Genomic DNA, 57,240 nt, shown 5'->3' on the forward strand with positions numbered 1-57,240 from the left:
GATCCTGATGGAGAGCTTCGCCGGGCATTCGGTCGGCGCCCTGGAGCGTCCGGGCAATGTCACGCCGTACTTCGACAAGCTGTCGAAGGAAGGCCTGTTGTTCGACCGTTTCTTCTCCAACGGCACCCATACCCACCAGGGCATGTTTGCCACCATGGCCTGCTTCCCCAACCTGCCGGGCTTCGAATACCTGATGCAGACCCCGGAAGGCAGCCACAAGCTGTCCGGCCTGCCGCAGTTGCTCAGTGCTCGCAAATATGACGACGTGTATGTCTACAACGGCGATTTCGCCTGGGACAACCAGTCTGGGTTCTTCAGCAACCAGGGCATGACCAACTTCATCGGCCGCAATGACTTCGTCAATCCGGTGTTCTCCGACCCGACCTGGGGCGTGTCCGACCAGGACATGTTCAACCGCGGGCTGGAAGAGTTGAAGGCGCGCGAAGGCAAGGAGCCGTTCTATGCTCTGCTGCAGACCCTGTCCAACCACACGCCGTATGCCCTGCCGACGCCATTGCCGGTGGACAAGGTGACCGATCGCGGCAGCCTCAATGAACACTTGACGGCCATGCGCTACTCCGACTGGGCACTGGGCCAGTTCTTCGAGAAGGCACGCAAGGAGCCGTATTTCAAAGAGACGCTGTTTGTCGTGGTTGGTGACCATGGTTTCGGCAATGAACAGCAAATCACCGAAATGGACCTGGGGCGTTTCAACGTGCCGCTGCTGCTGATCGGGCCGGGCATCCAGGAAAAATTCGGCCAGCGTGATCACACCGTGGGCACTCAGATCGACATCGTGCCGACCATCATGGGCCGTCTCGGCGGCGATGTGCTGCACCAGTGCTGGGGCCGCGACCTGCTCAACCTGCCGGAAGGCGATAAGGGTTTCGGCGTAATCAAGCCTTCGGGCAGCGATCAGACCGTGGCGCTGTTGACGGCCGACCGGGTGTTGGTATTGCCCAAGGAGATGCCGGCCAGGTTGTACAAGTACGAACTGGGCGCGACACCGGGTGGTGAGCTGATTCCCGAGGCTGCCGATGAGGCCGAGCTCAAGCAGAAGCTGGAAGCCTTCCTGCAGACCGCCACCAAGAGCCTGATCGATAACACCGCCGGCGTGGTCAACGGCAAGCCGGATTGATTCCGGCCTTCCCTCCAGCCCTGTTCAACGGGCTGGCGGGAGCGATGATTCGCACTACAACAGAACACCCCTCCATGAGGGGTGTTTTTGTTTCTGTTGGAACACAGCGCGGGGCGGTCTAGATCCTGCCGAGCAACAGCAATACCAGCAGCACGACCAAGACCACGCCAATAATCCCTGAGGGGCCGTAGCCCCAGCTTCTGGAGTGAGGAAAGACTGGCAGGCCGCCAATCAGCAGCAGAATCAGGATGATGATCAGAATAGTGCCCATGGCTGTTTCCTTGTTGGAATAGGTTGAACAACGCCGTTGTTCAAGGACTGGTTCGTTTTATGGGAAGAACGAACCGCTTAATGATTCCGACTCGACGGCGCGAGGGAAAATTCCAAGTTTTTTTAAAGTTTTCCGCTTCCGGGCTTATTTCGTTTGCCGCAGGGAAGTGGCTGCTCCAATCCCCTTTGGAGGGCGACCGGGCCAGGGGTTTGCCTCGGGCATTCAGCACCCTGATGGTGCGTGGGTGCTGCGGGGGCCTTCGCTACACTGCGGCTCATCTTCCCCGGAACAACAAGGCAACTCTCCTATGCAAAATCGCATGATGATCACTGGTGCCGGCTCCGGCCTGGGTCGCGAAATCGCTCTGCGCTGGGCCCGTGAAGGCTGGCGGCTGGCCTTGTCCGATGTCAGTGAGGCGGGGCTGCAGGAAACCCTGAAACAGGTACGCGCAGCAGGTGGCGAGGGTTTCGTGCAGCGTTGCGATGTGCGCGACTACAGCCAGCTGACGGCTTTTGCCCAGGCCTGTGAGACCCAGTTCGGTGGCATCGACATCATCGTCAACAACGCCGGGGTGGCCTCGGGCGGGTTCTTCAGCGAGCTGTCCCTGGAAGATTGGGACTGGCAGATCGCGATCAACCTGATGGGAGTGGTCAAGGGCTGCAAGGCCTTCCTGCCGCTGCTGGAACAGAGCAAGGGCAAGATCATCAACATCGCCTCCATGGCGGCGTTGATGCAGGGCCCGGCCATGAGCAACTACAACGTGGCCAAGGCCGGGGTGGTGGCGTTGTCCGAGAGCTTGCTGATCGAGCTGGCGCAGCAGGAAATCGGCGTGCATGTGGTTTGCCCGTCGTTCTTCCAGACCAACCTGCTGGACTCTTTCCGTGGGCCGACCCCGGCCATGAAGGCCCAGGTGGGCAAGTTGCTGGAAAGCTCGCCGATCAGTGCCGCCGACATTGCCGACTATATCCATACCCAGGTCAATGCCGGCCAGTTCATGATCCTGCCCCATGAGCAGGGGCGCATGGCCTGGGCCCTCAAGCAGCAGAACCCCCAGGCGCTGTACAACGAAATGACCCTGATGGCCGATAAGATGCGCGCCAAGGCCAAGCAAAGCGCCAATTGAGCTTGCCCCGGGGTGGCTGCCTCGTCAGGATTGCCGGCAACTGGCAATCCTGACGAGACCTTGCATGCTCAACTACCTGTGGTTTTTCCTCGCCGCGCTGTTCGAGATATTTGGCTGCTACGCCTTCTGGATGTGGTTGCGCCAGGGCAAGAGCGCCCTGTGGATCCTTCCCGCGTTGATCAGCCTGACCCTGTTCGCACTGCTGTTGACCAAGGTCGAGGCGACTTACGCCGGGCGCGCCTACGCGGCCTATGGCGGCATCTACATCATTGCCTCGATTGGCTGGCTGGCCGTGGTCGAGCGGGTCCGTCCGCTGGGTTCGGACTGGCTGGGACTGGGGCTGTGCGTGATCGGCGCCAGTGTGATTCTGTTTGGCCCGCGCTTCGCCAACAGCTGAGTACCCCGGCCTGGTGACCCGGGCCGGGTGGCGGGATCAGTCGAACAGTTCCTTGGGCACGTCGTGCTTGAGCATCAGTTGGCACTGTTCGCTGTCGGGATCGAAGACGATCACCGCCTGGCCCTTGCTCAGGGCTTGACGCACCCGCAAGACTCGGGTTTCCAGCGGTGTTTCGTCGCCGTTGTCGGTGCCTTCGCGGGTGACGAAGTCTTCGATCAGGCGAGTCAGGGTGTCGACTTCAAGTTGGTCGTGGGGAATCAGCATGGGGGCCTCCGGCAAACAATCCCGGATGCTACTGTGCCCGGGGCTGTGCCGCCAGCCGCGGCGTGCACAAAGCCCCGGGTCGATGTTCAGGATTTCTGGCCCACCAGGCTGTCCACCGAGGGTACCCGGGTGTCGCTTTCCATCTGCGCGTCATGTTCGAGTTGATGGCTGAAACTGTCCAGGGAGCCCTGGGCCGGTTGCGCGTCGCTGGCGAATACCGGTGGGCTGAGTATGTAGGCCCCCAACAGGCGACTGAGGGCCGCGAGGCTATCGATATGGGTGCGCTCGTAGCCGTGGGTGGCATCGCAGCCGAAGGCCAGCAGCGCGGTGCGGATGTCATGGCCGGCGGTTACCGCGGAGTGGGCGTCGCTGAAGTAATAGCGGAACAGGTCGCGGCGTACCGGCAGCTCGTGCTCGCCGGCCAGGCGCAGCAGATGCCGGGACAGGTGGTAGTCGTAGGGGCCGGCGGAGTCCTGCATGGCCACGCTGACCGCGTGTTCGCTGGAGTGCTGGCCCGGGGCGACCGGCGCGATGTCGATGCCGACGAATTCGCTGACGTCCCAGGGCAGGGCCGCCGCCGCGCCGCTGCCGGTCTCTTCGGTGATGGTGAACAGAGGGTGGCAGTCGATCATCAGGGGGGCGTCACTGTCGACAATCGCCTTGAGGGCCGCCAGCAGGGCCGCGACCCCGGCCTTGTCATCCAGGTGCCGGGCGCTGATGTGGCCGCTCTCGGTGAATTCGGGGAGTGGGTCGAAGGCGACGAAGTCGCCCACCCCAACTCCCAGGGATTCGCAGTCGGCACGGGTGGTGCAGTAGGCGTCCAGGCGCAGTTCGATGTGGTCCCAGCTGATGGGCAGTTCGTCCACCGCGGTGTTGAAGGCGTGCCCGGAGGCCATCAGGGGCAGCACGCTGCCGCGCAACACGCCGTTGTCGGTGAACAGGCTGACCCGGCTGCCTTCGGCAAAGCGGCTGGACCAGCAACCCACCGGGGCCAGGGTCAGGCGGCCGTTGTCCTTCACCGCGCGCACGCTGGCACCGATGGTGTCCAGGTGCGCCGAGACGGCCCGGTCCGGGCTGTTCTTCTGGCCCTTGAGGGTGGCGCGGATGGTGCCGCGACGGGTCAGTTCAAAGGGAATGCCCAGCTCCTCAAGACGCTCGGCAACGTAGCGCACTATGGTGTCGGTGAAGCCGGTGGGGCTGGGAATGGCGAGCATTTCCAGGAGGACCTTCTGCAGGTAGGCGAGGTCCGGTTCGGGAATCTTGCGGGTCATGGAAACTCCTGATGAGAAACGGCCATCGATGGTTTCGATGAAAGAGTGAGGGGCCTGAAGAGGGCTTTCGCTGGCAAGCCAGCTCCTACAAGACGGTAGGAGCCGGCTTGCCGGCGAAGGCTCACGGCGCCGGTTGGCTGTGGGGAAACAGCAGGTCGACAAAGCGTTCGGCAGTGGGTTGTGGTTCGTGGTTGGCCAGCCCGGCGCGCTCGTTGGCTTCGATGAACACGTACTCGGGCTGATCCGCAGCGGGCACCATCAGGTCCAGGCCGACCATGGGAATGTCCAGGGCCCGGGCTGCGCGGATGGCGGCGTCGGCCAGGGTCGGATGGAGAATGCCGGTGACGTCCTCCAGGGTGCCGCCGGTGTGCAGGTTGGCGGTACGCCGCACGAACAGCCGCTGGCCGGGCGGCAGCACGGTGTTGTAGTCGTAGCCGGCAGCGTGCAGGGTGCGCTGGGTCTCCTGGTCCAGGGGGATCTTGCTTTCGCCGCCGGTGGCCGCCTGGCGCCGGCGACTGCGGGCCTCGATCAAGGCGCCGATGGAGTGCTGGCCGTCGCCGATGATTTCGGCGGGACGGCGGATGGCTGCCGCCACCACCTCGAAGCCGATCACCAGGATGCGCAGGTCCAGGCCCTCATGGAAGCTCTCCAGCAGCACCCGGCTGTCGAAGCGACGGGCATTGTCGATCGCCTGCTGCACTTCTTCGATGCTGCGCAGGTCCACGGCCACCCCCTGGCCCTGTTCACCGTCCAGGGGCTTGACCACCACCTGCTGGTGTTCGTCGAGAAATTCCAGGTTGTCGTCGGCATTGCCCGCCCGTTGCTGGGCCGGCAGGTTCAGCCCGGCATTCTTGAGCACCTTGTGGGTCAGGCTCTTGTCCTGGCACAGGCTCATGCTGATGGCGCTGGTCAGGTCGCTCAGGGATTCCCGGCAACGCACCCGGCGGCCACCATGGCTGAGGGTGAACAGGCCGGCGTCGGCGTCGTCCACCTGCACGTCGATGCCCCGGCGATGGGCTTCCTCGACAATGATCCGGGCGTAGGGGTTGAATTCGGCCTGGGGCCCGGGGCCAAGGAACAGCGGCTGGTTGATCCCGTTCTTGCGCTTGATGGCGAAGGTCGACAGGGTGCGAAAACCAAGCTTGGCGTAGAGGTTCTTGGCCTGGCGGTTGTCATGCAGCACCGACAGGTCGAGATAGCTCAGGCCACGGCTCATGAAGTGCTCGATCAAGTGGCGCACCAGCACCTCGCCCACTCCTGGACGGCTGCAATCCGGGTCCACGGCCAGGCACCACAGGCTGCTGCCATGTTCCGGGTCCTGATAGGCCTTGTGGTGGTTGAGGCCCATGACGCTGCCGATCACCGCGCCGCTGTCCTCGTCTTCGGCCAGCCAGTACACCGGCCCACCCTGGTGGCGAGGAGTCAGGCGCTGCGGGTCGATCGGCAGCATTGCGCGGGCCTGGTACAGGGCATTGATGGCCTGCCAGTCGGCCTCGCTCTGGGCCCGGCGGATGCGAAAGCCGCGAAATACCCGGGTGGCTTGGCGATAGTCGCTGAACCACAGGCGCAGGGTGTCGGAAGGGTCGAGGAACAACTGCGCCGGCTCCAGGCCCAGTACCTGTTGTGGCGCCGCCACGTACAGGGCGATATCACGCTCGCCGGGGCATTCGTTGAGCAACTCCTCGGCAAGGCGAGTGGGGCTGGGAAAGGTATGGCCGATCAGCAGCCGGCCCCAACCGCAATGCACGGCGATCGGTTCGCCGCCGGGCTCGCTGCCGTCTTCGGCGAAGCGCGCCTGCAGGCGTTCATAGGAGGGTGCCTGGCCGCGCAGCAGGCGTTGGCTGTAAGCCGTGGCATGAGCTTTCATCGGTCAGATTCCTTGTTCGCTGAGCCACAGGTTCAAGGCTGCCAGTTGCCACAGCTTGGAACCGCGCAGAGGCGTGAGCTGGCCCTGGGGATCGGTCAACAGGCGGTCGAGCATGGCCGGGTTGAACAGGCCGCGATCCTGGCTCGGGTCCAGCAGCAGTTCGCGGACCCAGTCCAGGGTAGCGCCCTGCAAGTGCTTGAGGCCCGGCACCGGGAAGTAGCCTTTCTTGCGGTCGATCACTTCGCTGGGGATCACCAGCCGCGCGGCTTCCTTGAGCACCTGCTTGCCGCCGTCGGGCAACTTGAAGCGCGCCGGCACCCGGGCCGAGAGTTCCACCAGGCGGTAGTCGAGGAACGGCGTGCGCGCCTCCAGGCCCCAGGCCATGGTCATGTTATCCACACGCTTGACCGGGTCATCCACCAGCATCACCGTGCTGTCCAGGCGCAGGGCCTTATCCACAGGCGCGTCGGCGCCGGGCTGGGCGAAATGCTCGCGGACAAAGTCCCCGGCGGCATCGTTGGCGGTCAGCCATTGCGGTTGCACGGTGGCCGCGTAATCGTCGTAGCTGCGGTCGAAGAAGGCCGCGCGGTAGGCGGCGTAAGGGTCGCTGGCGCCGTCCACCTGCGGGTACCAGTGGTAGCCGGCAAAGAGTTCGTCGGCGCCCTGGCCGCTTTGCACCACCTTGCAGTGCTTGGCCACTTCCCGGGACAGCAGGTAGAAGGCGATGCAGTCGTGGCTGACCATCGGCTCGCTCATGGCGCGAAAGGCCGCCGGCAGCTGTTCGATGATCTCGCGCTCATCGATGCGCAACTGATGGTGCTGGGTGTGGTAGTGCTTGGCGATCAGGTCCGAGTACTGGAATTCGTCACCGCGTTCGCCACCGGCATCCTGGAAGCCGATGGAGAAGGTCGACAGGTTGTCCACCCCGACCTCCCGCAGCAGGCCCACCAGCAGGCTGGAGTCGACACCGCCGGACAGCAGCACGCCGACATCCACCGCCGCTCGTTGGCGAATGGCTACTGCCTCGCGAGTGCTATCGAGCACCCGGTCGCGCCAGTCTTCCAGGGTCAGCTCGGCTTCATCGGCGCGAGGGCCGTAGGGCAGGGTCCACCAGGTCTGCTGTTCGGTGCGGCCATCGGCCTCGATGCGCATCCAGGTGGCCGGCGGCAGTTTTTCGATGCCTGCCAGCAGGGTCCGCGGTGCCGGCACCACGGCATGAAAGTTCAGGTAGTGGTTGAGCGCTACCGGATCGAGCAGCGGGTTGATGTCGCCGCCCTTGAGCAGGGCCGGCAGGGCCGAGGCGAAGCGCAGGCGCTGGCCGGTGCGCGACAGGTACAGGGGCTTGACCCCGAGGCGGTCGCGGGCGATGAACAGGCGCTGGGCGTCCCGTTCCCAGATGGCGAAGGCGAACATGCCGTTGAGCTTGGGCAGCAGGTCGGCGCCCCAGGCGTGGTAGCCCTTGAGCAGCACTTCGGTGTCGCCGCCGGAATAGAAGGCATAACCCTTGGCTTCCAGTTCGGCGCGCAGTTCGGGGAAGTTGTAGATCGCGCCATTGAAGGCCAGGGACAGGCCCAGCTGGCTGTCGACCATGGGCTGCGCCGAGCCGTCCGACAGGTCCATGATTTTTAGCCGTCGATGGCCGAGGGCAATCGGGCCCTGGCTGTGAAAGCCCCAGGCGTCGGGGCCGCGAGGGGCCAGGTGGTGGGTGATTCGTTCAACCGCTGCCAGGTCGGCAGGTTGATGATCAAAGCGTAATTCGCCAGCTAGTCCGCACATAAGTCCTTACCGGTTTTTCCGTTGGGGAGGGGTCAATCCGTAGCCGCCAAAAGGGCGGCTACCTGGAAACTGACCTGTGCATAACTCCGGAGTTTTAGATCGATCGGTTATAAGTAGTGCAGCGGGGCCGGACAGTTGGATGGAGTCAGGGTAACTGGCCAACTGCCATGGGCGGCGCTGAAAAGTCGGCGCCGCCGCTCTGCTTCAAGCCTTGCCGCGAATCAAACGACGCAGGGCAAAACGGTTCGGATGGCAGGCCTCGGCCACGCTTCGGGGCAGTGGCAGGGGTTCGTTTTCCAGCCAGGCGGCCAGCAGCTCTCCGGACAACGGCGCGGTGATCAGCCCGCGGGAACCATGGCCACTGTTGATGTACAGGCCATCGAGCCAGGGGCAGGGCAGGTCCGGCACCTGGCGCGCGTCCTTGCCCAGGGCGGCGTAGGTGTCGGCGAAGGTGGCCGGGTCCGCCAGGGGGCCGACGATGGGCAGGTAGTCCGGGCTGGTGCAGCGAAAGGCCGCACGACCTTGCAGGCTGTCCAGGGGCAGTTGCTCGGCGTTCAGGCGGTGCAGCAGGTCGCTGGAGATTTCCCGCAGCATCTCCAGGTTGCCGGCGTGCTCGGTGCTGGTGGGCGTCAGGTCCTGGCTCTTGAAGTCGAAACTGGCGCCCAGGGTGTGTTCCCCCAGTCGCGGCGGGGCGACATAACCTTCAGCGCAGACCACGGTGGCCAGGCTCTGGCTTTGCGCGGTCTGCGGCAGGCGGGTGATCTGCCCGCGAATGCGTTTGAGGGGCAAATCGGCGCTGGCCGGGAAGCGTTTGATCTCGGCCGCACCGGCGAGGATCACCACCGCCGCGCTGGCCAGCATCCGTTCGCCGTCCCAGGCCTGCCATTGCTCATCGACCTGGCGCAGATCCAGGACTTCCTGGTGCGCCAGGACCCGAATTCGCGGGTGGCCGGCCTGCCATTGGCACAGGGCCGGTGGATGCACCCAGCCACCTTCGGGGTAGAACAGGCCGCCGTGCTCCAGGCCGATACCGGCGCGAGCCTGGGCTTGGGGCTGATCCAGCAGGTGCAGCAGGTCGGCGGGAAAGGCCGCGGCCAGTTGCGCCTGGCGCTCGGCTTCCTTGGCATTGAAGGCCAGTTGCAGCACGCCGCAGCCATCCCAGTCCAGGCCGCGCTGCAGGTGCTCCAGCTGGCGCCGGGTGTAGCCGAAGCCACTGAGGATCATCTGCGACAGGGCGGTGCCGTGGGCCGAGAGCTTGAGGTAGAGCACGCCCTGGGGATTGCCCGAGGCTTCCTGGGCCAGCTCTGCATGACGCTCCAGCAACTGCACCTGCCAGCCGCGGGCGGCCAGGCTGGCGGCGCTGGCACACCCGGCCAGCCCGCCGCCGATCACCAGGGCGGTTTTCTCTCGGGCCGCGGGGCGGGCGAACCAGGGTTTGGCCCTGGCCGGCGCCGGCGCGTCCTCCGGCCAACCGAGGAATTCGCCCCGCAGCACTTCCCATTTATGGCCGATGCCCGGGGTGCGCTTCATCTTGAAGCCGGCAGCGTTCAGCAGCCGGCGCACCCAGCCAGTGCTGGTGAAGGTGCTGAGGGTGGAGCCCGGCGCGGCCAGGCGCGCCAGTTCGGCGAACAGCTCCGCGGTCCACATGTCGGGGTTCTTGGCCGGGGCAAACCCGTCGAGAAACCAGGCATCGACCTGGGCGTCCAGTTGCGGCAGTTGCTCCAGGGCATCGCCGATCAGCAGGGTCAGGGTCACCCGCCCGCCTTCCAGCACAATGCGCTGGAAGCCGCCGTGCACTGCCACGTACTGCGCCAGCAGCGGTGCGCTGAGGCTCGCCAGTTCCGGCCACAGGGCCAGGGCCCGTTGCAGGTCGGCGGGGCTCAAGGGGTACTTTTCCACACTGACGAAATGCAGCCGGGCGCCGGCTGCAGCCTGCTGCTGGAACAACTGCCAGGCGCAGAGAAAGTTCAGCCCGGTGCCGAAGCCGGTTTCACCGATGACAAAGCGTTCGCCGGCGCCCAGGGCGGCAAAGCGTTCGCGCAGGCGGTTCTGTTCGATGAACACGTGACGGGTTTCATCCAGGCCCGATTCGCTGGAGAAGTACACGTCATCGAAGACCCGCGAGCGCGGGCGTCCTTGGTCGTCCCAGTCGAGCTGGGCGTGGGGCAGTTCAGGGGTCATGTTCGGCTCTTGTTGCGCAAGGCGGCCATTCTAGCCGATCGCGCCGCCAGCGCTTGATCCATGGCAAGGCGCCGCAGGTTCGGGGATTTGTTTTCCCTGGCCGAGGTCGATCCGCTAGTCTTGGAAAATTCTTGGAAGGGAGCAACCCATGTTCGAATCCGCTGAAATCGGTCACGCCATCGACAAAGAAACCTACGATGCCGAGGTGCCGGCGCTGCGCGAGGCCTTGCTCGAAGCCCAGTTCGAGCTGCGCCAGAAGGCCAGCTTTCCGGTGATCGTGCTGATCAACGGGATCGAGGGCGCAGGCAAGGGCGAGACGGTCAAGCTGCTCAACGAATGGATGGACCCGCGCTTGATCGAGGTGCGCACCTTCGACCAGCAGACCGATGAAGAACTGTCGCGGCCACCGGCCTGGCGCTACTGGCGGATGCTCCCGGCCAAGGGCCGCATGGGGGTGTTCTTCGGCAACTGGTACAGCCAGATGCTGCAGAGCCGAGTACATGGCGAGATCAAGGACCCGCGGCTGGACCAGGCGATCAATGGCGCCGAGCGCCTGGAGAAGATGCTTTGCGATGAAGGCGCGCTGATCTTCAAGTTCTGGTTTCACCTGTCCAAGAAACAGATGAAGGCCCGGCTCAAGGCCTTGCAGGACGACCCCCTGCACAGCTGGCGCATCAGCCCGCTGGACTGGCAGCAATCGGAAACCTACGACAAGTTCGTCAAATACGGCGAGCGGGTGCTGCGCCGGACCAGCCGTGACTATGCCCCCTGGCACGTGATCGAAGGGGTCGATCCGCATTACCGCAGCCTCACCGTGGGGCGGATCCTGCTGGAAGGCTTGCAGAGCGCGCTCAACCGCCAGCCCTTGAAGCCTGCCCAGGTCAGCGCCGCGCCGCTGCCGACGGCCGTGGACCAACTCAGCCTGCTGGACAGCCTGGACATGACCCAGCACCTGGACAAGGACGACTATGAGGAGCAGTTGATCACCGAGCAGGCGCGCCTGGCCGGCCTGCTGCGGGACAAGCGCATGCGCAAGCATGCCCTGGTGGCGGTCTTCGAAGGCAACGATGCGGCGGGCAAAGGCGGTGCCATTCGCCGGGTCGCGGCCGCGCTGGACCCGCGCCAGTACAGCATCGTGCCAATTGCCGCGCCCACTGAAGAAGAGCGCGCGCAGCCTTATCTCTGGCGGTTCTGGCGGCATATCCCGGCCCGCGGCAAGTTCACCATCTTCGATCGCTCCTGGTACGGCCGGGTGCTGGTGGAGCGGATCGAGGGGTTCTGCAGCCCCGCCGACTGGCTGCGAGCCTACAGCGAGATCAACGATTTCGAGGAGCAGTTGGCCGATGCCCGGGTGATCGTGGTGAAGTTCTGGCTGGCCATCGACAAGGACACGCAGCTGGAGCGTTTCCAGGCTCGGGAGGAAATTCCCTTCAAGCGCTTCAAGATCACCGAGGACGACTGGCGCAACCGCGACAAGTGGGACGACTACCGCGCCGCTGTCGGCGACATGGTGGATCGCACCAGCACCGAAGTAGCGCCCTGGACCCTGGTGGAGGCTAATGACAAGCGCTGGGCCCGGGTCAAGGTCCTGCGTACCATCAACCGGGCCCTGGAGGCCGCGTTCGAGCGATCCGACAAGCACGACAAGAAAGCCAAGAAGTAGGTCGATGGTCGCGCATACGCCCAGTGAATGATTGTCGCGGCCGGGGAGCGGAGGCATCTATGCTCGATGCTCTTCCAGCCGACAACAACAACGAGGTGCGTCATGCGTGAAGTGGTGATCGTCGACAGCGTACGGACCGGCCTGGCCAAGTCCTTTCGCGGCAAGTTCAACCAGACCCGTCCGGATGACATGGCCGCTCACTGCGTCAATGCGCTGCTGAGCCGCAACGGTATCGACCCGGCCAGTGTCGAGGACTGCATCGTCGGCGCCGGCTCCAATGAGGGCGCCCAGGGCTTCAATATCGGTCGCAACGTGGCGGTGCTCTCGCAACTGGGCACCGGGACCGCGGGCATGACCCTCAACCGCTTCTGTTCGTCAGGGCTGCAGGCGATCGCCATCGCCGCCAACCAGATTGCCTCCGGCTGCAGCGACATCATCGTTGCCGGTGGCGTCGAGTCCATCAGCCTGACCATGAAGAGCGTCAATACCGACCACCTGATCAACCCGTTGCTCAAGGAGCAGGTGCCGGGCATCTACTTTCCCATGGGCCAGACCGCCGAGGTGGTGGCGCGCCGTTACAACGTCAGTCGCGAGGCCCAGGACCGCTATTCCCTGCAGAGCCAGCAACGCACTGCCCAGGCCCAGGCGGCCGGCCTGTTCAATGACGAAATCGTGCCGATGACGGTCAAGTACAAGGTCGAGGACAAGAACACCGGGCAGGTGCAGATACTCGATGGCGTGGTGGATCGTGATGACTGCAACCGCCCCGACACCACCCTGGAGAACCTCGCGGCCCTCAAGCCGGTGTTCGCCGACGACGGTTCGGTCACGGCGGGCAACTCTTCACAGTTGTCCGATGGCGCCTCCATGACCCTGGTGATGAGCCTGGAGCGGGCGCTGGCCCTGGGGCTCAGGCCCAAGGCTTTTTTCCGCGGTTTTACCGTGGCCGGCTGCGAGCCGGACGAGATGGGCATCGGCCCGGTGTTCTCGGTGCCCAAGCTGCTCAAGGCCAAGGGCCTGCGCGTCGCTGATATCGACCTGTGGGAGCTCAACGAGGCTTTTGCTTCCCAGTGCCTGTACGCCCGCGATCGCCTGGAAATCGACAACGCCAGGTACAACGTCAACGGTGGCTCGATCTCCATCGGCCACCCGTTCGGCATGACCGGTTCGCGCCAGGTGGGGCACCTGGTGCGTGAGTTGCAACGGCGCAATCTGCGCTACGGCATCGTCACCATGTGCGTGGGCGGCGGCATGGGAGCAACGGGGTTGTTCGAGGCCGTGCGCTAGGTTGATCGGCAGGCGCCATGGCCGGTTCCTGCGCGGGACCGGCGGTGGCGTTTGCGACCTGCACAATCCTGATTGCGCTTCGTCGCCAACTGTCCCTGTGTCGGCCCCGACGGCAGGCATAGAATGCGCACCTCGCAGGTCAAGCATTGTGGGGTTCGCATGCACGTTTCATCCGGTCGCTGGGTTTATGGCCTGTTTCTCGCCTTACTGACCGCGTTGCTGTGGGGCATCCTGCCGATCAAGCTCAAGCAAGTGCTGCTGGTGATGGACCCGGTCACCGTGACCTGGTTTCGCCTGATGGTGTCCGGCGGCTGCCTGTTGCTCTACCTGACGGCAGTGGGGCGCTTGCCCCGCTGGCGCCTGCTCGGCCCCAAAGGCATCTGGCTGGTGCCGATCGCGGTCTGCGGGCTGGTGGGCAACTATGTGCTGTACCTGATGGGCCTTAACCTGCTGAGCCCTGGCACTGCGCAACTGGTGGTGCAGATGGGGCCGATCCTGCTGCTGGTCGCCAGTGTGTTCGTGTTCAAGGAGCGCTTTAGCCTGGGGCAGGGGCTTGGGCTGCTGGTGCTGTTGATCGGCTTCGGGCTGTTCTTCAATCAGCGCCTGACCGAACTGCTGACATCCCTCAGTGACTACACCGCCGGAGTCTTGACCATCCTGGCCGCATCGGCGGTCTGGACCTTTTATGCCCTGGGTCAGAAGCAGCTGTTGAGCGCATGGAATTCCTTGCAGGTGATGATGGTGATCTACCTGTCCTGCGCACTGCTGCTGACTCCTTGGGTGCATCCGATGGAAGCGTTGCAGTTGAGCCCATTGCAGGCTTGGCTGTTGCTCGCCTGCTGCCTCAATACCCTGGTTGCCTATGGCGCCTTTGCCGAGGCCCTGGCCCATTGGGAGGCGTCGCGGGTCAGTGCGACCCTGGCGATCACGCCGCTGGTGACCTTTGCCGCAGTGGCTTGGGCAGCCTGGGCGTGGCCGGAATATGTGCAGGCTGAAGAGATCAATGGCCTGGGCTATGGCGGGGCGTTGCTGGTGGTGCTGGGCTCGGCGCTGACCGCGTTGGGCCCCTCGCTGATGGCCGGGCTCAAGGCCCGGCGCCAGCGTATTGCGGTGGGTTGAGAGGCTCTGGCAAACCGGCTCCTGCACAAGCGCTGTCACTGTGCAGGCAATGGCTGCCGGCGAGACACGGTCGCCTCAACTCTGCTTTCCGGCCTCCAGCATGTTCTCCGGGCGGACCCAGGCATCGAACTGCTCGTCGGTCAGGTAGCCCAATTCCAGCGCGGCCTCGCGCAGGGTCAGGTTCTCGGCGTAGGCCTTCTTGGCGATCTCGGCGGCCTTGTCGTAGCCGATATGGGTGTTGAGCGCGGTCACCAACATCAGGCCTCGCTCCAGGTGCTCGGCCATCTGCACCGGGTCAGGTTCCAGTCCGGCAATGCAATGCTGCTGGAAGTTGCTGCAGCCATCGGCCAACAGGCGGATCGATTGCAGCAGGTTGTGAATGATCACCGGCTTGTACACGTTCAACTGCAGGTGGCCCTGGCTGGCGGCGAAACCTATGGTCACGTCGTTGCCCATGACCTGGCAGGCAAGCATCGACAAGGCTTCGCATTGGGTCGGGTTGACCTTGCCGGGCATGATCGAACTGCCAGGTTCGTTGGCCGGCAGGCGCACCTCCGCCAGCCCGGCCCTTGGGCCCGAGCCCAGCAGGCGCAGGTCGTTGGCGATTTTCATCAGGCTCACCGCGAGGGTCTTCAGGGCACCGGACAGGGTGGTCAGGGGCTCATGACCGGCCAGGGCGGCGAACTTGTTCGGCGCGGTGACGAACGGCAGGCCGGAAAGGGCGGCCAGTTCGGCGGCGATTGCCTCGCCGAAGCCGTGGGGCGAGTTCAGCCCGGTCCCCACCGCGGTCCCGCCCTGGGCCAGTTCACACACCGCTGGCAGGGCGCTGCGAATGGCCCGCTCGGCGTACGCCAGCTGAGTGATGAAGGCCGATACCTCCTGGCCGAAGGTGATGGGGGTGGCGTCCATCATGTGGGTGCGCCCGGTCTTCACCAGCTTCATGTGCCGAGCCGCCAGTTCCGCCAGTCCGCCGGACAGTTCGGTGATGGCCGGCAACAGCTGGAATTGCACGGCCTGGGCCGCAGCAATGTGCATGGCGGTGGGGAAACAGTCGTTGGAGCTCTGCGAGCGGTTGACGTGGTCGTTGGGGTGCACCGGGGTCTTGCCGCCCCGGGGGTTGCCCGCCAGTTCATTGGCGCGCCCGGCAAGCACTTCGTTGACGTTCATGTTGCTCTGGGTGCCGCTGCCGGTTTGCCACACCACCAGGGGAAACTGATCGTCATGTTCGCCTGCCAGGACTTCATCGGCGGCTTGTTCGATCAGCCGGGCGATATCGGCGGGCACATCGCCATTACGGTCGTTGACCCGGGCGGCGGCCTTCTTGATCAGTGCCAGGGCATGCAGCACCGACAGGGGCATGCGCTCGTTGCCGATGGCGAAGTTGACCAGCGAGCGTTGGGTCTGTGCACCCCAATAGGCTTCTTCCGGGACTTCAACCTGGCCCAGGCTGTCGGTTTCGATTCGATTCATCGTGGCAATCCTCCAAGTCTGACTGGCCAGTTTAGGCCGTGATCCGGGGCAGGGGTTCCCTGAAGGGGATATTTCCCCGGGGGGGCGGGCAAAACCGCGAGGTGTCCGGGGGTGGGGTTGAGGGACGCGGATTAATAGGCGCAGAATGGGCGCCCTTGGGGTTCTACCTCGCCTGCTAGATAAAGGAAACTCGATGACCCGTTTTCGTGCCATCTGTACCGCGGTTGTTCTGGTATGTGCCAGCGGCCAGGTTCTTGCCGATACCGCCAGCCACAACGCCAGTGCCGAGGCCTTCCTGACCCTGGCCCATGCGGACAAGCTCGGTACTCCGGTGTACATGCAAGTGCAGCAAATGTTCGCCCAGCGTTTCGAGCAGACCAAGGCCCCGGAATCCAAGCGTGCCCTGCTGGAAACCTACCAGGCCAAGGCCAACGCCGCCCTGGACCAGGCCATTGGCTGGAACAAGCTGAAACCGGACATGGTCAAGCTCTACACCAGCAATTTCAGCGAGTCCGAGCTCAAGGACTTGGTCGCCTTCTACCAGTCGCCACTGGGCAAGAAAGTCCTGGAGAAAATGCCCCAGCTGACCCAGCAATCGGCGCAGATGACCCAGGGCAAGCTGGAAAGTGCAGTACCTGTGGTGAACAAGCTGCTGGCCGACATGACCGCCGAGCTCGAGCCTAAAGCAGCACCTGCGAAGAAGAAGTAAGCGGAGCCTGCAATGACCATGCAACAACGTATCGAATCGGCGCTGGGGGCGTTGCAGCCCGAGCACCTGCAAGTGCTGGATGAAAGCCACATGCACAGCCGTGGCCAGGAAACCCACTACAAGGCGGTGCTGGTCAGCGAGCAGTTCGAAGGCCTCAACAGCGTCAAGCGCCATCAGAAGGTCTACGCCACCCTGGGTGAGCTGATGAGCCAGTTCCATGCCTTGGCGCTGCACACCTATACACCGCAAGAGTGGTCGAAGATCGGTGCGGCCCCGGCCTCGCCGACCTGCGCCGGAGGTGGGCACTAGTAGTCGCCCGTGGCTGGCCGTAACACTCCTTGGTGTTCGGCTTGCCGCTTGAAGCTTGGAGCTGGAAGCTGCCTTCCTGTTACAATCGCAACGCGCCGCTTATGCCGGCGCGTTTTTTTGCATCCGGTTCACCCTTTGCGAGGGTAGCCACCTGGAGATTACCCATGACACAACCCATTGTCGTGGCGGCACTGTATAAGTTCGTCACCCTCGAAGATTACGTCAGCCTGCGCGAGCCCCTGTTGCAGGCGATGCTCGACAACGGCATCAAGGGCACCTTGCTGATCGCCGAAGAAGGCATCAACGGCACCGTGTCCGGCACACGTGAAGGCATCGATGGCCTGCTGGCCTGGTTGAAAAACGATGCGCGCATGGTCGACATCGACCATAAAGAGTCGTACTGCGACGAGCAGCCCTTCTACCGCACCAAGGTCAAGCTGAAAAAAGAGATCGTGACCCTGGGCGTGCCCGGCGTCGACCCCAACAAGAAGGTCGGGACCTACGTCGAGCCCCAGGACTGGAATGCCCTGATCAGCGACCCGGAAGTGCTGTTGATCGATACTCGTAACGACTATGAGGTGTCCATCGGCACCTTCGAAGGTGCGATCGACCCGAAAACCACCAGCTTTCGCGAGTTCCCGGACTACATCAAGGCCCATTTCGACCCGAGCAAGCACAAGAAAGTGGCGATGTTCTGCACCGGCGGCATCCGTTGCGAGAAGGCTTCGAGCTACATGCTCAGCGAAGGCTTCGACGAGGTGTTTCACCTCAAGGGTGGCATCCTCAAGTACCTCGAAGAGGTGCCGCAGCAAGAGAGCAAATGGCAGGGCGACTGCTTTGTGTTCGATAACCGCGTCACTGTTCGCCACGACCTGAGCGAAGGCGACTACGATCAATGTCATGCCTGCCGCACTCCGGTGAGTGTCGAGGATCGTGCATCCGAGCACTACGTGCCGGGTATCAGTTGTCCCCATTGTTGGGACAAATTGAGCGAAAAGACCCGTCGCAGTGCCATCGACCGCCAGAAGCAGATCGAGTTGGCCAAGGCCCGCAACATGCCGCACCCGATTGGTTTCAACTACAAGCAATCATCTTCCGAGGCTTGAGCCATGTCTGCCCGCCTGCTCTATGTGATGGACCCGATGTGTTCATGGTGCTGGGGGTTCGCCCCCGTGGCCCAGGCTCTGGCGGAGCAGGCCCAGGCCGCCGGGGTCGAGCTGCACCTGGTGGTGGGAGGCTTGCGCACCGGCAGTGGCGCGGCGCTGGAGCCTAACACCCGACGCTATATTCTCGAGCACTGGCAGGCGGTGCATCAGGCCACCGGCCAGCCGTTCAATTTCGAAGGCGCCTTGCCCGATGGCTTTGTCTATGACACCGAGCCGGCTTGCCGGGCGATTGTCACCGCCCGCGGCCTGGCGCCCGATTGTGCGTGGAAGCTGCTGGGGCTGATCCAGCGGGCGTTCTACGTCGAAGGTCGCGACGTCACCCTGGCCAGTGTGCTGGTGGAGTTGGCAGAGCAGGCCGGGGTGCCGCGCATCGAATTCGCCGAGGCGTTCGACCGTGCCGAGCAGCATGCGGCCACGGCCGCGGACTTCACCTGGGTCCAGGACCTGGGGATTGCCGGGTTCCCCACCTTGCTGGCAGAACGCAATGGCCAGTTGGCGTTGTTGACCAACGGCTACCAACCGTTGGATGAGTTGTCGCCACTGCTGGGGCGCTGGCTGGAGCGCGCCGCCTGTGCCTGAGCCGGTCGATTCAGGTGCGCCTGCCAAGATTGTCGATCGCCTGAGCTGGGCGGAAATCCGCCGCCTGGCCCTTCATCACAAGAAAGCCCTGTGGATTGCCAACGGCGTAGCGGTGCTGGCGACCTTGTGCAGTGTGCCGATTCCGCTGTTGCTGCCCTTGCTGGTGGACGAAGTGTTGCTGGGGCATGGCGATGCGGCGCTGCAGGTGATGAATCGCTTTCTGCCGGCAGGCTGGCAAAGCGCTGCCGGCTATATCGGGCTGATGCTCCTGGTGACCCTGATCCTGCGGTGCTCGGCCCTGGTGTTCAACGTGGTCCAGGCCCGGCTGTTCGCCGGCCTGGCCAAGGACATCGTCTATCGCATTCGTGTGCGCCTGATCGAGCGGCTCAAACGCATTTCCCTTGGCGAGTACGAAAGCCTGGGTGGGGGCACGGTCACCACGCACCTGGTCACCGACCTGGACACCCTGGACAAGTTCGTCGGTGAAACCCTCAGTCGTTTCCTGGTGGCGATGCTGACCCTGGTAGGCACGGCCGGGATCCTGATGTGGATGCACTGGAAGCTGGCCTTGCTGATCCTGCTGTTCAACCCGCTGGTGATCTTTGCCACGGTGCAGCTGGGCAAGCGGGTCAAGCACCTGAAGAAGCTGGAAAATGACAGCACCTCGCGCTTTACCCAGGCCCTGACCGAAACCCTGGAGGCTATCCAGGAAATTCGTGCCGGTAATCGCCAGGGGTTTTTCCTCGGTCGCCTGGGCCGGCGCGCCGAGGAAGTCCGTGACTACGCGGTGGCCTCGCAGTGGAAAAGCGACGCCTCGGGCCGGGCCAGTGGCCTGCTGTTCCAGTTCGGCATCGACATCTTTCGCGCCGCAGCGATGCTCACGGTGCTGTTCTCCGACCTGTCCATCGGCCAGATGCTGGCAGTGTTCAGCTACCTGTGGTTCATGATCGGCCCGGTGGAGCAGCTGCTGAACCTGCAATACGCCTATTACGCGGCGGGCGGGGCCCTGACCCGGATCAACGAGTTGCTGGCGCGTGCCGATGAACCGCAATACCAAGGCGGCGTGGACCCGTTCCTCGGCCGGGAAACCGTCGGTATCGAGGTCCGTGGCCTGAGCTTCGGCTATGGCGACGAGCGGGTGCTCGACAACATGAACCTGTCCATTGCCCCGGGCGAGAAGGTGGCGATCGTCGGGGCCAGCGGCGGCGGCAAAAGCACTCTGGTGCAGTTGTTGCTGGGGTTGTACACGCCGCAGTCCGGCACGATCCGGTTTGGCGGCTCGACCCAGCAGGAGATCGGCCTGGAGACCGTGCGGGAAAACGTCGCCGTGGTGCTGCAGCACCCTGCGTTGTTCAATGACACCATCCGCGCCAACCTGACCATGGGGCGCGAACGCAGCGACACTGCCTGCTGGCAGGCCCTGGAAATCGCCCAACTGGACGCGACCGTACGTGCCTTGCCCCAGGGGCTGGACAGTGTGGTCGGTCGTTCCGGCGTACGTCTGTCAGGCGGCCAGCGCCAGCGCCTGGCCATTGCGCGCATGGTGTTGGCCGAGCCCAAAGTGGTGATTCTCGACGAGGCCACGTCCGCCCTGGACGCCGCCACCGAATACAACCTGCATCAGGCGCTGACCCGTTTCCTGCAGGGGCGCACTACGCTGATCATTGCTCATCGACTCTCGGCGGTAAAACAGGCCGACCGGGTTTTGGTGTTCGATGGCGGGCAGATTGCCGAAGATGGCGACCACCAGCAGCTGATTGCTGACGGCGGGCTTTACGCCAAGCTTTACGGGCATTTGCAGCAGGTTCGATAGTCTTGAGTTTTGTCCGGCTTTCTGTGCTTAGTGCTTGAATTTCCTGGGACAAAAACCGTTTGGCGCGAGAGGGCGGCCGTTTGTTCCTGGAGGGCTGATCCGGCGGCTGTTCGCCCGGCGCCCGACCCGTGGAAATTAGCCTAATCTCTGCTGTCTGAGGCGGAACTACTGGGTGTTTATTTGGCAGTGCGCAAGCAAGGACCCTCATGAAGCAAAAGCGGACTTTCACAACGCCGCGGTTGTTGGGCATCGTCTGGCCCTTTATCGCCGTGGTGTTATTTCAAGCGCTGTTAGGTGGCCTCAGCCTGTACGTACTCTCGGCGGTGCGTGGTTATGTTGCCGGTGAAAGCCTGTGGTCCAAAGGCCAGAAAGACGCCATCTACTACCTCAATCTCTATGCCGACAGCCGCGACGAAGGCACTTTCCTCAAGTATCAGAACGCAATAGCAGTGCCCCAGGGCGGGCATGAGCTGCGGGTAGCCCTGGACAGCCAGCCACCGGACCTGGAGGCTGCGCGCCTGGGCATCCTCAAGGGGGGCAATCATCCCGACGATGTTTCCAGCCTGATCTGGCTCTACCTCAATTTTCGTCACTTCAGCTACCTGGAGAAGGCGATCGATCGCTGGACCGTGGGTGACAGCTACTTGCTGCAGCTCGACACCGTGGCTCGGGAGATGCATCAGGGGATCAGCAGCAACAGCGCCAGCGAGGCCGATCTGCAGCGCTGGAAGAGCGAGATCTTTGCCATCAACGACGGTGTCACTCCAGCCGCCAAGGCGTTCAGCGATGCCCTGGGCGAAGGTTCGCGGGTCATCCTGCGGTTGCTGCTGATCACCAACCTCGCCACCGCGCTGATCCTGATTGCCCTGGCGTTGCTGCGCACCCACAAGTTGCTCGCCCAGCGCCATGCCTTTGCCGATGCCCTGCAACTGGAGAAGGAGCGGGCGCAGATCACCTTGCAGTCCATCGGCGACGGGGTGATCACCACGGACGTCGAAGGCGCCATTGCCTACATGAACCCGGCCGCGGAAGAGCTGACCCGCTGGAAGGCCGAGCAGGCGGTGGGGTTGCCCCTGGCGGCCTTGTTCAACCTGCTGGATGAAAATGCCCAGGCCGACGGCTTTACCCTGATCGAGCACATTCTCAACGGTGAGCTCAGCGGGGGCAGCGAGCATTCCAAGCTGATCCAGCGCCTGGACGGCAGTACGGTTTCGGTGACCCTGGTGGGGGCACCGATCCGCAATGCCGGGAAAGTCAGCGGGACGGTACTGGTGCTGCATGACATGACCCAGGAGCGGCAGTACATCGCCAATCTTTCCTGGCAGGCGACCCATGATGCGCTGACCGGCCTGGCCAACCGTCGGGAATTCGAGTTCCGCCTTGAGCAGGCCCTGAATGGGTTGGCTCGTCAGCCGGCCAGGCATGCACTGATGTTCCTCGATCTCGATCAGTTCAAGCTGGTCAACGACACCTGCGGGCATGCTGCCGGTGATGAATTGCTGCGCCATATCTGTGCGCTGCTGCAATCGGGCCTGCGCGAAAGCGACACACTGGCCCGACTGGGCGGGGACGAGTTCGGCATTCTCCTGGAGAACTGCTCGCCCGAGGCTGCGGAGAAGATTGCCGAGGGGCTGCGCCAGACCGTGCAGAACCTGCATTTTGTCTGGAAGGGGCGGCCCTTCGTGACCACCGTGAGTATTGGCCTGGTACACATAGCCCATACCCCGACCACCCTCGAAGCGTCGCTGCGGGCAGCGGATATGGCCTGCTACATGGCCAAGGAGAAGGGGCGCAACCGGGTTCAGGTCTACCATGCCGACGACTCTGAGCTTTCCCTGCGTTTCGGCGAAATGGCCTGGGTCCAGCGCCTGCACATGGCCCTGGAGGAGAATCGTTTCTGCCTGTATTCCCAGGAAATCACCGCCCTGGGGCATGTCGAGCGTGACGGCGGGCATGTAGAGATCCTTCTGCGGCTGCATGACGAGGCCGGTCGGATGATCTTGCCGGACAGCTTCATTCCGGCGGCGGAGCGTTATGGCCTGATGACCTCCCTGGATCGCTGGGTGGTGCAGAACGTATTCAAGATCGTTGCCCAGTGCATCGCCGAAGGCCGCGAAGGGCCAATGGCCATGTGCGCGATCAACCTGTCCGGCATCACCATCGGTGATGATGAGTTTCTCGACTTCCTGCGGGAGCAGTTTGTCGCCTATGGCGTGCCGCCGAAGATGATCTGTTTTGAAATTACTGAAACCAGTGCAATTGCCAATTTGGGCAGCGCGATCCGTTTTATAAATGAACTCAAGGGTTTAGGTTGTCACTTCTCTCTGGACGACTTTTGCGCGGGAATGTCGTCGTTCGCTTATCTCAAACATTTGCCTGTAGACTTCCTCAAGATCGATGGAAGTTTCGTAAAGGATATGCTGGACGACCCGATTAACCGCGCCATGGTCGAGGTCATCAACCACATCGGGCATGTCATGGGTAAGCGCACGATTGCCGAGTTTGTTGAAACACCGCAGATCGAGCAGGCATTGCTCGAAATCGGCGTGGATTATGCTCAAGGCTACATAATTGAACGCCCGCAATTGTTCACCTGTGACAGCTTGCAGTGTCGACCTGTACGGCCACAGCCCCTGCTGTTCAAGGCGCCCGGCACGTTCCGTTGAAACCTCTTTTGGATCCGCACATCACAATCAAAAGGAGCCCGACAGTGATCGACACATTCAGCCGAACCGGCCCGCTCATGGAAGCTGCCAGCTATCCCGCCTGGACCCAGCAATTGATTCAGGACTGCAGCGAGAGCAAGCGCCGTGTGGTGGAGCATGAGCTGTACCAGCGCATGCGTGATAACAAGCTCAGCGCCAAAGTCATGCGCCAGTACCTGATCGGCGGCTGGCCGGTGGTTGAGCAGTTTGCCCTGTACATGGCACAGAACCTGACCAAGACCCGTTTTGCCCGCCACCCAGGCGAAGACATGGCGCGCCGTTGGCTGATGCGCAATATCCGCGTCGAGCTCAATCACGCCGATTACTGGGTGCATTGGAGTCGGGCCCACGGCGTGACCCTGGAGGACCTGCAAGCCCAGCAAGTGCCGCCCGAGCTGCATGCACTGAGCCACTGGTGCTGGCACACCAGTTCAGCGGATTCGCTGATCGTGGCCATTGCTGCCACCAACTACGCCATCGAAGGGGCGACGGGCGAATGGTCGGCCCTGGTCTGCTCCAACGGGATCTATGCTGCGGCGTTCCCAGAGGAAGACCGCAAGCGCGCCATGAAATGGCTGAAGATGCACGCCCAGTACGATGATGCCCACCCCTGGGAAGCGCTGGAAATCATCGTCACCCTGGCGGGGTTGAACCCGAGCAAAGCCCTGCAGGTTGAACTGCGCCAGGCCATCTGCAAGAGCTATGACTACATGTACCTGTTCCTTGAGCGTTGCATGCAGCAGGAAAAAACCACGGTTACCCGCGAGCGCCTGGCGCTGGCAGAGGGCTAGGCCGGGGTTGTACCGGGGGGATTGCCACAAGCGGCAAGCGCTTGTGGTGATGGGATGGCCCGTGAGTGACGGGCATGGTGGGCGCGGTTCTGTGCTCAGCCCGCCATTGCCAGGCGATTGCGTCCTTCGCGCTTGGCCACGTACAGCGCACTGTCAGCGCGTCGCAACAGGCTCTCAGCCGACTCTCCTGGCAACAAGGTCGAGCAGCCCAGGCTTACGGTGAGTTCGATCAGGTCGCCATCGGCCCAGTACTCGTTTGCCTGGGCAGCATGGCGCAGGCGCTCCCCCACCATTGCCGCAGCGTCGCGTCCGGTATTGGAGAGCAGGATCAGGAACTCTTCCCCGCCATAGCGAAACACCATGTCCACATTGCGCAGTTGCCCCTTGATCGCGGCAGCAACGGCCTTGAGCACTTCATCGCCGGTGCTGTGGCCGTGGCTATCGTTGATGCGCTTGAAGTGATCGATGTCCAGCATCAGCAGCGACAACGGCAACAAGTGGCGGCGAGCCATTTCGATTTCCCGCTGCAGGGTCTGGTCCATGGCAATGCGATTGCCAGTATCGGTCAGCGGGTCCCGCAGGGCGCTGCGGGTCGCGGCGCGGTACAGCAGGGCATTGCGCATCGGGTACAGCAAGGTCGACAGCAGTGATTCCAGGTAACCCTGTTCGGTGTCGCTGAAGCGTTGGTTGCGGCGGAAAATCAGCTCGCCCATGGGTTCGCCTTCATGGCTGAGGCTGTAGCTGATGGAGTGATGGCCGCGCTGGCCGAATTCCAGGCGCAGGTCGCTGGGGGCATGGCGGTAATGCAGGGCGTCGAGGGGGACCAGGCGCTGCACTTCACGAAAGAACAGGCCGAGGATACGTTGCGGCTCAAGGCTGGTCTGCAACTGCAGCCCCAGTTGCTGACGCAATTGTCCGAGGCTGACGGGCTGCCTGATCAGCGGTGACTGCTGGCCAAAGCCCAGGCGTTGCAATTTGGCGCTGTCAAAGTCAATTGCGTTGGTCTGGGTCGGTGTTTTCATCTGAGCGTGAGCCCCCTGGGCACTGTGTACGGACTTACTGCCTGGGTGAGAGCGGCTCAGAGCTGCGCGTCGTACTGTTCCATCAGCCCCTTAGGACTTTCGCGCCTATTTTATGCCGCTTCGCCTTTGGCCTTAAAGCCCTCGGCGCATGCCGTTTTTCACAGTGTCAATGCACTGTGTATTGAGTGTTTTTAGAGCGAAACTCGTGCCATTCGGTTCATCACGATAAAAGTTGTTCTAATTCAATTGGTTGGATTTTTCACAGAAACTCTTCTGCCGACCAATGACATTTGTTTGGCAGCAAATCCAGGAGTGGCGAATGGCGCGGAGGTGTCGCGACGGTATTCCGTCGCGACGAACGGGAGGCTGTTTATTGAGCGTCGAAGGCCTGGCCGTTGATTCCAGCACTGTCCGGGCCCATCAGGTACAGATAGACCGGCATGATGTCTTCCGGTGCCGGGTTGTTGCTGGGGTTCTCACCCGGGTAGGCCTGGGCTCGCATGCTGGTGCGGGTGGCGCCGGGGTTGATGCTGTTGGCGCGAACCGGAGCCACGCTGTCCAGTTCGTCGGCCAGGGTTTGCATCAGGCCTTCGGTGGCGAACTTGGACACGCCATAGGCCCCCCAATAGGCGCGGCCCTTGCGTCCGACGCTGCTGGAGGTGAAGACCACCGAGGCGTCCTGGGACAGTTTGAGCAGCGGCAGCAGGGTGCTGGTCAGCATGAACATGGCGTTGACGTTGACTTGCATCACCCGCATGAAGTTTTCCCCGGACAGCTGCTCCAGCGGTGTGCGGGGGCCAATGATCGAGGCATTGTGCAGCAGGCCGTCGAGGTGGCCGAATTCGGTTTCGATCATCGCTGCCAGCTCGTCGTACTGGTGCGGCAGGGCAGTTTCCAGGTTGAACGGGATCACTGCGGGCTGCGGGTGTCCGGCGGCTTCGATGGCGTCGTACACCTCGCTCAGGTTGGCTTCGGTCTTGCCCAGCAGGAGCACGGTGGCGCCATGGGCGGCGAAGGTCTTGGCGGCGGCGGCACCAATGCCGCGGCCAGCGCCGGTGACCAGGATGACCCGGTCCTTGAGCAATTCAGGGCGAGCGGAGTAATCAAACATAAAAGGCCTCAACAGAAATTGGATCGTTCCCGGCAGTCAGCCGGAAATCCCGCGGCTCAGCAGCTGCACAATGCGTTATCCAGCACCTGGCGCAGTTCCAGCGGATGGCTGACCACTACGTCGGCGCCCCAATGGCGGGGGTTGTCATCCGGATGGATGTAGCCATAGGTCACGGCGGCGGTCTTGGTGCCGGCATCGCGGCCGGATTCGATGTCTCGCAGGTCATCACCGACGAACAGCACGGTGGACGGATCCAGGTCGAGCATCTTGCATGCCAGGATCAACGGCTCGGGATCGGGCTTGCTGCGCTTCACGTGGTCGGGGCAGATCAGCAGCGCCGAGCGCTCGGCCAGCCCCAACTGCTGCATGATCGGCTCGGCGAAGCGCAGCGGCTTGTTGGTCACCACGCCCCAGACCAGGTTGGCTTTCTCGATATCGGCCAGCAACTCGGCCATGCCGTCGAAGAGCCGGCTGTGCACTGCGCAGTGCGCCAGGTAGCGCTCGAGAAACTCCAGGCGCAATTCCTCGAAGCCCGGGGACTCGGGGTCCATGGAAAAGGTCACGGCCACCATGGCTCGGGCACCGCCGGAGATTTCGTCGCGAATGTGCTGGTCGGCGATCGGTGGCAGGCCGCGGTCACGGCGCATCCCCTGGCAGACCGCGATAAAGTCCGGTGCGGTGTCGAGCAGGGTGCCATCCATATCGAAAAGAACGGCTCTGATGGCCATGTCTCACTCCTCTCGCAGGGTCTGGATCATGTAGTTGACGTCCACGTCCGATGCCAGCTTGTAGTGCTTGGTCAGCGGGTTGTAGGTCAGGCCGATGATGTCCTTGACGGTCAGGCCGGCGGAACGGCTCCAGGCGCCGAGCTCCGAAGGGCGGATGAACTTCTTGAAGTCATGGGTGCCGCGAGGCAGCAGCTTCATGATGTATTCCGCGCCGATGATGGCGAACAGATAGGCCTTCGGGTTGCGGTTGATGGTGGAGAAGAACACCTGGCCGCCGGGCTTGACCATGCGGAAGCAGGCGCGAATCACCGACGAAGGATCCGGGACGTGCTCGAGCATTTCCAGGCAGGTGACGACGTCGAACTGCTGGGGCATTTCCTCGGCCAGGGCCTCGGCGGTGATCTGCCGGTACTCGACGTTCACGCCCGACTCCAGCTGGTGCAACTGCGCCACGGCCAGGGGGGCTTCACCCATGTCGATGCCGGTCACGGTGGCGCCACGTTGAGCCATGGCCTCGCTGAGGATGCCGCCGCCACAGCCAACGTCGAGTACCTTCTTGCCTGCCAGGCCGACGCGCTCGTCGATCCAGTTGACCCGCAGCGGGTTGATGTCGTGCAGGGGTTTGAACTCGCTTTCGCGGTCCCACCAGCGGTGGGCCAGGGCTTCGAACTTGGCGATTTCAGCGTGGTCGACGTTGCTCATGGGTAATGCTCCAAAGCTAAAGAATTCTCTGTAGGGCCTCAAGCTGCTGCTCAAGGCCCGGGTTATTGGGTGTGGCCGCTGATGCGCCGGCCCCAGCCGCGGGCGGTTTCGCCAAGCTGCTGTTCATCCATGCGGGTCAGGCGGCGGTCATCGAGCAACTGCTTGCCGGCAACCCACAGGTGCTTCACACAGTCCCGGCCGCTGGCATAGATCAATTGCGACACTGGATCGTAAATCGGTTGCTGGGCCAACCCAGAAAGGTCGAAGGCCGCCAGGTCCGCGGCCTTGCCGATTTCCAGGGAGCCGACTTCATTCTCCAGGCCCATGGCCCTGGCGCCATTGAGGGTGGCCATGCGCAAGGCGCGGTGGGCGTCCAGCGCGGTTGCCGAGCCGGCCACGGCCTTGGCCAGCAGGGCCGCGGTGCGGGTTTCGCCCAGCAGGTCCAGATCGTTGTTGCTGGCCGCGCCATCGGTGCCCACGGCAACATTGATCCCGGCCTGCCACAGTCGCTCCACCGGACAGAAGCCGCTGGCCAGTTTCAGGTTGGATTCCGGACAGTGAATGACGCTGGTGTTGGTTTCTACCAGTAAAGCCAGGTCGTCATCGCTGATTTGGGTCATATGAACGGCCTGGAAGCGCGGGCCCAGCAGGCCTAGCCTGGCCAGGCGAGCCAGCGGCCGTTCGCCGCGCTGCTCCAGGGACTGCTGCACCTCGAAGGCTGTTTCATGCACATGCATATGGATCGAGGCGTCGAGTTCTTCGGCGATCATCCGAATTTTTTCCAGGTTTTCGTCGCCGACGGTGTAGGGTGCATGAGGGCCGAAAGTGATCTTGATCCGTGGGTGATGCTTGAGTTCGCCGAACAGCTCCACGCCCTGGCGGATGGCCTCGTCGGCGTCGTGGGCGCCGGGGATCGGGAAATCGAGGATCGGCAGGGCGATCTGCGCGCGGATGCCGCTGTTGTGGACCCGCTCGCTGGCGACCTTGGGGAAGAAATACATGTCGGAGAAGCAAGTGATGCCGCCCTTGATCTGTTCGGCGATGGCCAGGTCCGTGCCGTCCCGGACAAAGGCCTCGTCCACCCACTTGGCTTCGGCGGGCCAGATGTGGTTCTCCAGCCAGGTCATCAGCGGCAGGTCATCGGCCAGCCCGCGAAACAGGGTCATGGCCGCATGCCCGTGGGCGTTGATCAGGCCCGGGCCCAGCAACATGTCGGGCAACTCGCGGATTTCGCTGGCCGGGTACTTCAGGGCGTCGGCCCGCGGGCCGATGAAGGCGATGCGGCCATCGCGGATTCCCAGGCCATGATCCTTGAGGGCAACGCCGGCTGGCTCCACCGGTACCAACCAGGTCGGTAGCAGCAGCAGGTCAAGCGCAGCGTGATGGTTCGGCATCGAATATCGGTCCAGAGCTTTATATAAAGGATGGCGAAGTATACCCGAGCGTCCTGGCAGGGGGATCGCTATAATCGGCGGCTTTTGTTCATGAGTGCGGGGTGAGGGATGCGCGATCGTCTGTTGGCTGCGGAGAAGGTCAAGGCCATTGATTGGCGAGATAGCGCTCTGTATCTGCTCGATCAGCGGGCTCTGCCCTTCGAGGAAACCTGGATCGCCCATCACAGTGCTGCCGAGGTGGCCGAGTCCATTCGTTCGATGGTGGTGCGCGGAGCCCCAGCCATTGGCATCAGTGCCGCCTATGCCGTGGTCCTGGCGGCGCGGATGCGTTTCGCCGCTGGTGGCGACTGGGTCGCAGCCCTGGAGGAGGACTTTGCCTTGCTGGTGGGCTCGCGTCCTACGGCGGTCAATCTGTTCTGGGCCCTGAATCGCATGCGCGAGCGCCTGGAGCGGGTCAAGGAGCATGCCGATCCGCTGGCTGCCCTGGAAGCCGAGGCGCTGGCGATCCATGAGAGCGATCGCGAGGCCAACCTGACCATGGCGCAACTGGGCGTGGACCTGATCCGTCGGCATCAGGGCAATCCGCAGGCGCTGTTGACTCATTGCAATACCGGTGCCCTGGCCACTGGCGGTTTCGGCACGGCGCTGGGAGTGGTTCGCGGCGCCTGGCTGGAAGGCATGGTGGAGCGTGTGTATGTCGATGAAACCCGGCCCTGGTTGCAGGGTTCGCGGCTGACTGCCTGGGAGCTGGCCAACGAAGGCATTCCGGTGATCCTGAATGCCGACGCCGCTGCCGCGCACATCATGAAGACCAAGGGCGTGACCTGGGTGGTCGTCGGCGCCGACCGAATCACCGCCAATGGCGATATAGCGAGCAAGATCGGCACCTACCAGCTGGCGGTCAATGCCATGCACCACGGTGTGCGCTTCATGGTGGTGGCCGCCAGCTCGAGCATCGACATGAGCCTGGCCAGTGGCGAGGACATCACCCTTGAAGAGCGTGAGGCAAGCGAACTGCTGGAACTCGGCGGCACGCCTGTCGGGGCGCAGGTCGAGGCCTTCAATCCGGTGTTCGATGTCACGCCGGCCGATCTGATCGATGCCATCGTCACGGAAAAGGGCATTGTGGAGCGTCCGGACAGCGCCAAGATGGCGCAATTGATGTGCCGCAAGCGCTTGCATTGATGTGGTGGCAGGGAAGCGCTCGATTATTGCTTCCCTGGGCGACGGCCAAGTCAGTAAAAACCACCTGCACGGGTACGAATTTGGCCTCTGAGCTTCTCAGGTGCCTTATCAGGCTGTCACCGGTCAACTAACTATGCTCCATGCCCATCAGGGGGATAGGTGCGTGGCGGCGATTGTGATAACATCCGGCGGTTTCCAAGGCGGTCCGATGCGGCTGCCTTTACTGCGCAAATCCATGGCATAACTTGTTGATTTGTCGTAAGTCGGTGCATGGCACTAGGCCTGCAGCGGCGAGCTTCGTTCGTCCCATATGGATGTGACGAAGTTTCACCAGAAAAAGGAATCAGGCTTCTCATGGGCGAACTGGCCAAAGAAATCCTCCCGGTCAATATCGAAGACGAGCTGAAACAGTCCTACCTCGACTACGCGATGAGCGTGATTGTCGGGCGGGCACTGCCTGATGCGCGCGATGGCTTGAAGCCCGTGCACCGGCGTGTGCTGTACGCGATGAGCGAGCTCGGTAACGACTGGAACAAGCCGTACAAGAAATCTGCCCGTGTTGTCGGTGACGTGATCGGTAAGTATCACCCCCACGGTGATACCGCGGTGTACGACACCATCGTTCGTATGGCCCAGCCATTCTCCCTGCGCTACCTGCTGGTAGACGGCCAGGGTAACTTCGGTTCGGTCGACGGCGACAACGCGGCGGCCATGCGATACACCGAAGTGCGCATGACCAAGCTGGCGCACGAGCTGCTGGCCGACCTGCACAAGGAAACCGTGGACTGGGTGCCGAACTACGACGGCACCGAGATGATCCCGGCGGTCATGCCGACCAAGATCCCCAACCTGCTGGTCAACGGTTCCAGCGGTATCGCCGTGGGCATGGCGACCAACATTCCGCCGCACAACCTCGGTGAAGTCATCGACGGTTGCCTGGCGCTGATCGACAATCCCGAGCTGACTGTCGACGAGCTGATGCAGTACATCCCCGGCCCGGACTTCCCGACCGCGGCGATCATCAACGGTCGCGAAGGCATCATCGAGGCCTATCGCACCGGCCGTGGCCGCATCTATATGCGCGCCCGCTCGATCATCGAAGACATCGACAAGGTCGGTGGCCGCCAGCAGATCGTCATCACCGAGCTGCCTTATCAGCTGAACAAGGCCCGTCTGATCGAGAAGATCGCCGAGCTGGTGAAAGAGAAGAAGCTCGAAGGCATCACCGAGCTGCGCGACGAGTCCGACAAGGACGGCATGCGCGTGGTCATCGAGCTGCGCCGTGGCGAAGTGCCGGAGGTGATCCTCAACAACCTCTACGCCCAGACCCAGTTGCAGGCGGTGTTCGGCATCAACATCGTGGCGCTGATCGACGGCCGTCCGCGGATCCTCAACCTCAAGGATCTGCTGGAAGCCTTCGTTCGCCACCGCCGTGAAGTGGTGACCCGGCGTACCGTGTTCGAGCTGCGCAAGGCGCGTGAGCGTGGCCATATCCTCGAAGGCCAGGCGGTTGCCCTGTCCAACATCGATCCGGTCATTGCCCTGATCAAGGCCTCGCCAACGCCATCGGAAGCCAAGGAAGCGCTGATCAGCACCCCTTGGGAGTCCAGCGCGGTGATGACCATGGTCGAGCGCGCCGGTGCAGATTCCTGCCGTCCGGAAAACCTCGATCCGCAGTACGGCCTGCGTGAAGGCAAGTACTTCCTGTCGCCGGAGCAGGCACAAGCCATTCTGGAGCTGCGCCTGCACCGCCTGACCGGCCTGGAACATGAAAAACTGCTGGCCGAGTACCAGGAGATTCTCAACCAGATCGGCGAGCTGATCCGCATCCTCAACAGCGCCACGCGCCTGATGGAAGTGATCCGCGAAGAGCTGGAAGTGATCCGTGCCGAATACGGCGACGTGCGCCGCACCGAGATTCTCGATGCCCGCCTCGACCTGACCCTGGGCGACATGATCCCGGAAGAAGAGCGGGTAGTGACCATTTCCCACGGCGGCTATGCCAAGACCCAACCGCTGGCTGCGTACCAGGCCCAGCGTCGTGGCGGCAAAGGCAAGTCGGCCACTGGTGTCAAGGATGAGGACTACATCGCTCACCTGCTGGTCGCCAACAGCCACACCACGCTGCTGCTGTTCTCCAGCAAGGGCAAGGTGTACTGGCTGAAAACCTACGAAATCCCGGAAGCTTCCCGTGCTGCCCGCGGTCGTCCGCTGGTCAACCTGCTGCCGCTGGATGATGGTGAGTACATCACCACCATGCTGCCGGTAGAGGAATACACTCAGGGTCACTACATCTTCATGGCCACCGCCAACGGCACCGTGAAGAAGACCCCGCTGGAATCCTTCAGCCGTCAGCGCAGCGTTGGTTTGATCGCTCTGGAACTGGACGAAGGCGACGTGCTGATCAGTGCTGCTATTACCGATGGCGAGCGCGAAGTCATGCTGTTCTCTGACGGTGGCAAGGTCACTCGCTTCAAGGAGTCCGACGTTCGTGCCATGGGCCGTACCGCCCGCGGCGTGCGCGGCATGCGTCTGGCCGAAGGCCAGAAGCTGATCTCCATGCTGATTCCGGAAGAAGGCAGCCAGATCCTTACCGCTTCCGAGCGTGGTTTCGGCAAGCGTACTGCTATCGGTGAATTCCCCGAGTACAAGCGTGGCGGTCAGGGCGTTATCGCCATGGTCAGCAACGAGCGTAACGGTCGTCTGGTCGGCGCGGTTCAGGTGCTGGATGGCGAGGAAATCATGCTGATTTCCGACCAGGGCACCCTGGTTCGTACCCGTGTCGATGAGGTTTCCAGTCTGGGCCGCAACACTCAGGGCGTGACCCTGATCAAGCTGGCCAGCGATGAAACCCTGGTGGGCCTGGAGCGGGTGCAGGAACCATCGGAAATCGAGGGCGACGAGTTCGACGATGAAGAGGGCGCTGAGTTCGAAGGCACCGTGCTGGATGCGGCCGCCGATCCGGATGAAGCAGCCGATGGCCAACAGGCAGACGCCGCAGGCGAAGAAGAGTCGCAAGACTAAATAAATCGTAGCAGGGCAGAGTGTTTGCTCTGTCCGCTACCGTGAATGCATAGCGAGAGTGGATGTGAGCAAACGAGCCTATAACTTCTGCGCAGGTCCCGCTGCGCTACCTGAAGCTGTCCTGTTGCGTGCCCAGGCCGAATTGCTGGATTGGCATGGCAAGGGCCTGTCGGTCATGGAGATGAGTCATCGCAGCGATGAGTTCGTCTCCATTGCCACCAAGGCCGAGCAGGATCTGCGTGATCTGCTGAATATCCCCTCGAACTATAAAGTGCTGTTTCTGCAAGGCGGCGCCAGCCAGCAATTTGCCCAGATTCCACTGAACCTGCTGCCAGAAGGCGGCCAGGCCGACTATATCGACACCGGTATCTGGTCGCAGAAGGCCATTGAAGAAGCCTCCCGCTATGGGCAGGTGAATGTGGCGGCAACTGCCAAGCCTTACGACTATTTCGCAATTCCCGGTCAGAACGAATGGCAACTGTCGCAAGACGCGGCCTACGTGCACTACGCGCCGAACGAAACCATCGGCGGCCTGGAATTCAGCTGGATCCCGGAAACCGGCGACGTTCCCCTGGTAGCCGACATGTCTTCCGACATCCTCTCGCGCCCTGTGGATATCTCCCGTTTCGGCATGATCTACGCCGGTGCGCAGAAGAACATCGGCCCTAGCGGCATCCTGGTCAACATCATTCGCGAAGACCTGCTGGGGCGCGCCCGCTCACTGTGCCCGACCATGCTCGACTACAAGGTCGCGGCAGACAACGGCTCGATGTACAACACCCCGCCGACCCTGGCCTGGTACCTGTCCGGCCTGGTGTTCGAATGGCTCAAGGAGCAGGGTGGGGTGCAAGCCATCGCCAAGCTCAATGACGCCAAGCAGCGCACGCTGTATGACTTCATCGACGCCAGCGGCCTGTACAGCAACCCGATCAACAAGACCGATCGCTCCTGGATGAACGTGCCGTTCCGTCTGGCCGATGATCGTCTGGACAAGCCGTTCCTGGTGGGCGCCGAGGCTCGCGGCCTGTTGAACCTCAAGGGCCACCGTTCGGTGGGCGGCATGCGCGCCTCCATCTATAACGCCGTGGACATCAACGCAGTCAATGCGCTGGTGGCCTACATGGCGGAGTTCGAGAAGGAACACGGCTGATGTCTGAGCAAGAACTCAAGGCCCTGCGCCTGCGCATTGACGCTCTAGACGAGAAGGTTCTGGAGCTGATCAGTGAGCGTGCGCGATGTGCCCAGGAAGTCGCCCGAGTCAAGATGGGCTCCCTGGCCGAAGGCGAAGTGCCGGTGTTCTACCGTCCCGAGCGTGAAGCCCAGGTGCTCAAGCGGGTGATGGAGCGTAACCAGGGGCCGCTGGGCAATGAAGAGATGGCGCGTCTGTTCCGCGAAATCATGTCTTCGTGCCTGGCCCTGGAGCAACCGCTGAAAGTGGCCTACCTCGGTCCTGAAGGCACCTTCACCCAGGCCGCGGCCATGAAACACTTCGGCCACGCCGTGATCAGCAAGCCGATGGCGGCGATCGACGAAGTGTTCCGCGAAGTGGCGGCTGGTGCCGTGAACTTCGGTGTGGTGCCGGTGGAAAACTCCACCGAGGGTGCGGTCAACCACACCCTCGACAGTTTCCTCGAGCACGACATGGTGATCTGTGGCGAAGTCGAGCTGCGCATCCACCATCACCTGCTGGTGGGCGAGAACACCAAGACCGACAGCATCAGCCGGATCTATTCCCATGCCCAGTCCCTGGCCCAGTGCCGCAAGTGGCTGGATGCGCATTATCCGAATGTCGAGCGCGTTGCGGTGTCCAGCAATGCGGAGGCGGCCAAGCGGGTCAAGGGCGAATGGAACTCGGCGGCGATCGCCGGCGACATGGCTGCGGGCCTGTACGGCCTGACCCGTCTGGCCGAGAAGATCGAAGACCGTCCGGACAACTCCACGCGCTTCCTGATGATCGGCAGCCAGGAAGTGCCGCCGACCGGCGACGACAAGACTTCGATCATCGTCTCGATGAGCAACAAGCCGGGTGCGCTGCACGAATTGCTGGTGCCGTTCCACGACAACGGTATTGACCTGACGCGGATCGAAACCCGGCCTTCGCGCAGTGGCAAATGGACCTATGTGTTCTTCATCGACTTCGTTGGTCACCACCGTGATCCATTGGTCAAGGGTGTGCTGGAAAAGATCAGTCAGGAAGCCGTAGCACTCAAGGTGCTGGGGTCCTACCCAAAAGCGGTTCTCTGAGGCTTAAACAATGAGTGGCGACTTCCTCGCACTGGCGCAACCAGGCGTGCAACAACTTTCGCCTTACGTTCCGGGCAAGCCCGTGGACGAACTGGCCCGTGAGCTGGACCTCGATCCGGCCACCATCGTCAAGCTGGCGAGCAACGAAAACCCGCTGGGCGCCAGCCCCAAGGCGTTGGCGGCGATTCGCGATGAGCTGGCCGAGCTGACCCGTTACCCCGACGGCAACGGTTTTGCCCTCAAGACCCTGTTAGCCGAACGCTGTGGCGTGGAGATCGGCCAGGTGACCCTGGGCAATGGCTCCAACGATATCCTGGAGCTGGTGGCGCGTGCCTATCTGGCACCCGGCTTGAATGCGGTGTTCAGTGAGCACGCTTTCGCCGTCTACCCTATCGTCACTCAGGCGGTTGGTGCTCAGGCGCGTGTGGTTCCTGCCAAGAATTGGGGGCACGATCTGCCGGCGATGCTCAAGGCCATTGATGGGCAAACCCGCGTAGTGTTCATCGCCAACCCGAACAATCCGACCGGAACCTGGTTCGGTGCCGAAGAGTTGGACGAGTTTCTTCAGGACGTACCGGCCCATGTGCTGGTGGTGCTGGACGAGGCCTATATCGAGTACGCCGAGGGCAGCGATCTGCCGGACGGCCTGGATTTCCTTGCGGCCTACCCGAACCTGCTGGTGTCGCGGACCTTCTCCAAGGCCTATGGCCTGGCCGCCTTGCGAGTGGGTTACGGCCTTTCGACTCCGGTGGTGGCGGATGTGCTGAATAGGGTGCGCCAGCCCTTTAACGTCAACAGCCTGGCCCTGGCTGCCGCCTGCGCTGCTGTACAGGACCTTGACTACCTGGCTGAAAGCCGTCGCTTGAACGAGGCGGGCATGCAGCAGTTGGAGGCAGGTTTTCGCGATTTGGGTCTGAGCTGGATTCCATCCAAGGGCAATTTCATTGCCGTTGATCTGGGGCGCGAGGCTGCACCGGTGTTCCAGGGGTTGTTGCGTGAAGGGGTGATCGTGCGTCCGGTGGCGAATTACGGCATGCCTAACCATTTGCGCATCACCATCGGCTTGCCGGCGGAAAACACTCGTTTCCTTGAGGCTTTGGCCAAGGTCCTGGCCCGTGGTTGATGTCATTCCAATGCAACCTGCTGTGCCTATGATCGGTCGCCTGGTGGTGATCGGCCTGGGATTGATTGGTGGCTCCTTTGCCAAGGGGCTGCGTGAAAGCGGTGTGTGCGGTGAAGTGGTGGGCGTCGATCTGGATCCCCAGTCGCGTCAGTTGGCCGTCGATTTGGGTGTGGTGGATCGGTGTGAAGAGGATCTGCGCCTGGCCTGCCAGGGCGCGGATGTGATTCAGCTGGCGGTGCCTATTCTGGCCATGGAGAAATTGCTGGCGTTGTTGGCCGGGATGGATCTGGGGCGAGCGGTGCTGACGGATGTTGGCAGCGCCAAGGGCAATGTGGTGCGGGCGGCTAAAGAGGCTTTTGGCGGCATGCCTGCGCGCTTTGTGCCGGGACATCCGATTGCCGGCTCGGAACAGAGTGGTGTCGAAGCTTCCAACGCTCAGCTGTTTCGCCGGCACAAGGTGATCCTTACGCCCCTGGAGCAGACCGACCCGGCTGCGTTGGCGTTGGTCGATGGGCTCTGGCGCGAGCTGGGGGCCGATGTCGAGCATATGCAGGTCGAGCGCCACGACGAAGTTCTGGCGGCGACCAGTCACTTGCCGCATCTGCTGGCCTTTGGCCTGGTCGATTCCCTGGCCAAGCGCAGTGAAAACCTCGACATCTTCCGTTACGCTGCGGGCGGTTTCCGCGATTTCACGAGAATCGCCGGTAGCGACCCGGTCATGTGGCACGACATCTTCCTCGCCAATCGCGAGGCGGTTCTGCGCACACTCGATACATTTCGCAACGACCTCGACGCCCTGCGCGACGCGGTCGATGCAGGGGACGGGCATCAGTTGTTGGGCGTATTCACTCGCGCCCGGGTTGCCCGCGAGCATTTCGGTAAAATCCTGGCCCGCCGGGCCTATGTGGACGCTATGAACTCCAACGATCTGATTTTCCTGGCAAATCCTGGTGGCCGCCTGACTGGGCGGATTCGTGTACCAGGCGACAAGTCGATTTCCCACCGTTCGATCATGCTCGGCTCCCTGGCTGAGGGCACCACTGAAGTCGAGGGTTTCCTCGAGGGTGAAGATGCCCTGGCGACGTTGCAGGCTTTCCGTGACATGGGGGTAGTGATCGAAGGTCCGCATCATGGTCGCGTGACCATTCACGGGGTGGGTTTGCATGGTCTGAAGCCGGCGCCCGGCCCGATCTACCTGGGCAACTCCGGTACCTCGATGCGTCTGCTTTCCGGCTTGCTGGCCGCGCAGAACTTCGACAGTACCCTGACTGGCGATGCGTCGTTGTCGAAAAGGCCAATGAATCGCGTGGCCAATCCGCTGCGCGAAATGGGTGCGGTCATCGAGACTGCAGACCAGGGCCGGCCTCCCATGGTGATTCGTGGTGGTCACCCGCTCAAGGGGCTGAACTACACCTTGCCGATGGCCAGCGCCCAGGTGAAGTCCTGCCTGCTGCTGGCGGGGTTGTATGCCGAGGGCAAGACCTCGGTGACCGAGCCGGCACCGACCCGCGATCACACTGAGCGCATGTTGCGTGGTTTCGGCTATCCGGTGAGTGTTGACGGCGCAACGGCAGCCGTTGAATCGGGTGGCAAGCTCAAGGCGACCCATATTGAGGTGCCTGCGGATATTTCTTCCGCGGCATTTTTCCTGGTGGCGGCATCCATTGCTGAAGGTTCCGAGTTGGTGCTGGAGCACGTGGGAATCAACCCGACCCGTACCGGTGTGATCGATATCCTGCGTCTGATGGGTGCTGACATCCGCCTGGAAAACCAGCGTGAAGTCGGTGGTGAGCCGGTTGCCGATCTGCATGTGCGTGCAGCCAAGCTCAAGGGGATCGAGATCCCCGAGGAACTGGTGCCATTGGCGATCGACGAATTCCCGGTTCTGTTCGTGGCCGCTGCCTGCGCAGAAGGACGTACCGTGCTGCGCGGTGCGGAAGAGTTGCGGGTCAAGGAATCCGATCGCATCCAGGTAATGGCTGATGGTTTGCTGGCGCTCGGCGTCAAGTGCGAGCCGACAGCGGATGGCATTATCATCGATGGCGGTCAAATCGGTGGTGGCGAGGTTCATGGCCACGGCGATCACCGCATTGCCATGGCGTTCAGCGTTGCCTCGTTGCGCGCCAATGCGCCGATTCGCATCCATGACTGCGCCAACGTTGCCACGTCGTTCCCGAACTTCCTTGGGCTGTGCGCGCAAGTGGGGATTCGTGTTGCACAAGAGGCTCAGTCGTGAACATCCAGGCGCCTGTGATCACCATTGATGGGCCAAGCGGTTCGGGTAAAGGCACCATTGCTGGCAAGCTGGCCAGGCACCTGGGGTGGTGCCTGCTGGACTCCGGTGCCCTGTACCGGTTGTTGGCGTTTTCCGCGCGTAATCATGGTGTTGATCTGACCAATGAAGAATCGCTGAAGCTGTTGGCGGCTCACTTGGATGTACAGTTCCTTGGTGCCACTGAAAATCATCCGCAGCGGATCATTCTCGAAGGCGATGATGTGACCGACGACCTGCGCAATGAGCAGGTCGGCGCCTGGGCCTCCCAGGTAGCAGCGCTGCCTGCGGTGCGTGATGCCCTATTGCAGCGCCAGCGCGCATTCCAGGAGCCACCTGGGCTGGTGGCGGATGGTCGTGACATGGGGACGGTAGTGTTTCCTGATGCGCCATTGAAGATTTTCCTGACGGCCAGCGCCGAGGAGCGTGCTCGCCGGCGCTACTTGCAGTTGAAGGGAAAGGTCGATGGTGTTAGTCTGTCGAGTCTGCTAGATGAGATCCGTGCGCGTGATGAGCGCGACACCCAGCGAGCGGTAGCCCCGCTCAAGCCGGCGGCCGACGCCATACAGCTGGATTCCACGGAGTTGTCCATCGATCAGGTGTTGCAACGCATTCTGAGCGAGATCGCCATTCGCGATATCGCCGGGTGAACAAGAAAGATTGCAGGGGACCAGTCATAGTCCTGCGGTCTTTCTTTTATATGAACGTAACCCACGTCGTCTGGGATGTGGCAGATGGGCGGATTCTTCGCCCTTATCAACAGGAATTAAAATGAGCGAAAGCTTTGCGGAACTCTTTGAAGAAAGCCTAAAAACCCTGAACCTTCAGGCAGGCTCCATCATCACCGGTGTTATCGTCGACATCGACTACCAAGCGCGTTGGGTTACCGTACACGCTGGTCTGAAGTCTGAAGCACTTATCCCGCTTGAGCAGTTCTACAACGATGCTGGCGAACTGTCCATCAATGTTGGTGATGAAGTTCACGTTGCTCTGGATTCGGTTGAAGACGGTTTCGGTGAAACCAAGCTCTCCCGTGAAAAAGCCAAGCGCGCTGAATGCTGGATCGTTCTGGAAGCAGCCTTCGCAGCTGAAGAAGTGGTCAAGGGCGTTATCAACGGTAAGGTTAAAGGCGGCTTCACTGTCGACGTTAACGGCATCCGTGCGTTCCTGCCAGGTTCTCTGGTTGACGTCCGTCCAGTGCGCGACACCACGCACCTGGAAGGCAAAGAGCTCGAGTTTAAAGTCATCAAACTCGATCAGAAGCGCAACAACGTTGTCGTTTCCCGTCGTAGCGTCCTCGAAGCCGAGAACTCCGCTGAGCGTGAAGCTCTGCTGGAATCCCTGCAGGAAGGCCAGCAAGTCAAAGGTATCGTCAAGAACCTCACCGATTACGGCGCATTCGTCGATCTGGGTGGCGTCGATGGCCTGCTGCACATCACCGACATGGCTTGGAAACGCATCAAGCATCCTTCCGAAATCGTCAACGTTGGCGACGAGATCGATGTCAAGGTTCTGAAGTACGATCGCGAGCGCAATCGTGTTTCCCTGGGCCTGAAGCAACTGGGCGAAGATCCATGGGTTGCTATCAAAGCCCGTTACCCAGAAAGCACCCGCGTTACCGCTCGTGTAACCAACCTGACCGACTACGGCTGCTTCGCTGAGCTGGAAGAAGGCGTTGAAGGTCTGGTACACGTTTCGGAAATGGACTGGACCAACAAGAACATCCACCCTTCGAAAGTCGTACAAGTCGGCGACGAAGTGGAAGTTATGGTTCTGGACATCGACGAAGAGCGTCGTCGTATCTCCCTCGGCATCAAGCAGTGCAAGTCCAACCCATGGGAAGACTTCTCTGGCCAGTTCAACAAGGGCGATAAAATCTCCGGCACCATCAAGTCGATCACCGATTTCGGTATCTTCATTGGTCTGGACGGCGGCATCGACGGCCTGGTTCACCTGTCCGACATCTCCTGGAACGAAGTGGGCGAAGAAGCCGTACGTCGTTTCAAGAAGGGCGACGAGCTGGACACCGTTATCCTGTCTGTTGATCCAGAGCGTGAGCGTATCTCCCTGGGTATCAAGCAGCTGGAAAGCGACCCGTTCTCTGAGTACGTACAAGAGAACGACAAAGGCGCAATCGTTAAGGGTGTTGTAAAAGAAGTTGACGCCAAAGGCGCCATCATCACCCTGGCCAACGATATCGAAGCTACTCTGAAAGCCTCTGAAATCAGCCGTGACCGCATCGAAGATGCGCGTAACGTTCTGAAAGAAGGCGAAGAAGTTGAAGCCAAGATCATCAGCGTTGACCGTAAGAGCCGTGTAATCCAGCTCTCGATCAAGTCGAAAGACGTTGAAGACGAGAAAGAAGCTATCCAGAGCCTGCGCGACAAGCCAGCTGCTTCGGATATCGCTGCTGGTCCTACCACTCTGGGCGACCTGTTGCGTGCACAGATGGAAAAGCAGAACTAAGTTCTGTCAGACCATAAAAAGGGCGACTTCGGTCGCCCTTTTTTATTGTCTGAAGAAAGCCAGGGAGGATTTTGACCAAGGAAGAAACCAACACATGCTACGGGCTGTCTCTTTCATAAGTGAGCTGATTGCACATTAAGGTCTAGGCTTCCCCTGAGTGGTGCACCATTTGAAAGGCAGTAACTGCCATAAGGAAGGGAATGAGCAGGTTGAGTGTGAGTGTTTTGATTGTTCTTTTTCTGGCTGGGTGTACCACTAGCGTAAAGACCCACGTGGTCCGTGGGGTTAGCGGTATAGAGGTCGATTGTTCAGGCTTGGGTTCAGATTGGGATAAGTGCTACAAGCGTGCCGCGCGCGAGTGCGGCGTTAATGGCTATAAAGTCATTACTAGGTCCAGTGATGCTAAGGAGGAGGAAGGGGATTACCCTTTTGGTTGGAATCCGGCAGGTTATCTGACACGAACGATGCTGGTGATGTGTCGACAGGGCAGCTGAAGTTTTTTCTTGTGGTGTGCCCGAGATGAGGGGATAGAGTTTGTTTCAGCAAGTCGCCGCTTGGGCTGTTCAAAACCTTCAGAGCATGCTAAAACCTTTGGAGCACTGACCTAGCTGCTTGAAAAAGAAGGGAAAAATATGACGAAGTCGGAGTTGATCGAACGAATTGTCACCCATCAAGGGCTGCTGTCATCCAAGGATGTGGAGCTGGCCATCAAGACGATGCTTGAGCAAATGTCGCAGTGTTTGGCTACCGGTGATCGAATTGAGATCCGAGGATTTGGTAGTTTTTCTTTGCATTATCGTGCTCCACGTGTTGGGCGAAACCCAAAGACTGGTCAATCTGTAAGTTTGGATGGCAAGTTTGTACCGCATTTTAAGCCCGGAAAAGAGCTTCGCGATCGTGTCAATGAAGATGATGAAACTCTATGATCCCCGTAAAACAGATTTAATACATGATTTTAGATGATTGAAATACGTTATTTTCGAGCGAGTTTTTTTCTTTTTTTCAATAGCTGATTTCTTGAATATTCAGTTAGAGGATTGAGAGAATAAGGTCTGATTTTGATGTGAGGGGTGACTTATTCTTGAATGTTGTTTTTATAAAAATATAATATATGTTTTAAGATTTATGACCTTTTGCATTTTTTAGAAAATTGGATATTGCCAGATTTTCGCTATTGCGTTGATCTGGTTTTTGGTTTCGTGGGACGGGTAGGTACAGTAGATTTTTAATATATTTCTTGCAAATACTTTCCTCTTTTTGCTTTTCCCTCAGTTGAGATTTTAGGTTTTAGTGTCAGGTGGAGGTTGATTGCTAGTTGTGAACAAAGATTTGGGGCTGGTTGGTATGAGGTGTGTGGTGCGCGAAGCAATGTCAGTTGCTGTGGCATTTTTTGCTAAAGTTCGAGCTCGCTACTTTGAGTATCATGATGTGGGCTCTGCTCTTTGAGTGTCTAGAAGAGTCAGTAAGCTAAGCGGGAGGCAGAAAATGCTCAAATTGATAGCTGTGGAGAGGGTGGGGTGAGGCGGTTATTCAAAAATATGGGAGTGCTTTTTTTTGCACAATTTTTTTCCTATATGGTTCCTATACTTGAAATCCCGATACTTGCGCGAAGCTTGGGTGTACAAGAATATGGGAAGGTAGTTTTAATACAGTCTATCGCATTATTATCATCTTTGATCGTAGAGTACGGGTTCTCCTTAAGTGGGTCTCGACAAGTGGCTGTGTCTAGAGATGATGTAGGTGCCCTAGTTAAAATATACGGAAGTGTATTGTCTGCTAAGTTGATGATCTCTTCTGTTGTATGTGTTTTCGGTGCGGTACTTTTTTTTATATTTGAAAAAGAGAGTTATAATGTAACTTTGATAGTTTTCGGGGGGCTGTATTTTTTGGCTTTTGGATTTAGTCCATTTTGGTTTTTTCAGGGGCTTGAAAATATAACTTTGGTCGTCGTCTTTGAGGTGGCTCTTCGCTTCATAAGCCTCTTAGCTCTTTACGTCTTCGTACATCATAGTGGTGATGCTGTACTTGCTCTTGGTATTATGTCTGGGTTGGCGCTTGTTAATACCATTTTTGGGAATTTATTATGCTATCGTCTACTTGGCAAAGCAGTACTGAATTTTGCTGAAGGAGTTGGGCAGTTAAAGTTAGGGTTTCATGTTTTTCTTTACAAGAGCTCTAATAATATTTTACTAAGTGCAGGGCCTTCTTTGGTTGGAATGATGTTAGGTAGCGTTGCAGTAGCTTCCTATGTTCCTGCTGAAAAAATTATTCGAGGTTTTGTAGGATTTGTTAATCCTGTTCTTATAGGGTTTTATCCCTATCTGAATCGCCAATTCCTATCCGCTAGAAGTGAGGCAAAAAAGCTTTCCTGGTGGGTTGTGATTGGCATGTTTGTTTTTGGGCTGGCGGCTGCTGGGACTTTTTATATATCGGGAGAGTTTCTAGTTGTCAATATCTTGGGCGAAGGTTTTACTGTAGCCAAGGATGTATTAAGAGTGTTTGTATGGATAATTCCTTTTCGCCTTGCCAATCAAGCCTTAGGTTTGTGTGTTTTGATTCCTATGGGAAAAGATAAGGCTACTAGTTTTTGGATGATGACTTTTTCTATATTGTCGATGTTGACGGCAGGGTTAATGTCTATTTGGTTTGGGGTCGCTGGTGTAGTATTTGGTTTTGTATTGGCTGAAATATCGCTGTGTATGGTGCTGTTGGTTGTTGCTTTTAGGGGCGGTCGAGAAGAAAGTGCAGGGGGAAAATTGTGATAACGGTATTAACTCCAACCTACAACCGGGCAACGACGCTTTCTCGTCTTTTTCAGAGTTTATGCGCACAGAGCAGCATGTCATTTGAGTGGCTCATTGTTGATGATGGTAGCACTGATGGCACATTTGATTTAATTAATGAATTTGCTATTTGTGCACCATTCAATATTCGAGTTATTCGACAGGATAACTCGGGTAAGCATGTGGCTCTTAATAACGGATTTGCTGAAGCATATTCGCCGTGGGTTTTTATTGTTGATAGCGATGACGCACTGGTTTTGACTGCGGTAGAGGATGTTGAGTGTGCGCTATCTGAGCTTGATAGCGAAAATTTAGTAGGTATCTGTTATCGGCGAGCATATTTTAATCTTAATGTAATTGGTCGTAATTCAGGTTTGAGCAGTTCCCCTATTGTTATGAGTCCTACAGAGGCTGGGCATTTTTTTAAAGGTGATCTTGCTTATATTTTTAAAACTGACGCATTGTTAAGAAATATTTTTCCTGTTGTGAGCGGGGAAAAGTTTGTTCCTGAATTATTTGTTTGGAATAAAATTAGTGATGAGGGGGATATATATTTTTTTTGTGATAAAGCTATTTATCTCTCTGACTACCTTGATGATGGGTACTCTAAAAACTTCTCTTCGAACTTGAGAAAAAATCCCACAGGCTTTTTGATCTTTTACTGGTCCCAAATATTTAGAGAGAAAAAAAATATATATAGGCTTAAGAATTTTTTGCGTGCAATTCAATGTTTTTATTATAAGTTGCTTAACAGGTTTCTATGAAGATTCTATTTTTTATTACCAGCTTGGATGTGGGAGGAGCGGAGCGGCAGGTTTTGGATTTGGCTCTGCGTCTGCAGATACTTGGTCATAAGGTTAAAATAGCCTACTTGACGGGTGACGGCGCCTTATTGTCCGATGAGGTTTCAGTTGATACTGTAGGTTTTCATATAAAAAAATCTGTCTTGGGGCTTCTCAAAAGCCTTTTTCTACTTAGGCGTATTATTAAAGATTTTGCGCCAGATGTGCTGCATAGTCATATGGTTCACGCAAACTTGCTAGCCCGCTGTGTAAGAGTTGTAACTTATATACCGAAGTTGATTTGTACCGCACACAATACTAATGAGGGCGGCAAGCTCCGAATGTTAGCTTACCGACTCACGGGCTCTTTAGCGGATATAACTACTAACGTAAGTCATGACGGAGTAAAAGTATTTGAGGCTAAAGGTGCTGTCAAGTCCGGTTCGATGTTGGCAGTACCTAATGGAATAGATACAGATAAATTTCAATTTGATGAGTCAAGACGCTCTTTTATTAGAAATAGAGAGTGCGTTTTAGCTTGTGAAAAGGTCGTGCTGGCTGTTGGTCGGCTTGTTGATGCAAAAGGATATCCGGAGCTTTTGAGGGCCTTTGCTGTAGTCAGTGCGGAGGAGCAAAATACAAGACTATGGATTGTTGGTGAGGGTGCTTTAAGGGAAAGTTTAGTTTCTTTAACTGAAAGTCTGAAAATATCTCATAGAGTTACATTCTTTGGAGTGAGAAGCGACGTTGCAGACTTTTATAACGCTGCTGATCTTTATGTACTTTCTTCCTTGTGGGAGGGTTTTGGCCTTGTTGTTGCCGAAGCCATGGCTACAGAGCGGGTTGTCGTAGCAACTGACTGTGGTGGTGTCAGAGATGTGGTTGGCGATCAAGGGATTCTGGTTGAGCCTGGTGATGTAAGAGGACTTGCGATTGCAATGCGCGAGGGGCTTGACATGGATATTTCTGCTGCTCGAAGGCTGGGGAAACTTGCGAGGCTGAGGATTGTTGAAACTTATTCCCTTGAGAAAATTGTGATGAGTTGGATTGATCTTTATTCGTCTGGTTCCGACGCTCTGGATAGGTAGCTTCTTCGAGAGTGGCTCTATGGTTTTTGTTTTTTAAAAAGTCAAGATTGTACGATGGTTTTTTTGTTTGTGTATTCGATGTATCATTACGTTGTTTTTATAAAACTATGATATGGCGTGGCTTGGTGGAAATTAGCATTGATGAAGATAGCATTAATTGGCACTACAGCGGCTAGTGTTCTTGGATTTCGTACGGATCTGATCATGGCTTTGGTCAAGGAAGGCTATCAAGTATTTGCTTTTGCCCTCGACTACAATGCAGATTCACGAGCTAAGGTTTCAATGTTGGGTGCAGAACCTGTGGATTATGAGTTTAGCCGTACAGGCCTGAATCCACTAGGTGATATTATTAATATGTTAAAACTATCTAGGCAGCTTAAAAAAATTGCTCCTGATATTGTTTTTAGTTATTTTTCAAAGCCTGTAATATTTGGAACCTTAGCTGCGCTATTGGCTAGAGTCAAGAGAAGAGTTGGAATGTTGGAAGGGCTTGGCTATGCTTTTACAGCTCAGCCGAAAGGCATTACGATTAAGGGATTTCTCTTAAAGCGAATTCAGGTGTTCTTATATAAAATATCTTTTCCGTTCCTTGAAAGAATCATATTTCTAAATGATGATGATCGTTTGGATTTGGTAGATAAATATAACTTAAAGGTTTCGTGTGTTAGTGTTTTAGGTGGCATAGGTCTGAAGCTCTCAAGTTACCCTTATTCTAAGCCTCCGAAAGTAGATATCAGCTTTATATTTATCGGTCGACTTCTTGCTGAAAAAGGTGTCAATGAGTTTATACAAGCTGCTCGTCTAGTGAGAGATAGATTCTCAAATGTCAAGTTCATTATGCTTGGTGGGCTTGATGAAGGTAATCCTGGAGGGTTGACTTCTGATGATGTCAATGAGCTTACGCGTCAAGGATTGGTTGATCATCATGGTCATGTTGATGATGTTGTTAATTGGATTAAAAATTCAAGCGTATTCGTTCTACCTTCCTATAGGGAAGGAGTTCCTAGAAGTACCCAAGAGGCCATGGCTATAGGACGGGCAGTTATTACGACCGATGTCCCCGGGTGCAGAGATACAGTTATTGATGGAGTGAATGGCTTTTTAGTACCAGCATGGTCACCTGAGGCTTTGGCTGAAAAAATGATGTACTTCATCAATAATCCAGAAGAGATTGAAACGATGGGACTACAGAGTCGTAAGTTAGCTGTTTCACATTTTGATGAAGAGGTTGTTAATGCACGCCTCATTCGCTATTTTTCTGTATCGCCATGAATATTTTTATGTTAGTTGTCGTCGTTTTGTAAGTAATGTTTTTGCAATTGACTTTTCAGGTTTTTAAGGTGCTAAATGATGTTCGTCGTGAGTTTATTAAAGCCAACAGATGAGTTCGGGGTTGCTATTTGCTACTCAGTAAATTCAGCTTTCCAATCATGCTGAGTCTTATGGTGTTTAAAAACATAAGATTTAGTATGCGGGAAGCAGCAGATCGTTTTTTAGATTTGCTTACGGTCGATGTAAATTGGACTTATGACCTTTTGGATTGGATCCTCTCTTCTAGTGTTGACGGTGCGTTGAAGAGTGAAGTTGTATATTGTCACGGAGCCCGCTAGCATGATTGTTTGGTTTTTATTGCCTGCTGTCCTTTTATGCGCATTTCTCATGACTGCAAAGTTGCGAGCTTATGCGTTGTCGAACCACCTGATCGATGTCCCAAATAGTCGAAGCTCTCACTCTGTTCCAACTCCACGCGGAGGAGGTGTTTCCATCGTTTTGAGCTTTATTCTATTCTTGCCTTTATTGCTTGTTCATAACACTATTTCATCTGCTTACGTCTTTGCACTTTTAGGTTCTGGTTTACTCGTTGCTGTTATTGGATTTCTAGATGATCATGGCCATATTGCTGCTCGTTGGCGATTACTGGGACACTTTGTAGCGGCAGCTTGGAGCTTGTATTGGGTTGGTGGAGTGCCGTCATTGACGGTGTTCGGCTTACAATTGAATTTGGGTTACATTGGCTATGTAGTTGCAGCTTTTTATTTGGTTTGGATGCTCAATCTCTATAATTTTATGGACGGTATTGATGGTCTCGCGAGTATTGAGGCTATTACCGTCTGCCTAGGAGCCGCACTGTTATACTGGGTAACTGGATTTAATGAGCTTATCGGCCCCCCTTTGTTGCTTGCTTTCGCAACACTCGGTTTTTTATATTGGAATTTCCCTCCTGCTCGAATTTTTATGGGGGATGCTGGGAGCGGGTTTCTGGGTGTTATTCTGGCGATTTTCTCTTTACAAGCTGCGGCAGTTTTTCAGAATTTCCTGTGGGGATGGCTGATTCTTTTAGGAGTATTTATTGTCGATGCAACTTTTACCTTGATTCGCCGCCTGCTAAGAAGAGACAGGATTTATGAGGCGCATCGGAGCCATGCCTATCAGTACGCGTCAAGAGAGGTCGGTCGGCATCTACCCATCTCCCTGGCAATCGGGGGGCTTAATATTATTTGGTTGTTGCCGATGGCTTGGCTGGCTGTGACATCTAGGCTAGATGGTTTTGTTGCCTTGATAATTTCCTATATCCCATTGATTTTTCTAGCGATAAAATATAAGGCGGGAGCACTAGAAATCCGTTAGTGACCTGTGTTTTATTGAGTGGTCTGTTTGGGCACTCACTATGTATGCGTACAATGGCAGAGTCGGTAGTCTAGTAAGGGGCGGTAAGGTGTTTAAAGGCTTTATGGATCGGCTGAGAGTTTTTCTCCTGAGCATGCCACGTCGATACAAGCGACTGTTACAAGTGCTTGTCGATATAACACTGATTTGGCTGGCGTTGTGGATGGCGTTTGTTGTCAGGCTGGGTTTTGAGGATTTGAATAACCCCGTTATTGTTCATCTCTGGCTCTTCCTTAGCGCACCGACTGTTGCCATACCTCTCTTTATTCGGTTTGGAATGTACCGGGCGGTAATGCGTTATTTTGGCAATGATGCATTAATAATTATAGTAAAAGCAGTAAGTCTATCTGCACTTATTCTAGCGCTAGTGGTCTATTTATATAGTAATCATCAGACGCTTGTGCCTCGCTCGATTGTGTTCAATTACTGGTGGTTGAGTCTGGTTTTGCTTGGCGGTCTCCGTTTGGCGATGCGTCAGTTCTTTTTGGGTGACTGGTTTTCAGCTACTCAGCATGTTCCCTTTGCTAGTCGTGACAATAATTTGCCAAAGATTGCAATTTATGGCGCTGGTGCTGCAGGTAATCAACTCGTCGCTGCTTTACGCATCGGAAAGATGATGCGACCAGTTGCGTTTATTGATGATGATAGTGGCATCGCGGGCCGAGTTATTTCTGGGCTGCAGGTTTACAAGCCAAAACATATACAGCAAATGATTGACGAGACAGGAGCTAGCGAAATCCTCCTGGCCATTCCCTCTTCTAGCCGTGGGCGCCGTCGTGAAATTCTCAACGCTCTTGACGGTTTTGCTCTTCATGTGCGTAGTGTTCCTGGATTCATGGATTTAGCGAGCGGTCGGGTGAAAGTTGATGATATTCAAGAAGTTGATATTGCCGACTTACTTGGACGTGATACTGTTCCGGCACAAGAAAGCCTTCTGAGACGATGTGTTAGAGGATGCACGGTTCTTGTTACTGGTGCAGGAGGCTCTATCGGATCTGAACTTTGTCGTCAGATTTTACCACTACGGCCTACAACGTTACTCTTGTTTGATCATAGTGAATTTAATCTCTATAGTATTTTATCAGAGCTTGAAAGCTATATTTCGAGAGCTTCCTTGACGGTGAGGCTGGTTCCTATTTTGGGGTCGGTGCGTCATCATGAGAAACTGTTGGATGTAATGACTGTTTGGGGGGTGGACACTGTATATCATGCTGCGGCTTATAAGCATGTTCCTATTGTCGAGCATAATATTGCGGAAGGAATACTGAATAATGTGATGGGCACTCTTAATGCTGCGGAAGCTGCATTGCAAGCGGGTGTGACGAATTTTGTACTCATCTCTACGGATAAGGCCGTACGCCCTACTAATATTATGGGGAGCAGTAAACGCCTTGCTGAGTTGACTTTACAAGCATTAAGCAAAGAGTCTTCACCTATTCTGTTCAATGATGCTAGCACAACATCACCAATCAATAAGACCCGATTTACCATGGTTCGCTTTGGTAACGTGCTAGGTTCTTCTGGTTCTGTAATTCCACTTTTTCACAAGCAGATAAAATCAGGCGGTCCATTGACCGTAACCCATCCTAAGATCACTCGCTATTTCATGACTATTCCTGAGGCAGCGCAGTTGGTTATTCAAGCAGGCTCAATGGGGCTGGGGGGGGATGTCTTTGTATTGGACATGGGAGAGCCGGTGAAAATTGTCGAGCTTGCAGAAAAGATGATTCACCTCTCTGGCTTGAGTGTACGTTCAGAAAAAAATATTCATGGTGATATCGCCATTGAGTTCACCGGTCTTCGTCCTGGCGAAAAGCTTTACGAAGAGTTACTTATCGGTGATAACGTATTAGGTACCGAGCACCCGATGATCATGAGTGCCAATGAGGAGCATTTATCTTGGGAGAGCTTGAAGCTCAAACTCGAGGAGTTACTTGACGCTGTTGATAAGGATAACTATGTGAGGGTACGTCAACTACTCCGAGAAACGGTAAGCGGCTATACCCCGGAGGGTGAAATAGTCGATTGGATCTACCGGCAGCGCCGACGCGACTCTTGATTCTACACAACCAGTAACCCTCTCATCTTTGACTTGCTCCCTGCATCATCTAGGTTTGAGAGGCAGCTTTGGAAAAGCTGCTTTCCTTACTTGATGTCATGGAGCGTCACTATGCGTAACTCTTATTTCTCCTCTCTGATCTTTGCCGTTCTTGCCAGCCTGGCATTTGTCACTCATGCGGCGCCGACTCCCAAAGCGCAGGCCAGTCCTGCGGTAGTGACTGAGCACGCAACGGTGCAAACAGGCAAAGTCGACCTCAATACCGCAGATGTGTCTGTTTTGCAGCGCGAACTCTTTGGTGTGGGGACGGCGAAGGCCAAGGCAATTGTCGCTTACCGTGAAGAAAACGGGCCATTCGCTTCTGTGGATGAGTTGCTTGAGGTCAAGGGTATTGGCAAGAGCATCCTGGAGCGTAATCGGGACAAGCTCGAGGTCAACTGACTCGAATCAATAGCGTTCAAAGGCCGGTCCCTGGCCGGCCTTGTTGTGGCTCATTATTCCTGGACCACTCTGTAGGAGTTTCAACCTAAGGAAGCATCATGGGATTTCGGGTCGTTACCGCTGAAGAAAAGGCTGAAGCCATTCGCTTAGTTGTGGAGATGAATTACTTAGTGCCCAAGGGATGTGAGCAGACTGGCTTTGGGCCCACGGCCCTGTGCCGCTGGGTAGCGAGATGGCGCAAGGAGCATGAAGGAGCCTCGTAGCCCACGCGTCCTCAGGACCAGGAGCTGATTGATTCACTGTATGCCAGGTTGGCTTTGCTGGAAGCCGAGAACAGTGTCCTAAAAAGCAGTTGCCCTCTCATCTGAAGGTGCTGTTCAGCCGAATCAAGTGATCGAGGGTTTGAAAGGGCCGCTCTCTATCCGGCACGTTTTCCGACTTCTAGGCGTGCCTCGCAGCAGCTATTACGCCAAGCCTGTGGCCCGACCTGAGCATCGGGTTGAGCGACATCTGGAGAAGACAATACGGTAACTGCACCGCGAGCATCGGGGCGCTCTGGGGGCCCGGGGGTTTATCTGGGCGCTCAAAAAACAGGTCGTCGTGATTGGGCACCACCGTATAGGTCGCCTGATAAAGAGTCTTGGATTGGTCAGGCGACGAGCCCTTTACGCCCACTATCGTCGTGCCAGCAAACCTGCCAAGGCCGCAGCGAATGTCCTTGATCGTCGCGTTAATCCCTCATCGCCCAACACCTTTTGGCGGGCGACATTACTTACATCCGGGTCGGTGGTAGTTGGTTGTACCTGGCGATCGTCATGGATCTTTTTCACGTCGGATTGTCGGCTGGGCTTTTTCCAGGACTGCCGATGCAGAGCTGTCGCTCAAGGCCCTGCGGCTGGCTGTTGGAATACGTCGACCCGGTTCAGTGCTGGTGTTTCACTCGGATCAGTGCTGCCAGTACACGGCGGATCGTTTTGTCGAGTATCTGGCTGAGAAGCAGATAGTGCAGAGCATGAGTCGACGCACAAACTGCTGGGGCAATGCCGTAGTGGAGCGTTATTTCCGAACACTGAAATACGATTGGTCGCCTGAGAATGGCTACCAGAATCACTTCGAGGCCCAGAAGGATGTGATGGATTTTATCGCCCATTACAACCAGCGGCGTTGTCACTCTGCCTTGAACAATCTGCCGCTAGCTGCTTTTGAAAGGCTGGCGGCCTAATGTCCCTACAGGACGGTCCAAAAAAACTAGACCACTACACCTTTCATATTTCAAGGGAGGGAGAGCCGACAGTAACGCTGCATCGCCTGGATAGATTTTTTTCATGAAATGCAGTAAATATTATGATTATAATATTTATCGCCGGATGTCTTAATCCCAAGGCGTTCATTCCTTTCATGCAATGTCAGGAGTCCAGCCATGAGTTCGGTTCAGTCCCAAGGTACAGCAGTGGTCACGGGTGCTTCTTCCGGAATTGGTGCGGTTTACGCCGAGCGGTTGGCGGCACGCGGTTTTGATTTGTTGTTGATTGCGCGGGATGAAGCTCGCCTAAACACGGCAGCCAAAGCCTTGAGCAGCAAGTATCAGGTTCAAGTGGAAGTATTGAAGGCGGATCTGACGCTCAAGGACAATCTGTTGAAGGTTGAACAACGCTTGCGCGACGACTCCCGTATCAGCCTGCTGCTGAATAATGCAGGGGTGGGAGCCAATGGGCCTTTGGTGGGCGCCGATCTGGACCAGATGGAGCGCATGATCCAACTCAATGTGCTGGCATTGACTCGCCTGGCAGGCGTGGCGGCAGCGGTTTTTTCCGCCGCGGGGCGAGGAGCGATCATCAATATCGCCTCGGTGGTAGCCTTGGTCCCGGAGCGTTTCAATGCGACCTACAGTGCTACCAAGGCTTACGTGCTGAGCCTGACACAGTCACTGCACGCCGAATTGAAGGGCAGTGGGGTTCAGGTCCAAGCGGTCTTGCCCGGAATGACACGAACTGAGATCTGGGAGCGCTCAGGCCTGGATCTAACGCATATTCCGGCGGAAATGGTAATGGAGGCGGGAGAGATGGTCGACGCGTCGTTGAGTGGTTTCGATCAGGGGGAACTGGTCACGCTTCCTTCATTGCCTGACGCAGCAGACTGGCAGGCCCTGGTGACGGCGCGCATGGCGTTGGGCCCCAATCTTTCAAGAAGCAGTGCCGCTGTACGTTACAAGTAAGCGGCAGACAGGAGCGGATGGTCTCATCTCTGCTCCTGTTCCTTCAGGCCTTCACGCACAGTCTGGAGTATCTGCGTGCCCAGTTGGGGATCTTCCACACTGCGTGAAAGTAACAGCGCGCCCACCAGAGTCGACATGATCATCAGGCTGCGGCGAGCCTTATTGTCGCCCTCCAGGGCTGCTGCCACTTGTGCCAGCCTGGCATTGAGTACGGCATCGGTAGTGGGGCTGGGTTGGCCACGCTGGCCGAGCTCTGAACTCATGGTCGGCAGCGGGCAGCCTTGATGAGGTGAGTTCTGGTGCCATTCGCTGAGGTAGTTATCGATAAACGCTTCAAGAGGGTGTTCTTGCGCAAACAGCGTGGCGCAATGAGCGTCCAAGTCTTCTGCGGCTACGGAGAGTGCCTCCTCCACCAGTTCATCCTTGGATTTGAAATGGGAGTAAAAGCCCCCATGGGTCAAGCCCAGGGCCTTCATCAAGGGTTGCAAGCCTGTTGCACCTATCCCATCACGACGAAATCGTTCCGAAGCTTCTTTGATAATGCGTTTGTGTGTCTGGGCTTTATGGTCTGCTGAATAACGCACTTGAGAAACCTCCACATCTAGATCGCCATTTTAACCAAGGATCGGTAGAACATGCCCCTACTTCTCGGCGGGTTTTATCCGCAGTTACAGCATCCCGACAGCTGTCCATGAGCTGATTGAGCTCGTTGGGGTTGGCACGATAAGTGATTAAAGATTGATCATGAGTTGTTGAACAATCTTGAGGCTCTCCATGGACAACGGTTTATCCCTGGCAGATCACATTACGTTGGAGCTGCGCGCGGACATCATTGGCGGTCGCCTGCTACCTGGGATGCCGTTGGTGGAGAGTGCGTTGGTCAATGCCTACAACGCTTCACGCAATACCATTCGTGAAGCGCTGCACCGCCTCGGGCAGGAAGGCCTGACCCTGTATGTGCGCAATAAGGGCGTAGTGGTTCGGCGTCTGGACTGTGACGACGTGCGGGATCTGTTTCGGGTACGCCGGACCCTGGAGCTGCAAGCGATTGCCAGCGCCAGGCCGCTGCGTGAGTACCAGTCCGATCGCATGCTCGATGCCATCGAAGCCACTGAGTTGGCGCGTTCGCGTGAGGATTGGCGTGCGGTGGGCACTCACAGTCTGAGCTTTCACCAACACGTAGTGGGCTTGTTGGGCTCGCGCCTGTTCGATGAGTTCTTCACCAATATAGTGGCGCAGTTGCGCCTGGTGTTCTGCGCCGCTGTGGATGAGGCAGCGTTTCAGGCGCCCTGGCTGGTCCGCGACCGACAGATTCATGAGTGGTTGCTGGAGGGTGACAAGGAGTCTGCCGGCGCGGCCATGGAGCTGTATCTGGATGACTCCGAGCGTCTGCTGTTGAACATACTCAGCCAATCCTTCCGTCACTGAGCGAGGGCGTTACCCATGTACAAAGATTATCCAGCGGCCTATCAGGTCAGCAAAGGTTCGGCGCTGCAAGTGGATACGGCTTTCTACCAGCGTATTCGCGACACCCCGGCGCAGCGCGAGTTGATCGAGCAGTTCGAAGTGCCGATTCGTACCGGTCGGGCCTGGAAGGTACCAGCCGGGCATGTGTTTCGAGTGACCACGCCAGTGGGGTCGCAGGTGGGTGATTTCAACGTCTGGAATGCCCATGACCCCCGGGAGCGTCTTTGGGCGGCGCGTACCCGGCAATTACAGGGAGCTCATGTCAGTACCCATGATCGGCTCTGGTCGAACCTGCCTTTTCTACGACCGCTGGTCACCATCACCGATGACAGCCTGGCGCACTACGGGATCGATGAGCATGGCGGCCGCTTGCATGACTTGCTGGGAACCCGCTGTGATCCCTATGTGAATCGCATGCTTACCGGAGAGGATTTTCATCATCACTGCCACTCCAACCTGACGCGTGCCGTACTGCCCCATGGGCTGACCGAGTTTGACGTGCATGATGTGTTGAACATCTTCCAGTGCACTGGCCTGAACCACGATGACATGTATTTCATGAAGGCCTGTCCGGCGCAGAAGGGCGATTACCTGGAGTTCTTTGCCGAGATCGATCTGCTCTGTGCACTGTCGACCTGTCCGGGAGGAGACCTGTCCTTGCCGATGTGGGGCCCCGAGGCCCAGGATCCGCTGAGCGTGTGCCGCCCGCTGGGGGTTGAAATCTATCGGCTCGAAGCGTCATTGCTCGAGGGCTGGAGCCAGCCGGAGCGGGCAGCCTATAAAGGCCAGCATGGCTTGCACATCGCCAAGGCCGAGTGGGAGCGCTAGGGCTGACTGACAGCCCCTTGGTCCAGGGACGAAGGGGCTGGCGGGGTCAGCGATCTCGCGCTTCCTTGGCATCCATTTCCGCGTTGCGCTCGGCTACGCGTTTACGCTGCTCATCGGTCAATTCCACCTTGTTGGCGGTGTCACGCAGCATCATCAAGCCGCCGACGATTGAGCCGATAGCAACCACCAGGATCAACCAGGCATACCAGGGCATAGGATTCTCCTTAAGGGGCAACTTGCCGGAGGCGAAGGTTCGCCTTCGGCGCTGCCTATAACGCTTTGAGTTAAAGCTTTTCGCATGGGTTCCATTGTATGCCTGATTGGTGACCTGGGTAGCGGTGTGCAACCTAACGTCCGGTGAGCATGGCGTCCGCGGGGGCATTGGCTCGAAGTTGTCCGGTGAGTTGGAAGTAGATGAAGCCGAGCACCATGAAACCGAGGAAGATCAGCCCGATCAGGGCGTTGAACCAGGCCATTGCCAGCAGGCAGATCGTTGCCAGTACCAGGGCGATCGCCGGGATCACTGGGTAGCCGGGGGCGCGGAAGCTGCGTAGCAGATTCGGTTCGGCCTGTCGCAACTTGAACAGGCTGAGCATGCTCATGATGTACATCACGATGGCGCCGAACACCGCCATGGTGATCATCGCTGCGGTAAGAGTCATGCCGCCGAGGTTGATCAGCCCATCGCTGTAGATCGCGGCGATGCCGATCAGGCCTCCGGCGATGATCGCCCGATGCGGTGTCTGGAAGCGCGACAGTTTGGCCAGGGAGGTGGGCAGGTAACCGGCCCGGGCCAGAGCGAAGAACTGCCGCGAGTAGCCGAGGATGATCCCGTGGAAGCTTGCCACCAGACCGAACAGGCCGATCCACACCAGCATGTGCAGCCAGCCCGAGCTGTCGCCGACGACGGTCTTCATCGCCTGGGGCAGGGGGTCGTTGATGTTCGACAGGGTGCGCCAGTCACCCACGCCACCGGCAAAGAACATCACCCCCATGGCCAGCAGCACCAGGGTCAGAATGCCGCTGATATAGGCCTTGGGAATGGTGCGTTTGGGGTCCTTGGCTTCCTCGGCGGCCATGGCTGCGCCTTCGATGGCCAGGAAAAACCAGATAGCAAAGGGGATGGCGGCAAACATCCCGGCAATCGCCGGGGCACCGAAGGCGTCGGCGCCGGCCCAGCCATTGAGGGCGAAGTTGCTGAAGCTGAAGGCCGGGGCCACCACGCCCATGAACACCAGGAGCTCGGCCACCGCCAGCACGCAGACCACCAGTTCGAAGGTGGCTGCCAGTTTCACTCCGAGAATGTTCAGGCCCATGAACACAATGTAGGCACCGACCGCGGCATGTTTCGGGTCCAGGGCCGGGAATTGCACATTCAGGTAGGCGCCGATGGCCAGGGCGATGGCCGGAGGGGCGAAGACAAACTCGATCAACGTGGCCAGCCCCGCAATCAAGCCGCCTTTTTCACCGAAGGCGCGGCGGCTGTAGGCAAATGGTCCTCCTGCATGGGGAATCGCGGTGGTCAGTTCGGTAAAGCTGAATATAAAGCAGGTGTACATGGTCGCGACCAGTAGTGAGGTCACGAGAAAACCCAGGGTTCCAGCCACGCCCCAGCCATAGCTCCAGCCGAAATACTCCCCGGAAATCACCAGGCCGACGGCGATACCCCACAAGTGCAGCGTGCCCAAGGTGGGTTTGAGTTGTGTGTTCATCGGTTGCTCCCCGAACGATTGGAAATGC

50 protein-coding genes (1 of these 50 running past the window's edge) are annotated in these 57,240 nt (G+C 58.4%); 35 read left to right on the forward strand and 15 right to left on the reverse strand.

Translation table 11 applies throughout. The features are described 5' to 3' along the window. A protein-coding gene (locus U873_RS0104520; RefSeq protein ID WP_025127098.1) for an LTA synthase family protein crosses the window boundary here: on the forward strand, window positions 1-1,138 show its 3' portion. It extends 950 nt beyond the left edge of the window; the window shows 1,138 of its 2,088 coding nt (coding positions 951-2,088); its start codon lies beyond the left edge, outside the window; the stop codon is at window positions 1,136-1,138. 118 nt (window positions 1,139-1,256) lie between these two features. On the opposite strand, the gene U873_RS34995 is transcribed toward U873_RS0104520, so the two are convergent. Continuing rightward, on the reverse strand, window positions 1,257-1,409 hold the full coding sequence (locus U873_RS34995) for a DUF3309 family protein (protein ID WP_003226960.1): 153 nt from the start codon (window positions 1,407-1,409) through the stop codon (window positions 1,257-1,259). A 307-nt stretch (window positions 1,410-1,716) separates the two neighbouring features. On the opposite strand from U873_RS34995, the gene U873_RS0104530 reads away from it, so the two are divergent. Together U873_RS0104530 and U873_RS0104535 are read left to right on the forward strand one after the other, a co-directional pair. Beyond that, entirely contained in the window at window positions 1,717-2,532 is an 816-nt protein-coding gene (locus U873_RS0104530; protein ID WP_025127099.1) for an SDR family oxidoreductase, read from the forward strand. Between the two features lie 64 nt (window positions 2,533-2,596). Continuing rightward, window positions 2,597-2,929, forward strand: a complete 333-nt coding sequence (locus tag U873_RS0104535; RefSeq protein WP_025127100.1) for a YnfA family protein — start codon at window positions 2,597-2,599, stop codon at window positions 2,927-2,929. Between the two features lie 36 nt (window positions 2,930-2,965). Here the strand turns inward: U873_RS0104535 and U873_RS0104540 are convergent, their stop codons facing one another. The 5 genes from U873_RS0104540 to mnmC form a co-directional block, all read right to left on the reverse strand. Continuing rightward, a complete protein-coding gene (locus tag U873_RS0104540; protein WP_025127101.1) occupies window positions 2,966-3,193 on the reverse strand; it encodes a YheU family protein in 228 nt (75 codons plus the stop codon). 86 nt (window positions 3,194-3,279) lie between these two features. Continuing rightward, window positions 3,280-4,464: an osmoprotectant NAGGN system M42 family peptidase gene (locus tag U873_RS0104545; RefSeq protein ID WP_025127102.1), complete on the reverse strand. Its 1,185-nt coding sequence runs from the start codon at window positions 4,462-4,464 to the stop codon at window positions 3,280-3,282. A 121-nt stretch (window positions 4,465-4,585) separates the two neighbouring features. Beyond that, window positions 4,586-6,331 carry an N-acetylglutaminylglutamine synthetase gene (gene ngg / locus U873_RS0104550; protein ID WP_025127103.1) on the reverse strand — a complete coding sequence of 582 codons (1,746 nt, stop codon included), beginning with the start codon at window positions 6,329-6,331 and terminating at the stop codon, window positions 4,586-4,588. A 3-nt stretch (window positions 6,332-6,334) separates the two neighbouring features. Continuing rightward, on the reverse strand, window positions 6,335-8,107 hold the full coding sequence (locus U873_RS0104555; protein WP_025127104.1) for an N-acetylglutaminylglutamine amidotransferase: 1,773 nt from the start codon (window positions 8,105-8,107) through the stop codon (window positions 6,335-6,337). 204 nt (window positions 8,108-8,311) lie between these two features. Continuing rightward, window positions 8,312-10,288, reverse strand: a complete 1,977-nt coding sequence (mnmC, locus tag U873_RS0104560; RefSeq protein WP_025127105.1) for a bifunctional tRNA (5-methylaminomethyl-2-thiouridine)(34)-methyltransferase MnmD/FAD-dependent 5-carboxymethylaminomethyl-2-thiouridine(34) oxidoreductase MnmC — start codon at window positions 10,286-10,288, stop codon at window positions 8,312-8,314. Window positions 10,289-10,436: 148 nt separating this feature from the next. Between mnmC and pap the strand changes: the two genes are divergently transcribed. From pap to U873_RS0104575, 3 genes are all read left to right on the forward strand, one after another. Further along, complete coding sequence (pap, locus tag U873_RS0104565) at window positions 10,437-11,951, forward strand: polyphosphate:AMP phosphotransferase (protein WP_025127106.1); 1,515 nt, start codon at window positions 10,437-10,439, stop codon at window positions 11,949-11,951. 102 nt (window positions 11,952-12,053) lie between these two features. Beyond that, window positions 12,054-13,238 carry a thiolase family protein gene (locus tag U873_RS0104570; protein ID WP_025127107.1) on the forward strand — a complete coding sequence of 395 codons (1,185 nt, stop codon included), beginning with the start codon at window positions 12,054-12,056 and terminating at the stop codon, window positions 13,236-13,238. A gap of 159 nt (window positions 13,239-13,397) precedes the next feature. Continuing rightward, a complete protein-coding gene (locus tag U873_RS0104575) occupies window positions 13,398-14,357 on the forward strand; it encodes a DMT family transporter (RefSeq protein ID WP_025127108.1) in 960 nt (319 codons plus the stop codon). A gap of 75 nt (window positions 14,358-14,432) precedes the next feature. Here U873_RS0104575 and U873_RS0104580 read toward each other — a convergent pair whose 3' ends face one another. Continuing rightward, the gene (locus U873_RS0104580) at window positions 14,433-15,827 is read right to left on the reverse strand and encodes a class II fumarate hydratase (protein ID WP_025127109.1); all 1,395 of its coding nucleotides are present in this window, start codon (window positions 15,825-15,827) and stop codon (window positions 14,433-14,435) included. A 193-nt stretch (window positions 15,828-16,020) separates the two neighbouring features. Between U873_RS0104580 and U873_RS0104585 the strand changes: the two genes are divergently transcribed. The 7 genes from U873_RS0104585 to U873_RS0104615 all read left to right on the forward strand — a co-directional run bounded on the left by U873_RS0104585 (window position 16,021) and on the right by U873_RS0104615 (window position 23,899). After that, window positions 16,021-16,536 (forward strand): DUF2059 domain-containing protein, encoded by a 516-nt coding sequence (locus tag U873_RS0104585; RefSeq protein WP_025127110.1) that lies wholly within the window; start codon window positions 16,021-16,023, stop codon window positions 16,534-16,536. Window positions 16,537-16,548: 12 nt separating this feature from the next. Further along, entirely contained in the window at window positions 16,549-16,845 is a 297-nt protein-coding gene (locus U873_RS0104590; protein WP_025127111.1) for a BolA family transcriptional regulator, read from the forward strand. Window positions 16,846-17,009: 164 nt separating this feature from the next. Continuing rightward, window positions 17,010-17,951, forward strand: a complete 942-nt coding sequence (locus tag U873_RS0104595) for a rhodanese-related sulfurtransferase (protein ID WP_025127112.1) — start codon at window positions 17,010-17,012, stop codon at window positions 17,949-17,951. Window positions 17,952-17,987: 36 nt separating this feature from the next. Then, window positions 17,988-18,590 carry a DsbA family protein gene (locus U873_RS0104600; RefSeq protein ID WP_177330238.1) on the forward strand — a complete coding sequence of 201 codons (603 nt, stop codon included), beginning with the start codon at window positions 17,988-17,990 and terminating at the stop codon, window positions 18,588-18,590. After that, window positions 18,538-20,403 (forward strand): ABC transporter ATP-binding protein, encoded by a 1,866-nt coding sequence (locus U873_RS0104605; protein WP_371261278.1) that lies wholly within the window; start codon window positions 18,538-18,540, stop codon window positions 20,401-20,403. The genes U873_RS0104600 and U873_RS0104605 overlap by 53 nt, the downstream gene beginning before the upstream one ends. 206 nt (window positions 20,404-20,609) lie before the next feature. Further along, the gene (locus U873_RS0104610; protein WP_025127115.1) at window positions 20,610-23,069 is read left to right on the forward strand and encodes an EAL domain-containing protein; all 2,460 of its coding nucleotides are present in this window, start codon (window positions 20,610-20,612) and stop codon (window positions 23,067-23,069) included. A 77-nt stretch (window positions 23,070-23,146) separates the two neighbouring features. After that, window positions 23,147-23,899: a TenA family transcriptional regulator gene (locus U873_RS0104615; RefSeq protein WP_371261283.1), complete on the forward strand. Its 753-nt coding sequence runs from the start codon at window positions 23,147-23,149 to the stop codon at window positions 23,897-23,899. A 95-nt stretch (window positions 23,900-23,994) separates the two neighbouring features. Here the strand turns inward: U873_RS0104615 and U873_RS0104620 are convergent, their stop codons facing one another. The 5 genes from U873_RS0104620 to U873_RS0104640 form a co-directional block, all read right to left on the reverse strand. Then, the gene (locus tag U873_RS0104620) at window positions 23,995-24,921 is read right to left on the reverse strand and encodes a GGDEF domain-containing protein (protein ID WP_025127117.1); all 927 of its coding nucleotides are present in this window, start codon (window positions 24,919-24,921) and stop codon (window positions 23,995-23,997) included. A 370-nt stretch (window positions 24,922-25,291) separates the two neighbouring features. Beyond that, on the reverse strand, window positions 25,292-26,032 hold the full coding sequence (locus tag U873_RS0104625) for a YciK family oxidoreductase (RefSeq protein ID WP_025127118.1): 741 nt from the start codon (window positions 26,030-26,032) through the stop codon (window positions 25,292-25,294). Between the two features lie 56 nt (window positions 26,033-26,088). Continuing rightward, window positions 26,089-26,760, reverse strand: a complete 672-nt coding sequence (gene mupP, locus U873_RS0104630; protein ID WP_025127119.1) for an N-acetylmuramic acid 6-phosphate phosphatase MupP — start codon at window positions 26,758-26,760, stop codon at window positions 26,089-26,091. A gap of 3 nt (window positions 26,761-26,763) precedes the next feature. Beyond that, window positions 26,764-27,462 carry a bifunctional 2-polyprenyl-6-hydroxyphenol methylase/3-demethylubiquinol 3-O-methyltransferase UbiG gene (ubiG, locus tag U873_RS0104635; RefSeq protein ID WP_025127120.1) on the reverse strand — a complete coding sequence of 233 codons (699 nt, stop codon included), beginning with the start codon at window positions 27,460-27,462 and terminating at the stop codon, window positions 26,764-26,766. Between the two features lie 62 nt (window positions 27,463-27,524). Continuing rightward, complete coding sequence (locus U873_RS0104640) at window positions 27,525-28,856, reverse strand: TRZ/ATZ family hydrolase (protein WP_025127121.1); 1,332 nt, start codon at window positions 28,854-28,856, stop codon at window positions 27,525-27,527. A gap of 108 nt (window positions 28,857-28,964) precedes the next feature. On the opposite strand from U873_RS0104640, the gene mtnA reads away from it, so the two are divergent. From mtnA to U873_RS0104715, 20 genes are all read left to right on the forward strand, one after another. Continuing rightward, window positions 28,965-30,041 (forward strand): S-methyl-5-thioribose-1-phosphate isomerase, encoded by a 1,077-nt coding sequence (gene mtnA / locus U873_RS0104645; RefSeq protein WP_025127122.1) that lies wholly within the window; start codon window positions 28,965-28,967, stop codon window positions 30,039-30,041. 354 nt (window positions 30,042-30,395) lie between these two features. Next, entirely contained in the window at window positions 30,396-33,065 is a 2,670-nt protein-coding gene (gene gyrA / locus U873_RS0104650) for a DNA gyrase subunit A (protein WP_025127123.1), read from the forward strand. A gap of 64 nt (window positions 33,066-33,129) precedes the next feature. Continuing rightward, a complete protein-coding gene (serC, locus tag U873_RS0104655) occupies window positions 33,130-34,215 on the forward strand; it encodes a 3-phosphoserine/phosphohydroxythreonine transaminase (RefSeq protein WP_025127124.1) in 1,086 nt (361 codons plus the stop codon). After that, entirely contained in the window at window positions 34,215-35,309 is a 1,095-nt protein-coding gene (gene pheA / locus U873_RS0104660; protein WP_025127125.1) for a prephenate dehydratase, read from the forward strand. Before serC ends, pheA begins: the two co-directional genes overlap by 1 nt. A gap of 10 nt (window positions 35,310-35,319) precedes the next feature. Beyond that, complete coding sequence (gene hisC, locus U873_RS0104665) at window positions 35,320-36,432, forward strand: histidinol-phosphate transaminase (RefSeq protein ID WP_025127126.1); 1,113 nt, start codon at window positions 35,320-35,322, stop codon at window positions 36,430-36,432. A gap of 28 nt (window positions 36,433-36,460) precedes the next feature. Then, entirely contained in the window at window positions 36,461-38,668 is a 2,208-nt protein-coding gene (locus U873_RS0104670; RefSeq protein WP_025127127.1) for a bifunctional prephenate dehydrogenase/3-phosphoshikimate 1-carboxyvinyltransferase, read from the forward strand. Continuing rightward, the gene (cmk, locus tag U873_RS0104675; protein ID WP_025127128.1) at window positions 38,665-39,354 is read left to right on the forward strand and encodes a (d)CMP kinase; all 690 of its coding nucleotides are present in this window, start codon (window positions 38,665-38,667) and stop codon (window positions 39,352-39,354) included. The genes U873_RS0104670 and cmk overlap by 4 nt, the downstream gene beginning before the upstream one ends. Before the next feature lie 121 nt (window positions 39,355-39,475). Then, window positions 39,476-41,170 (forward strand): 30S ribosomal protein S1, encoded by a 1,695-nt coding sequence (gene rpsA, locus U873_RS0104680; RefSeq protein WP_007931318.1) that lies wholly within the window; start codon window positions 39,476-39,478, stop codon window positions 41,168-41,170. Window positions 41,171-41,370: 200 nt separating this feature from the next. Further along, window positions 41,371-41,664 (forward strand): hypothetical protein, encoded by a 294-nt coding sequence (locus U873_RS37145; RefSeq protein WP_051586056.1) that lies wholly within the window; start codon window positions 41,371-41,373, stop codon window positions 41,662-41,664. A gap of 138 nt (window positions 41,665-41,802) precedes the next feature. Next, window positions 41,803-42,096 carry an integration host factor subunit beta gene (gene ihfB / locus U873_RS34720; protein WP_051586057.1) on the forward strand — a complete coding sequence of 98 codons (294 nt, stop codon included), beginning with the start codon at window positions 41,803-41,805 and terminating at the stop codon, window positions 42,094-42,096. A gap of 612 nt (window positions 42,097-42,708) precedes the next feature. Next, on the forward strand, window positions 42,709-43,932 hold the full coding sequence (locus U873_RS35000) for an oligosaccharide flippase family protein (RefSeq protein ID WP_081818606.1): 1,224 nt from the start codon (window positions 42,709-42,711) through the stop codon (window positions 43,930-43,932). Continuing rightward, on the forward strand, window positions 43,929-44,717 hold the full coding sequence (locus tag U873_RS34850; RefSeq protein WP_063832173.1) for a glycosyltransferase family 2 protein: 789 nt from the start codon (window positions 43,929-43,931) through the stop codon (window positions 44,715-44,717). The genes U873_RS35000 and U873_RS34850 overlap by 4 nt, the downstream gene beginning before the upstream one ends. Next, window positions 44,714-45,823 (forward strand): glycosyltransferase, encoded by a 1,110-nt coding sequence (locus U873_RS34210; protein WP_043274480.1) that lies wholly within the window; start codon window positions 44,714-44,716, stop codon window positions 45,821-45,823. The genes U873_RS34850 and U873_RS34210 overlap by 4 nt, the downstream gene beginning before the upstream one ends. A 141-nt stretch (window positions 45,824-45,964) precedes the next feature. Then, entirely contained in the window at window positions 45,965-47,095 is a 1,131-nt protein-coding gene (locus tag U873_RS34215) for a glycosyltransferase family 4 protein (RefSeq protein ID WP_043274481.1), read from the forward strand. A gap of 339 nt (window positions 47,096-47,434) precedes the next feature. After that, window positions 47,435-48,451 carry a glycosyltransferase family 4 protein gene (locus tag U873_RS0104690; RefSeq protein ID WP_025127129.1) on the forward strand — a complete coding sequence of 339 codons (1,017 nt, stop codon included), beginning with the start codon at window positions 47,435-47,437 and terminating at the stop codon, window positions 48,449-48,451. A gap of 103 nt (window positions 48,452-48,554) precedes the next feature. Further along, complete coding sequence (locus U873_RS0104695; protein ID WP_029978142.1) at window positions 48,555-50,549, forward strand: nucleoside-diphosphate sugar epimerase/dehydratase; 1,995 nt, start codon at window positions 48,555-48,557, stop codon at window positions 50,547-50,549. Window positions 50,550-50,660: 111 nt separating this feature from the next. Beyond that, a complete protein-coding gene (locus U873_RS0104700) occupies window positions 50,661-50,990 on the forward strand; it encodes a helix-hairpin-helix domain-containing protein (RefSeq protein WP_025127132.1) in 330 nt (109 codons plus the stop codon). A 98-nt stretch (window positions 50,991-51,088) separates the two neighbouring features. Next, window positions 51,089-51,253 carry a transposase gene (locus tag U873_RS37485; RefSeq protein WP_371261279.1) on the forward strand — a complete coding sequence of 55 codons (165 nt, stop codon included), beginning with the start codon at window positions 51,089-51,091 and terminating at the stop codon, window positions 51,251-51,253. Between the two features lie 530 nt (window positions 51,254-51,783). Then, on the forward strand, window positions 51,784-52,212 hold the full coding sequence (locus U873_RS35820; protein WP_115658587.1) for an integrase core domain-containing protein: 429 nt from the start codon (window positions 51,784-51,786) through the stop codon (window positions 52,210-52,212). 198 nt (window positions 52,213-52,410) lie between these two features. Next, the gene (locus U873_RS0104715) at window positions 52,411-53,205 is read left to right on the forward strand and encodes an SDR family oxidoreductase (protein ID WP_025127135.1); all 795 of its coding nucleotides are present in this window, start codon (window positions 52,411-52,413) and stop codon (window positions 53,203-53,205) included. Window positions 53,206-53,228: 23 nt separating this feature from the next. Here the strand turns inward: U873_RS0104715 and U873_RS0104720 are convergent, their stop codons facing one another. After that, the gene (locus tag U873_RS0104720) at window positions 53,229-53,789 is read right to left on the reverse strand and encodes a TetR/AcrR family transcriptional regulator (protein ID WP_025127136.1); all 561 of its coding nucleotides are present in this window, start codon (window positions 53,787-53,789) and stop codon (window positions 53,229-53,231) included. 190 nt (window positions 53,790-53,979) lie between these two features. On the opposite strand from U873_RS0104720, the gene U873_RS0104725 reads away from it, so the two are divergent. Both U873_RS0104725 and U873_RS0104730 read left to right on the forward strand, forming a co-directional pair. Next, window positions 53,980-54,633, forward strand: coding sequence for a GntR family transcriptional regulator (locus U873_RS0104725; protein WP_025127137.1), 654 nt, complete (start codon window positions 53,980-53,982; stop codon window positions 54,631-54,633). A gap of 15 nt (window positions 54,634-54,648) precedes the next feature. Further along, on the forward strand, window positions 54,649-55,500 hold the full coding sequence (locus U873_RS0104730; RefSeq protein ID WP_025127138.1) for a DUF1989 domain-containing protein: 852 nt from the start codon (window positions 54,649-54,651) through the stop codon (window positions 55,498-55,500). Window positions 55,501-55,546: 46 nt separating this feature from the next. Here U873_RS0104730 and U873_RS35010 read toward each other — a convergent pair whose 3' ends face one another. Together U873_RS35010 and eat are read right to left on the reverse strand one after the other, a co-directional pair. Further along, window positions 55,547-55,714: a DUF2897 family protein gene (locus U873_RS35010; RefSeq protein WP_016964082.1), complete on the reverse strand. Its 168-nt coding sequence runs from the start codon at window positions 55,712-55,714 to the stop codon at window positions 55,547-55,549. Between the two features lie 133 nt (window positions 55,715-55,847). Continuing rightward, window positions 55,848-57,212: an ethanolamine permease gene (gene eat / locus U873_RS0104740; protein ID WP_025127139.1), complete on the reverse strand. Its 1,365-nt coding sequence runs from the start codon at window positions 57,210-57,212 to the stop codon at window positions 55,848-55,850. Window positions 57,213-57,240: the final 28 nt, after the last annotated feature.

It is taken from the genome of Pseudomonas sp. PH1b, from assembly GCF_000633395.1.
Taxonomy (GTDB): Bacteria; Pseudomonadota; Gammaproteobacteria; order Pseudomonadales; family Pseudomonadaceae; genus Aquipseudomonas.

Excerpts from the sequence above, each read along its gene's own strand:
- U873_RS37485 (WP_371261279.1), top strand. The coding sequence starts at position 51,089 with ATGGGATTTCGGGTCGTTACCGCTGAAGAAAAGGCTGAAGCCATTCGC.
- U873_RS0104640 (WP_025127121.1), bottom strand. The coding sequence starts at position 28,856 with ATGCCGAACCATCACGCTGCGCTTGACCTGCTGCTGCTACCGACCTGG.
- U873_RS0104690 (WP_025127129.1), top strand. The coding sequence starts at position 47,435 with ATGATTGTTTGGTTTTTATTGCCTGCTGTCCTTTTATGCGCATTTCTC.
- U873_RS0104585 (WP_025127110.1), top strand. The coding sequence starts at position 16,021 with ATGACCCGTTTTCGTGCCATCTGTACCGCGGTTGTTCTGGTATGTGCC.
- ngg (WP_025127103.1), bottom strand. The coding sequence starts at position 6,331 with ATGAAAGCTCATGCCACGGCTTACAGCCAACGCCTGCTGCGCGGCCAG.
- U873_RS0104610 (WP_025127115.1), top strand. The coding sequence starts at position 20,610 with ATGAAGCAAAAGCGGACTTTCACAACGCCGCGGTTGTTGGGCATCGTC.
- U873_RS0104590 (WP_025127111.1), top strand. The coding sequence starts at position 16,549 with ATGACCATGCAACAACGTATCGAATCGGCGCTGGGGGCGTTGCAGCCC.
- U873_RS0104605 (WP_371261278.1), top strand. The coding sequence starts at position 18,538 with ATGAGTTGTCGCCACTGCTGGGGCGCTGGCTGGAGCGCGCCGCCTGTG.
- U873_RS0104570 (WP_025127107.1), top strand. The coding sequence starts at position 12,054 with ATGCGTGAAGTGGTGATCGTCGACAGCGTACGGACCGGCCTGGCCAAG.
- ubiG (WP_025127120.1), bottom strand. The coding sequence starts at position 27,462 with ATGAGCAACGTCGACCACGCTGAAATCGCCAAGTTCGAAGCCCTGGCC.
- U873_RS34995 (WP_003226960.1), bottom strand. The coding sequence starts at position 1,409 with ATGGGCACTATTCTGATCATCATCCTGATTCTGCTGCTGATTGGCGGC.
- hisC (WP_025127126.1), top strand. The coding sequence starts at position 35,320 with ATGAGTGGCGACTTCCTCGCACTGGCGCAACCAGGCGTGCAACAACTT.
- U873_RS0104535 (WP_025127100.1), top strand. The coding sequence starts at position 2,597 with ATGCTCAACTACCTGTGGTTTTTCCTCGCCGCGCTGTTCGAGATATTT.
- mnmC (WP_025127105.1), bottom strand. The coding sequence starts at position 10,288 with ATGACCCCTGAACTGCCCCACGCCCAGCTCGACTGGGACGACCAAGGA.
- U873_RS0104540 (WP_025127101.1), bottom strand. The coding sequence starts at position 3,193 with ATGCTGATTCCCCACGACCAACTTGAAGTCGACACCCTGACTCGCCTG.
- U873_RS34210 (WP_043274480.1), top strand. The coding sequence starts at position 44,714 with ATGAAGATTCTATTTTTTATTACCAGCTTGGATGTGGGAGGAGCGGAG.
- U873_RS0104580 (WP_025127109.1), bottom strand. The coding sequence starts at position 15,827 with ATGAATCGAATCGAAACCGACAGCCTGGGCCAGGTTGAAGTCCCGGAA.
- U873_RS0104700 (WP_025127132.1), top strand. The coding sequence starts at position 50,661 with ATGCGTAACTCTTATTTCTCCTCTCTGATCTTTGCCGTTCTTGCCAGC.
- U873_RS35010 (WP_016964082.1), bottom strand. The coding sequence starts at position 55,714 with ATGCCCTGGTATGCCTGGTTGATCCTGGTGGTTGCTATCGGCTCAATC.
- pap (WP_025127106.1), top strand. The coding sequence starts at position 10,437 with ATGTTCGAATCCGCTGAAATCGGTCACGCCATCGACAAAGAAACCTAC.
- rpsA (WP_007931318.1), top strand. The coding sequence starts at position 39,476 with ATGAGCGAAAGCTTTGCGGAACTCTTTGAAGAAAGCCTAAAAACCCTG.
- U873_RS0104695 (WP_029978142.1), top strand. The coding sequence starts at position 48,555 with ATGGATCGGCTGAGAGTTTTTCTCCTGAGCATGCCACGTCGATACAAG.
- U873_RS0104670 (WP_025127127.1), top strand. The coding sequence starts at position 36,461 with ATGATCGGTCGCCTGGTGGTGATCGGCCTGGGATTGATTGGTGGCTCC.
- U873_RS0104620 (WP_025127117.1), bottom strand. The coding sequence starts at position 24,921 with ATGAAAACACCGACCCAGACCAACGCAATTGACTTTGACAGCGCCAAA.
- U873_RS34215 (WP_043274481.1), top strand. The coding sequence starts at position 45,965 with ATGAAGATAGCATTAATTGGCACTACAGCGGCTAGTGTTCTTGGATTT.
- mupP (WP_025127119.1), bottom strand. The coding sequence starts at position 26,760 with ATGGCCATCAGAGCCGTTCTTTTCGATATGGATGGCACCCTGCTCGAC.
- U873_RS0104725 (WP_025127137.1), top strand. The coding sequence starts at position 53,980 with ATGGACAACGGTTTATCCCTGGCAGATCACATTACGTTGGAGCTGCGC.
- gyrA (WP_025127123.1), top strand. The coding sequence starts at position 30,396 with ATGGGCGAACTGGCCAAAGAAATCCTCCCGGTCAATATCGAAGACGAG.
- U873_RS0104595 (WP_025127112.1), top strand. The coding sequence starts at position 17,010 with ATGACACAACCCATTGTCGTGGCGGCACTGTATAAGTTCGTCACCCTC.
- ihfB (WP_051586057.1), top strand. The coding sequence starts at position 41,803 with ATGACGAAGTCGGAGTTGATCGAACGAATTGTCACCCATCAAGGGCTG.
- pheA (WP_025127125.1), top strand. The coding sequence starts at position 34,215 with ATGTCTGAGCAAGAACTCAAGGCCCTGCGCCTGCGCATTGACGCTCTA.
- U873_RS0104625 (WP_025127118.1), bottom strand. The coding sequence starts at position 26,032 with ATGTTTGATTACTCCGCTCGCCCTGAATTGCTCAAGGACCGGGTCATC.
- eat (WP_025127139.1), bottom strand. The coding sequence starts at position 57,212 with ATGAACACACAACTCAAACCCACCTTGGGCACGCTGCACTTGTGGGGT.
- U873_RS0104575 (WP_025127108.1), top strand. The coding sequence starts at position 13,398 with ATGCACGTTTCATCCGGTCGCTGGGTTTATGGCCTGTTTCTCGCCTTA.
- U873_RS0104730 (WP_025127138.1), top strand. The coding sequence starts at position 54,649 with ATGTACAAAGATTATCCAGCGGCCTATCAGGTCAGCAAAGGTTCGGCG.
- U873_RS0104555 (WP_025127104.1), bottom strand. The coding sequence starts at position 8,107 with ATGTGCGGACTAGCTGGCGAATTACGCTTTGATCATCAACCTGCCGAC.
- U873_RS0104545 (WP_025127102.1), bottom strand. The coding sequence starts at position 4,464 with ATGACCCGCAAGATTCCCGAACCGGACCTCGCCTACCTGCAGAAGGTC.
- mtnA (WP_025127122.1), top strand. The coding sequence starts at position 28,965 with ATGCGCGATCGTCTGTTGGCTGCGGAGAAGGTCAAGGCCATTGATTGG.
- U873_RS0104600 (WP_177330238.1), top strand. The coding sequence starts at position 17,988 with ATGTGTTCATGGTGCTGGGGGTTCGCCCCCGTGGCCCAGGCTCTGGCG.
- U873_RS35000 (WP_081818606.1), top strand. The coding sequence starts at position 42,709 with ATGGGAGTGCTTTTTTTTGCACAATTTTTTTCCTATATGGTTCCTATA.
- U873_RS0104615 (WP_371261283.1), top strand. The coding sequence starts at position 23,147 with ATGGAAGCTGCCAGCTATCCCGCCTGGACCCAGCAATTGATTCAGGAC.
- U873_RS37145 (WP_051586056.1), top strand. The coding sequence starts at position 41,371 with ATGAGCAGGTTGAGTGTGAGTGTTTTGATTGTTCTTTTTCTGGCTGGG.
- U873_RS0104715 (WP_025127135.1), top strand. The coding sequence starts at position 52,411 with ATGAGTTCGGTTCAGTCCCAAGGTACAGCAGTGGTCACGGGTGCTTCT.
- U873_RS0104530 (WP_025127099.1), top strand. The coding sequence starts at position 1,717 with ATGCAAAATCGCATGATGATCACTGGTGCCGGCTCCGGCCTGGGTCGC.